Annotated in this window: 57 protein-coding genes and 1 pseudogene (1 of these 58 running past the window's edge); 24 read left to right on the forward strand and 34 right to left on the reverse strand. The window is 65.1% G+C overall.

Annotated features, from left to right (window positions below; genetic code table 11):
• The first annotated feature begins 148 nt into the window (after positions 1–148).
• The 4 genes and pseudogenes from AADX97_RS18990 (at position 149) to AADX97_RS19005 (ending at position 4,321) form a co-directional block, all read left to right on the forward strand.
• Positions 149–2,257 carry a VIT and VWA domain-containing protein gene (locus AADX97_RS18990; protein ID WP_374235370.1) on the forward strand — a complete coding sequence of 703 codons (2,109 nt, stop codon included), beginning with the start codon at positions 149–151 and terminating at the stop codon, positions 2,255–2,257.
• Positions 2,258–2,416: 159 nt separating this feature from the next.
• Positions 2,417–2,920 (forward strand): annotated as a pseudogene (locus AADX97_RS18995) (rhomboid family intramembrane serine protease); the annotation flags it as partial.
• A 69-nt stretch (positions 2,921–2,989) separates the two neighbouring features.
• Positions 2,990–3,406, forward strand: a complete 417-nt coding sequence (locus tag AADX97_RS19000) for a YajD family HNH nuclease (RefSeq protein WP_374235378.1) — start codon at positions 2,990–2,992, stop codon at positions 3,404–3,406.
• Positions 3,407–3,850: 444 nt separating this feature from the next.
• Positions 3,851–4,321 (forward strand): universal stress protein, encoded by a 471-nt coding sequence (locus AADX97_RS19005; RefSeq protein ID WP_374235369.1) that lies wholly within the window; start codon positions 3,851–3,853, stop codon positions 4,319–4,321.
• Between the two features lie 172 nt (positions 4,322–4,493).
• On the opposite strand, the gene AADX97_RS19010 is transcribed toward AADX97_RS19005, so the two are convergent.
• The 10 genes from AADX97_RS19010 to AADX97_RS19055 form a co-directional block, all read right to left on the reverse strand.
• Complete coding sequence (locus AADX97_RS19010) at positions 4,494–4,982, reverse strand: phosphatidylglycerophosphatase A (protein WP_374235377.1); 489 nt, start codon at positions 4,980–4,982, stop codon at positions 4,494–4,496.
• Between the two features lie 4 nt (positions 4,983–4,986).
• Positions 4,987–5,961: a thiamine-phosphate kinase gene (gene thiL / locus AADX97_RS19015; RefSeq protein WP_374235368.1), complete on the reverse strand. Its 975-nt coding sequence runs from the start codon at positions 5,959–5,961 to the stop codon at positions 4,987–4,989.
• A 115-nt stretch (positions 5,962–6,076) separates the two neighbouring features.
• Positions 6,077–6,574 (reverse strand): transcription antitermination factor NusB, encoded by a 498-nt coding sequence (gene nusB / locus AADX97_RS19020; protein WP_374235367.1) that lies wholly within the window; start codon positions 6,572–6,574, stop codon positions 6,077–6,079.
• Positions 6,574–7,044 (reverse strand): 6,7-dimethyl-8-ribityllumazine synthase, encoded by a 471-nt coding sequence (ribE, locus tag AADX97_RS19025; RefSeq protein WP_093186992.1) that lies wholly within the window; start codon positions 7,042–7,044, stop codon positions 6,574–6,576. Before ribE ends, nusB begins: the two co-directional genes overlap by 1 nt.
• A 309-nt stretch (positions 7,045–7,353) precedes the next feature.
• Positions 7,354–8,499, reverse strand: coding sequence for a bifunctional 3,4-dihydroxy-2-butanone-4-phosphate synthase/GTP cyclohydrolase II (gene ribBA / locus AADX97_RS19030; RefSeq protein ID WP_374235366.1), 1,146 nt, complete (start codon positions 8,497–8,499; stop codon positions 7,354–7,356).
• A gap of 215 nt (positions 8,500–8,714) precedes the next feature.
• Entirely contained in the window at positions 8,715–9,392 is a 678-nt protein-coding gene (locus AADX97_RS19035) for a riboflavin synthase (RefSeq protein ID WP_374235365.1), read from the reverse strand.
• 335 nt (positions 9,393–9,727) lie between these two features.
• Positions 9,728–10,855, reverse strand: coding sequence for a bifunctional diaminohydroxyphosphoribosylaminopyrimidine deaminase/5-amino-6-(5-phosphoribosylamino)uracil reductase RibD (gene ribD, locus AADX97_RS19040; protein WP_374235376.1), 1,128 nt, complete (start codon positions 10,853–10,855; stop codon positions 9,728–9,730).
• A 59-nt stretch (positions 10,856–10,914) separates the two neighbouring features.
• Positions 10,915–11,427 (reverse strand): transcriptional regulator NrdR, encoded by a 513-nt coding sequence (gene nrdR, locus AADX97_RS19045; RefSeq protein WP_374235364.1) that lies wholly within the window; start codon positions 11,425–11,427, stop codon positions 10,915–10,917.
• Entirely contained in the window at positions 11,428–12,684 is a 1,257-nt protein-coding gene (glyA, locus tag AADX97_RS19050; protein ID WP_374235363.1) for a serine hydroxymethyltransferase, read from the reverse strand. It lies immediately after the preceding gene.
• Positions 12,685–12,978: 294 nt separating this feature from the next.
• Entirely contained in the window at positions 12,979–13,431 is a 453-nt protein-coding gene (locus AADX97_RS19055) for a DUF29 domain-containing protein (RefSeq protein ID WP_374235362.1), read from the reverse strand.
• Between the two features lie 298 nt (positions 13,432–13,729).
• Between AADX97_RS19055 and AADX97_RS19060 the strand changes: the two genes are divergently transcribed.
• From AADX97_RS19060 to AADX97_RS19110, 11 genes are all read left to right on the forward strand, one after another.
• Positions 13,730–13,924: a DUF29 family protein gene (locus AADX97_RS19060; protein ID WP_374235375.1), complete on the forward strand. Its 195-nt coding sequence runs from the start codon at positions 13,730–13,732 to the stop codon at positions 13,922–13,924.
• A gap of 286 nt (positions 13,925–14,210) precedes the next feature.
• Positions 14,211–14,930, forward strand: coding sequence for a bifunctional 2-polyprenyl-6-hydroxyphenol methylase/3-demethylubiquinol 3-O-methyltransferase UbiG (ubiG, locus tag AADX97_RS19065; protein WP_374235361.1), 720 nt, complete (start codon positions 14,211–14,213; stop codon positions 14,928–14,930).
• A complete protein-coding gene (locus AADX97_RS19070; RefSeq protein ID WP_374235360.1) occupies positions 14,930–15,778 on the forward strand; it encodes a squalene/phytoene synthase family protein in 849 nt (282 codons plus the stop codon). Before ubiG ends, AADX97_RS19070 begins: the two co-directional genes overlap by 1 nt.
• A 263-nt stretch (positions 15,779–16,041) precedes the next feature.
• Positions 16,042–16,791, forward strand: coding sequence for an SDR family NAD(P)-dependent oxidoreductase (locus tag AADX97_RS19075; RefSeq protein WP_374235359.1), 750 nt, complete (start codon positions 16,042–16,044; stop codon positions 16,789–16,791).
• Between the two features lie 34 nt (positions 16,792–16,825).
• On the forward strand, positions 16,826–18,007 hold the full coding sequence (gene bioF, locus AADX97_RS19080; protein ID WP_374235358.1) for an 8-amino-7-oxononanoate synthase: 1,182 nt from the start codon (positions 16,826–16,828) through the stop codon (positions 18,005–18,007).
• Between the two features lie 174 nt (positions 18,008–18,181).
• The gene (bioH, locus tag AADX97_RS19085) at positions 18,182–18,994 is read left to right on the forward strand and encodes a pimeloyl-ACP methyl ester esterase BioH (RefSeq protein ID WP_374235357.1); all 813 of its coding nucleotides are present in this window, start codon (positions 18,182–18,184) and stop codon (positions 18,992–18,994) included.
• Entirely contained in the window at positions 18,991–19,896 is a 906-nt protein-coding gene (bioC, locus tag AADX97_RS19090; RefSeq protein WP_374235356.1) for a malonyl-ACP O-methyltransferase BioC, read from the forward strand. The genes bioH and bioC overlap by 4 nt, the downstream gene beginning before the upstream one ends.
• Before the next feature lie 216 nt (positions 19,897–20,112).
• Complete coding sequence (gene bioD, locus AADX97_RS19095; protein WP_374235355.1) at positions 20,113–20,862, forward strand: dethiobiotin synthase; 750 nt, start codon at positions 20,113–20,115, stop codon at positions 20,860–20,862.
• A gap of 144 nt (positions 20,863–21,006) precedes the next feature.
• The gene (locus AADX97_RS19100; protein WP_374238726.1) at positions 21,007–22,164 is read left to right on the forward strand and encodes a D-alanyl-D-alanine carboxypeptidase/D-alanyl-D-alanine-endopeptidase; all 1,158 of its coding nucleotides are present in this window, start codon (positions 21,007–21,009) and stop codon (positions 22,162–22,164) included.
• 37 nt (positions 22,165–22,201) lie between these two features.
• Entirely contained in the window at positions 22,202–23,065 is an 864-nt protein-coding gene (locus AADX97_RS19105; RefSeq protein WP_374235353.1) for a trypsin-like peptidase domain-containing protein, read from the forward strand.
• Positions 23,066–23,096: 31 nt separating this feature from the next.
• On the forward strand, positions 23,097–23,384 hold the full coding sequence (locus AADX97_RS19110) for a hypothetical protein (RefSeq protein ID WP_374239315.1): 288 nt from the start codon (positions 23,097–23,099) through the stop codon (positions 23,382–23,384).
• Between the two features lie 250 nt (positions 23,385–23,634).
• Here AADX97_RS19110 and dnaB read toward each other — a convergent pair whose 3' ends face one another.
• The 6 genes from dnaB to AADX97_RS19140 form a co-directional block, all read right to left on the reverse strand.
• Positions 23,635–25,029 carry a replicative DNA helicase gene (gene dnaB, locus AADX97_RS19115; protein ID WP_374235351.1) on the reverse strand — a complete coding sequence of 465 codons (1,395 nt, stop codon included), beginning with the start codon at positions 25,027–25,029 and terminating at the stop codon, positions 23,635–23,637.
• Between the two features lie 149 nt (positions 25,030–25,178).
• The gene (gene rplI, locus AADX97_RS19120) at positions 25,179–25,628 is read right to left on the reverse strand and encodes a 50S ribosomal protein L9 (RefSeq protein WP_374235350.1); all 450 of its coding nucleotides are present in this window, start codon (positions 25,626–25,628) and stop codon (positions 25,179–25,181) included.
• Positions 25,629–25,776: 148 nt separating this feature from the next.
• Positions 25,777–26,712: a DUF2232 domain-containing protein gene (locus AADX97_RS19125; protein ID WP_374235349.1), complete on the reverse strand. Its 936-nt coding sequence runs from the start codon at positions 26,710–26,712 to the stop codon at positions 25,777–25,779.
• 9 nt (positions 26,713–26,721) lie between these two features.
• Complete coding sequence (gene rpsR, locus AADX97_RS19130) at positions 26,722–26,958, reverse strand: 30S ribosomal protein S18 (protein WP_093187021.1); 237 nt, start codon at positions 26,956–26,958, stop codon at positions 26,722–26,724.
• A gap of 15 nt (positions 26,959–26,973) precedes the next feature.
• Positions 26,974–27,387, reverse strand: a complete 414-nt coding sequence (gene rpsF, locus AADX97_RS19135) for a 30S ribosomal protein S6 (RefSeq protein ID WP_374235348.1) — start codon at positions 27,385–27,387, stop codon at positions 26,974–26,976.
• A 172-nt stretch (positions 27,388–27,559) separates the two neighbouring features.
• On the reverse strand, positions 27,560–28,012 hold the full coding sequence (locus AADX97_RS19140) for an SRPBCC family protein (protein ID WP_374235347.1): 453 nt from the start codon (positions 28,010–28,012) through the stop codon (positions 27,560–27,562).
• Between the two features lie 120 nt (positions 28,013–28,132).
• Here AADX97_RS19140 and AADX97_RS19145 point away from each other — a divergent pair, with 120 nt between their 5' ends.
• Positions 28,133–29,335 carry an acyltransferase family protein gene (locus AADX97_RS19145; protein WP_374235346.1) on the forward strand — a complete coding sequence of 401 codons (1,203 nt, stop codon included), beginning with the start codon at positions 28,133–28,135 and terminating at the stop codon, positions 29,333–29,335.
• A gap of 219 nt (positions 29,336–29,554) precedes the next feature.
• On the opposite strand, the gene AADX97_RS19150 is transcribed toward AADX97_RS19145, so the two are convergent.
• From AADX97_RS19150 to AADX97_RS19185, 8 genes are all read right to left on the reverse strand, one after another.
• Positions 29,555–29,785 (reverse strand): DUF1902 domain-containing protein, encoded by a 231-nt coding sequence (locus AADX97_RS19150; RefSeq protein ID WP_213458676.1) that lies wholly within the window; start codon positions 29,783–29,785, stop codon positions 29,555–29,557.
• Between the two features lie 59 nt (positions 29,786–29,844).
• Complete coding sequence (locus AADX97_RS19155) at positions 29,845–30,606, reverse strand: DnaJ domain-containing protein (RefSeq protein ID WP_374235345.1); 762 nt, start codon at positions 30,604–30,606, stop codon at positions 29,845–29,847.
• 7 nt (positions 30,607–30,613) lie between these two features.
• Positions 30,614–31,333, reverse strand: a complete 720-nt coding sequence (locus AADX97_RS19160; RefSeq protein ID WP_374235344.1) for a VWA domain-containing protein — start codon at positions 31,331–31,333, stop codon at positions 30,614–30,616.
• Positions 31,334–31,546: 213 nt separating this feature from the next.
• Positions 31,547–33,520 carry an ATP-dependent DNA helicase gene (locus tag AADX97_RS19165; protein ID WP_374235343.1) on the reverse strand — a complete coding sequence of 658 codons (1,974 nt, stop codon included), beginning with the start codon at positions 33,518–33,520 and terminating at the stop codon, positions 31,547–31,549.
• Positions 33,521–33,560: 40 nt separating this feature from the next.
• The gene (locus AADX97_RS19170; RefSeq protein ID WP_374235342.1) at positions 33,561–34,523 is read right to left on the reverse strand and encodes a tetratricopeptide repeat protein; all 963 of its coding nucleotides are present in this window, start codon (positions 34,521–34,523) and stop codon (positions 33,561–33,563) included.
• Positions 34,523–36,874 carry a penicillin-binding protein 1B gene (gene mrcB / locus AADX97_RS19175; protein ID WP_374238727.1) on the reverse strand — a complete coding sequence of 784 codons (2,352 nt, stop codon included), beginning with the start codon at positions 36,872–36,874 and terminating at the stop codon, positions 34,523–34,525. Before mrcB ends, AADX97_RS19170 begins: the two co-directional genes overlap by 1 nt.
• A 293-nt stretch (positions 36,875–37,167) precedes the next feature.
• Entirely contained in the window at positions 37,168–37,956 is a 789-nt protein-coding gene (locus tag AADX97_RS19180) for an ABC transporter permease (RefSeq protein WP_374235340.1), read from the reverse strand.
• Complete coding sequence (locus AADX97_RS19185; RefSeq protein ID WP_374235339.1) at positions 37,953–38,918, reverse strand: ABC transporter ATP-binding protein; 966 nt, start codon at positions 38,916–38,918, stop codon at positions 37,953–37,955. The genes AADX97_RS19180 and AADX97_RS19185 overlap by 4 nt, the downstream gene beginning before the upstream one ends.
• 97 nt (positions 38,919–39,015) lie before the next feature.
• On the opposite strand from AADX97_RS19185, the gene AADX97_RS19190 reads away from it, so the two are divergent.
• Positions 39,016–39,777 carry a TSUP family transporter gene (locus AADX97_RS19190; RefSeq protein WP_374235338.1) on the forward strand — a complete coding sequence of 254 codons (762 nt, stop codon included), beginning with the start codon at positions 39,016–39,018 and terminating at the stop codon, positions 39,775–39,777.
• Here AADX97_RS19190 and AADX97_RS19195 read toward each other — a convergent pair.
• Complete coding sequence (locus AADX97_RS19195) at positions 39,759–40,370, reverse strand: hypothetical protein (RefSeq protein WP_374235337.1); 612 nt, start codon at positions 40,368–40,370, stop codon at positions 39,759–39,761. The two genes, AADX97_RS19190 and AADX97_RS19195, sit on opposite strands and share 19 nt — an antisense overlap.
• Positions 40,371–40,514: 144 nt before the next feature.
• Entirely contained in the window at positions 40,515–40,652 is a 138-nt protein-coding gene (locus tag AADX97_RS19200) for a hypothetical protein (protein WP_374239316.1), read from the reverse strand.
• Between the two features lie 177 nt (positions 40,653–40,829).
• On the opposite strand from AADX97_RS19200, the gene AADX97_RS19205 reads away from it, so the two are divergent.
• The 5 genes from AADX97_RS19205 to AADX97_RS19225 all read left to right on the forward strand — a co-directional run bounded on the left by AADX97_RS19205 (position 40,830) and on the right by AADX97_RS19225 (position 46,377).
• Positions 40,830–40,991, forward strand: a complete 162-nt coding sequence (locus AADX97_RS19205; protein WP_374235336.1) for a hypothetical protein — start codon at positions 40,830–40,832, stop codon at positions 40,989–40,991.
• Positions 40,992–41,124: 133 nt separating this feature from the next.
• Positions 41,125–41,874 (forward strand): MBL fold metallo-hydrolase, encoded by a 750-nt coding sequence (locus tag AADX97_RS19210; protein ID WP_374235335.1) that lies wholly within the window; start codon positions 41,125–41,127, stop codon positions 41,872–41,874.
• A gap of 212 nt (positions 41,875–42,086) precedes the next feature.
• Positions 42,087–42,893: a PD-(D/E)XK nuclease family protein gene (locus tag AADX97_RS19215; protein ID WP_374235334.1), complete on the forward strand. Its 807-nt coding sequence runs from the start codon at positions 42,087–42,089 to the stop codon at positions 42,891–42,893.
• 97 nt (positions 42,894–42,990) lie between these two features.
• The gene (mutS, locus tag AADX97_RS19220; RefSeq protein WP_374235333.1) at positions 42,991–45,579 is read left to right on the forward strand and encodes a DNA mismatch repair protein MutS; all 2,589 of its coding nucleotides are present in this window, start codon (positions 42,991–42,993) and stop codon (positions 45,577–45,579) included.
• A 348-nt stretch (positions 45,580–45,927) separates the two neighbouring features.
• Positions 45,928–46,377, forward strand: coding sequence for a DUF29 domain-containing protein (locus tag AADX97_RS19225; protein ID WP_374235332.1), 450 nt, complete (start codon positions 45,928–45,930; stop codon positions 46,375–46,377).
• A gap of 121 nt (positions 46,378–46,498) precedes the next feature.
• Here AADX97_RS19225 and AADX97_RS19230 read toward each other — a convergent pair whose 3' ends face one another.
• From AADX97_RS19230 to AADX97_RS19255, 6 genes are all read right to left on the reverse strand, one after another.
• Positions 46,499–46,657, reverse strand: coding sequence for a DUF2442 domain-containing protein (locus tag AADX97_RS19230; protein ID WP_374235331.1), 159 nt, complete (start codon positions 46,655–46,657; stop codon positions 46,499–46,501).
• A 362-nt stretch (positions 46,658–47,019) separates the two neighbouring features.
• The gene (locus AADX97_RS19235) at positions 47,020–47,835 is read right to left on the reverse strand and encodes a PP2C family serine/threonine-protein phosphatase (RefSeq protein WP_374235330.1); all 816 of its coding nucleotides are present in this window, start codon (positions 47,833–47,835) and stop codon (positions 47,020–47,022) included.
• Between the two features lie 10 nt (positions 47,836–47,845).
• Positions 47,846–48,580, reverse strand: coding sequence for a DsbC family protein (locus AADX97_RS19240; RefSeq protein ID WP_374235329.1), 735 nt, complete (start codon positions 48,578–48,580; stop codon positions 47,846–47,848).
• A gap of 7 nt (positions 48,581–48,587) precedes the next feature.
• Positions 48,588–49,070 carry a YajQ family cyclic di-GMP-binding protein gene (locus tag AADX97_RS19245; RefSeq protein ID WP_374235328.1) on the reverse strand — a complete coding sequence of 161 codons (483 nt, stop codon included), beginning with the start codon at positions 49,068–49,070 and terminating at the stop codon, positions 48,588–48,590.
• Positions 49,071–49,159: 89 nt separating this feature from the next.
• Positions 49,160–50,056: a site-specific tyrosine recombinase XerD gene (gene xerD, locus AADX97_RS19250; RefSeq protein ID WP_374235327.1), complete on the reverse strand. Its 897-nt coding sequence runs from the start codon at positions 50,054–50,056 to the stop codon at positions 49,160–49,162.
• A gap of 245 nt (positions 50,057–50,301) precedes the next feature.
• Positions 50,302–50,841 carry a methylated-DNA--[protein]-cysteine S-methyltransferase gene (locus AADX97_RS19255; protein WP_374235326.1) on the reverse strand — a complete coding sequence of 180 codons (540 nt, stop codon included), beginning with the start codon at positions 50,839–50,841 and terminating at the stop codon, positions 50,302–50,304.
• Between the two features lie 501 nt (positions 50,842–51,342).
• Here AADX97_RS19255 and AADX97_RS19260 point away from each other — a divergent pair.
• Positions 51,343–51,807 carry a YcgN family cysteine cluster protein gene (locus AADX97_RS19260; protein ID WP_374235325.1) on the forward strand — a complete coding sequence of 155 codons (465 nt, stop codon included), beginning with the start codon at positions 51,343–51,345 and terminating at the stop codon, positions 51,805–51,807.
• A gap of 140 nt (positions 51,808–51,947) precedes the next feature.
• Here the strand turns inward: AADX97_RS19260 and yegQ are convergent, their stop codons facing one another.
• Together yegQ and AADX97_RS19270 are read right to left on the reverse strand one after the other, a co-directional pair.
• Positions 51,948–53,261, reverse strand: a complete 1,314-nt coding sequence (gene yegQ, locus AADX97_RS19265) for a tRNA 5-hydroxyuridine modification protein YegQ (protein ID WP_374235374.1) — start codon at positions 53,259–53,261, stop codon at positions 51,948–51,950.
• A 47-nt stretch (positions 53,262–53,308) separates the two neighbouring features.
• Positions 53,309–54,484: a ChaN family lipoprotein gene (locus tag AADX97_RS19270; protein ID WP_374235324.1), complete on the reverse strand. Its 1,176-nt coding sequence runs from the start codon at positions 54,482–54,484 to the stop codon at positions 53,309–53,311.
• Positions 54,485–54,593: 109 nt separating this feature from the next.
• Here AADX97_RS19270 and AADX97_RS19275 point away from each other — a divergent pair, with 109 nt between their 5' ends.
• Positions 54,594–56,249, forward strand: partial view of a M1 family metallopeptidase gene (locus AADX97_RS19275; RefSeq protein ID WP_374235323.1) — the 5' portion only. It continues 498 nt past the right edge of the window; the window shows 1,656 of its 2,154 coding nt (coding positions 1–1,656); its start codon is at positions 54,594–54,596; its stop codon lies off the right edge, out of view.

The following is a 56,249-nucleotide window of genomic DNA, read 5'->3' on the forward strand; positions in this document are numbered from 1 at the left end:
CCGAACCCCGAACCCCGAACCCCGAAAAATAATATTTGAACATCGCTCAATTTTCGACTATATAAATAAACGACGTTCAAATAGGCCGGCAATTACGGCCTTTTCGAGGCGTCTTAATTGAACACCGTTCATATCATGGAGGTCTCTCATGTACGACGCATCTCGCCCGTTTGGAGCCATCGGCCGGACGCTCGCCGTCCTCTTGCTCACGACGTCGGTCGGTCAGGCCGCTGGGCTCTTGACCCCGAGCGACGGCTCACTGCCCGCCCTCTCGATCCGCGATCACCAGGTCGATGTCCTGGTTCAGGACGGCTATGCCGTCACGACCGTCGAGCAGGTCTTTCGCAATCCGCATGCCCGAGACCTCGAGGCGACCTACTCCTTCCCGGTGCCCGAGCAAGGCACGGTTGCGGAACTCACGGTCTGGATCGACGGCCAACCCGTGACCGGCGAGGTGCTTCCGAAGGAACACGCCGAAGAGGTCTACCAGAGCGAGCGCGCCGCCGGGCGGGACGCCGGGATCGCCGTCAAGGACGCCTATCGGACCTTCGACATCCGCGTCGCACCGGTGCGGGCCGGGCAAGACACGCGCGTTCGGTTCGTTTATCTGCAACCGATCGGCATCGATCACGGGATCGGGCGCTATGTGTATCCGCTTGAAGAGGGCGGTGTGGACGAGGCCAAGCTCGCCTTTTGGACGGCGAGCACCGAGGTACAGGATCGCTTCCGCTTCGATCTGCGCCTGCGCTCGGGCTATCCGGTCGAGGCGGTGCGGATGCCGAACGCAAGCGATGCGCGAATCGCGAAGCTCGACGCGCAGCGCTGGGATCTGCACCTGAGCAACGCCGACCTGGATGCCGTCGCCGACGGCGATTCCGACGAGCCGACCAGGTCGACGGAGTCCGGTGTCCCCGGCGCCGCGACACAACCCTATCGCCTGGACAAGGACCTGGTTGTCTACTGGCGCCTCGCGCAGGATCTGCCCGGCAGCCTCGATCTCGTGACCTACAAACCGGATCCCGCCGGTCGCGGTACCTTCCTGCTGACCATCACCCCCGGCGATGACCTTCAGCCGATCAGTCAAGGCGCGGACTGGGTCTTCGTGCTCGATCTCTCGGGCTCGATGCAGGGCAAATACGGCACCCTTGCCGAAGGCGTCAGACAGGCGCTCGGCAAGCTCCGTCCGGACGACCGTTTCCGCATCGTCACCTTCAACAACAGCGCGCGCGAGTTGACCCGCGACTATGTCCCGGCGACGGCCGAGAGCGTGCGCGAATGGGCCGATCGGGTCGCCGCCGAGCAGCCCAACGGCGGTACCGACCTCTACTCCGGCCTCAAGCTCGGCCTGGATCGGGTCGACGCGGACCGCAGCAGCGGCATCGTCCTGGTGACCGACGGTGTCGCGAACGTCGGCGAGACCGAGCAGCGTCACTTTCTCCGGCTGATCGAGCAGAAAGATGTGCGGCTCTTCACCTTCATCATGGGAAACAGCGCCAACCGGCCACTCCTGGAGGCGCTCACGCAGGCGTCCGACGGCTTCGCCCGCTCGGTCTCCAACGCCGACGACATCGTGGGCGAGATCCTCGCCGCCTCCAGCAAGCTAACCCACGCCGCCCTGCACGGCATCCGGCTCGAGATCGACGGTGTGCGGGTGACGGATCTCACCCCGACGCGCCCCGGCTCTCTCTATCGCGGCCAGCAGCTGATGTTCCTCGGCCACTACTGGGGCGACGGCGAGGCGAGCCTGACCCTGAGCGGTCGCCTCTCGGGCGCCGAGACCCAATACCTCGGGCGTTTCGCCTTCCCGGCCCAATCGACCGACAACCCCGAGCTGGAGCGCCTCTGGGCCTATGACCGAATCCGCGAGATGGAGCGCGAGATCGAGAACTTCGGCCCGGACGCCGACATGGAAGACGCCGTCCGCGACCTGGGCGTCGCCTACGGACTGGTCACCGACCGCACCAGCATGGTCGTCCTGCGCGAAGAGGTCTTCGAGCAGCTCGGCATCGAGCGCCTGAACGCGACCCGCAGCGATCTGGAGCGTGCCGCACGCGAGCAACGCACCCAACAGGCCCCGACGAGCCCGCGGGTCGACCAAGCCGAGCCCATGTTTACGGGCAATCGGGCGACCCATGCCGGGGGCGGATCCGGCGGCGGTGCAGGCGCCCTCTCCCTTTGGGAGGTCGCACTGATGCTCCTCGGTGTCGCCGCAATCCTCCTGATCCGCGCTCGAGCCGGTCGGCGCTCAGCCGCGTAGACGGAGGTGCGTAGGTCGGATCAGCGCGGCGTCACCCGGCATTCCCTGGCGCAACGTCGGGTTACGGCGCGCTTAAGCCTCGGAGGAGGTTTGGGAGCTCATTTCATGCGCGCCCAACCCGACCTACGGGGTCTTGGAGCCACTCTCATGACAACCAACATGCCCTGGACGCTCACCCTCGCCCTCGCGGCGGTCGGCCTCTATCTGCTTCTCGGTCCGGTTCCGGACGGCCTGATCCTGGACCGATCCATCCCGCTCTGGGCCGCGCCCTGGCGTCCCTTCACGGCCCATCTCGCACACAGCGACCCGGCGCATCTCCTCCTGGATGTCGCCGGTCTCCTGCTGGTCGGTTGGTTGTACGAGCCGATGCTGCGGGGCCCCATGAGCGCGTGGCTGGCGCTGGGCATGCCCTCCGTCGTCGGGGCGGTCATGCTGCTGGAGCCCGGCGTCACTGCCTATTGCGGACTCTCCGGCATCGTCAATCTGATCGTCGGCGCCGGACTGGTCGCGGCCTGGCGGACAACACCGAGCGACCCTCCCCCGATCCTCTTCGCCCTCGCCGTCTCGGCCAAGATCCTGCTGGAGTGTCTCACCGGTCAGGCGCTCTTCAGCGAGACCGCCTGGGCGCCGGTGCACAGCGCCCACGCGGCCGGTTTTCTGATCGGGATCATGTTGGAAGCGTCAAGACCCGATAAGATTGCCGGCATCGTCAATCCACAAGAGGACACCTCGATGACCTCGAGCAGCGGTCCGCGTCACGCCAAGACCGGCAAGCCCATCAACAGCGCCAAGCTCGACCGCGTGGTCTCCGACGCCCGCAAGGCCAGCGACGAGCGCGCCGCCGGCTATCGCGAGCAGGCACTGAAACTCTACGAGTGGGTCTGCGGCCGGTGCGCACGCACCTTCACCCGCGAAAACCTGCGTGAGCTGACCGTCCACCATAAGGACATGAACCACGACAACAATCCGCCCGACGGCAGCAACTGGGAGCTGCTCTGCGTCTACTGTCACGACAACGAGCACCAGAAGTACGAGGAGCACCTGGCCTCTCTAGCCGGCGGTCGAGTCCCCAAGCCGGGCGTGGTCGGAAAACAGACGACACACAACCCCTTTGAAGGGTTGGCCGATCTGCTCAAGAAAGACAGCTAAACCGCGCCAAGTGTGATCCGTTAAGCCTCGTACAAGAGCAGGCTCACCGGAAACCAACGGGCGCGGGAGCGGGCGCGGTTTAGGTTTTTCATTGATCCAGTGAGTGAGAGTGCGCATGGAAGACGTGTTCGTCGCTCCGGCCGATGCCTCTCGTGGCGCCGAGCGCCACGGGGCATGCGTGACACCGCGGAGCGGATGTCACGAGTCCCTGATGGATTGGGTGGACGATGCTCGCTCGAAACCCCGCGCAGTCACGAGCCCGGATCGACGCCGCACGGACCTGGTGACATCTTAAAAGCCGATTACACTTGAAGAGGATCTTCAATCACCTAAACCGCATCGGCTCCGACGTGCCTGATCCGCGTCGAGCCGGCCAAAGAGCGGCGCCGGCTCATGTCACTGCAGGACACGGTTTAGGTTTAGCTACAGCCAGCGAGGTTTGCGATGGACACCCACGACTATCAACGCCTGTTGCTCGCGGTGGATTTCGAGAAGGAGAGCGAGCCGGTCGTCGCACGCGCGCAGCGGCTCACGTCATTGCTGGGTGCTCGGCTCTTTCTGCTCCACGTGGTCGAGCACGTCCCGCCGACAATGGAGTACATGCCGGTCGGTTATGCCGGTGATGTCGCTGTTCCGGAGAACCTGGACCTGGAAGAGGAGCTGCTCGCGGTCGCCCGGCGGGAGCTCGACATCTTGGGTGAACGCATGGATGTGCCCATCGCGGATCGCTTGGTGCGTGTCGGCCCAACCGGGCGGACGATCGACGAGGTTGCCGGCGAGCTCGGAATCGACCTTGTCGTGATCGGGAGCCGTGGACGGCATGGGTTTTTGGGGCTCTTCGGTTCCACTGCCCGCGCCGTTCTGCGCAACCCGACCTGCGACGTGCTGTGCGTAAAGATCGACGAGGCCGGCTAAACCGCGGCCGGGGTCCTTTGCAAGCTCCTCGAGTTCGGACCTCGGGTGAATCCAGATCCGTCGGCGCTGCCTCGGGTTAGGACCGTAGGTTGTGCCGAGCCGTGCGAGGCACAACCAACCGTCGCCGGATGTTGTGCTTCCTATCGTCAGCACAACCTACAGACGGTGCCGATCAGATCGGCATCCACGCGGCGGCTAGGGCGATGACGATGGCGGCCATCGCCCCGGCGATCAGGTCGTCGAGCATGATGCCGAGGCCGCCGGGCACCTTCCGGTCCGCCACCCGCACGGGCCAGGGTTTCCAGATATCGAAGAGCCGGAAGAGTGCAAAGCCGGCGAAAATCCAGAGCCATCCGGCCGGTGCAGCGACCATGGTCAGGAGGAAGCCGACCCATTCGTCCCAGACGATTGCGGAGGGGTCTTTGGAGTCCAGATCGCGTGCCGTGCGCTCGCAGGCCCAGATCCCGACGAGCGTGAAGAGAACCAGCAGGCCGACATAGAACGGCCAGGTCAGCGGGCTCAGGAGCAAATAGAGCGGAATCGCCGCGAGCGTGCCGACGGTTCCGGGCGCGCGCGGCGACAATCCCGAGCCGAAGCCGAAGGCGATCCAATGATGGAGTCGTCGCGGATTGAAGCCGGACGTGAAGCCACTTTGGGGCATGCCGTCAGGTGTTGTTCGAGAAGTGGTCATAACCGGCACTCGAAAGGCTTGTCGGGGTACCGTCCGGTCCCTTCAGGAACAATCCGGGCTGCGCACGGATGAGGCCGACGGCGGTCAGCGCACAGCCGAGCCCCGCCGCCATCGATGCGATCAGCGACGCCTGCTCGGGCGGCGCGCAGAAACACAGCTCGTAATCGTCGCCGCTCGACAGCGACAGCGACCAATCACCCTCGGATGCGATCCGGCTTGCCACGGCGGGAGACAGGGGCAAGGCCGTGAGATCCAGCTCAGCCCCGACATGGGATGCCGCGAGGATGTGGCCGAGGTCCCCGGCCAGACCATCGGAGAGATCGATCATGGCCGTGGCGATCCCGCGCAGGGCGCACCCGAGTGCGACGCGCGGATCCGGGCGTTCCAGTCGCGCACGCAGAGCCGGATCGATTGGACCGCCCTCGCGCATGCGCCGGAGCGCCAGCCCGGCATCGCCCAGCGTCCCGCTGACCCAAACGATGTCGCCGGGGCGAGCGCCGTCGCGCCGCACGGCCGCTCCGGAGCGCACCAGACCGTGGACCTGCACGGTCACGCTCAAGGGACCGCGCGTGGTATCGCCGCCCACCAAACGGACCCCGTAGGCTCGGGCCAGGTCGCCGAAGCCGCGGGCGAATGCCGCGAGCCAGTCGTCGTCGCGCTCGGGCAGGGTCAAGGCCAAGGTTGCCCAAGCGGGTGAGGCGCCCATCGCGGCCAGATCGCTGAGCCCGACGGCCAGGGACTTGTGTCCGAGGGCCTCGGCATCGCAGTCGTGAAAGAAGTGGACCCCGGCGACCAGTGTGTCGATGCTGACCGCCAGGCTCAGGCCGGCCGGGACCTCAAGCAAGGCACAGTCGTCGCCGACGCCGAGCAGGACGTCGGCACGGGGCGGGCCGAGATCGGCAAAGAAGCGGCCGATCAGGTCGAATTCGGATCGCGATCCTTCATCCATCGGCCATGTCCACAGATCGGGTCGGCGCAGCTTCGCCCGACTTCCCTCGGCGCAATAGCGAATGATCGTGCGGGCCCAGCCGGCGCCGTGAACAGCCCTGCGGCATCAAGCGCGCCTAGATCGGCCGACCCGACGTCGCCGCATGGGTGCGCGCGACCTTATCGAGCACACCGTTGACGTACTTATGCCCTTCGTGCGCGCCAAGCAGCTTGGTCAGCTCGACCGCCTCGTTGATGGCGACACGATCCGGAATGGAGTCGGAGAAGAGAATCTCGAAGGCACCCAGACGAAGGATCGCGAGCTCCACCGGATCGACCTGGCTGATAGGTCGGTCGAGGACTCGGTCGAGCTGCGCATCGATCTCCGTAACATGGATCGGAACGCCCGTGAGCAGTTGATCCAACAGCTCCATGTTGAAGTTGAACCGCTCCTTGGCATCGGGCGGAGCGTCGTCGTCCTCGGCCCCGTTCAGCGAGCCGGCGACGGCATCGAGCCACTCGGGGTCATCGAGGAGATGGCGCTTGATCTCCATCGGGTCTTCGCCGGTCAGCCGCCATTGATAGAGCGCCAAAGCGGCATAGCGGCGTGACTGGCTGCGGGGATTGATCGTCATCAATCGAGCTGCCGCAAGAGGTCGACCATCTCGATGGCGGACATGGCCGCCTCCGCGCCCTTGTTGCCGGCCTTGGTGCCGGCGCGCTCGATCGCCTGCTCGATGGTGTCGACGGTGAGGACGCCGAAGGCGACCGGGATGGCGTATTTGAGGCTGACCTGGGCCATGCCTTTGACGCATTCGCCGGCGACGTACTCGAAGTGTGGCGTGCCGCCGCGGATGACGGCGCCGAGCGCCAGAATGGCGTCGAAGCTGCCCTTGGCGGCGATACGCTCGATGGTCACCGGCATCTCGAAGGCGCCGGGCACGCGCACGATCGTCAGCGCATCATCCGTCGCACCGTGGCGCTTGAGCGTGTCGATGGCGCCTTTTTCGAGCGCCTCGACCACAAAACTGTTCCAGCGCGACACCACCAGGCAGAAGCGCGCATTGTCGGCGCGCATGGCGCCCTCGATCGTCTTGATACTCATCGGTTGGCTCGTCTCGATGTGAACCGCAAAGGCGCAAAACGCGCGAAGGGGGTTTCAGACCGAAGTCTCGGAAGCTCTTTTCACGGACGCGGTGATGGACCGTCGGGCGGCAACACCTCGCCATCCTTTACGACCTAGGGAACTGTTCAACATTGAGTCAGACAACGCGACGGTAGAGTACATGTGACACGCTTGTCGTTGTCCTTGTTGTCCTTGTTGTCCTTGTTGTCCTTGTTGTCCTTGTTGTCCTTGTTGTCCTTGTTGTCGTTGTCGTCCCGATTACGACAACGACAACGACAACGATTAGGCTCAGGTGGCGACACCATCTTCGTGCTTCCCGCCGGTGTATTCGACAACCTCCAGATCAAAGCCCGAGATGGCGTGCATCGCTTTGGGCGCACTCATGACGCGCATCTTGCGCACGCCGATATCCGAGAGGATCTGGGCGCCGATTCCGTAGGTCCGCAGGGCATTGCGATCCTGGCGGCGGGAGGGCACCACGTCATCCTCGTCGTGGAGCTGGAAGTCCTTCAGACGCGCCAAGAGGTCGGCGGCGCTGTCGCGGTTGCGCAGCACCACGATCACGCCCTCGCCCTCCGCCGCAACCTGTCGCATCACGTCCTGCAGCGGCCAACCGCAGGCGTTGTGACGCGTGCCGAAGAGGTCGCAGAGGGTGTTTTGCAGGTGCACCCGGACCAGGGTCGGACGCTCCGCGCTGATCTCCCCGAGGGTCAAGGCCAGATGGATCTCGTTGTCGATACTATCCCGGTAGGCCACCAGGCGGAAGATGCCGTGATCCGTACGCAGCTCGCACTCGCACTCGCGCAGGACCGCCTTCTCATGGCGAACCCGATAGTGGATGAGGTCCGCGATGGTGCCGATCTTCAGCCCGTGTGCCTCGGCGAAGGCTTCGAGATCCGGCCGGCGCGCCATCGAGCCGTCCTCGTTCAGGATCTCGACAATCACGGCGGCAGGACTGTAACCGGCAAGTCGGGCAAGGTCGCATCCGGCCTCGGTATGGCCGGCCCGCACCAACACCCCGCCGGGTTGGGCCATAAGCGGAAAGATATGTCCGGGCTGGACCAGATCCTTCGGCTGCGCGCCCGGCGCGACCGCCGCCTGGATGGTCGTGGCCCGGTCGGCCGCCGAGATACCGGTCGTGACGCCGCGGGCCGCCTCGATGGAAACGGTGAAGGCGGTCGAATGGGCGGCCTGATTGTCGCTGACCATCATGGGCAGGCGCAGGCGTTCGCAGTGCTCCTTGCTCAGGGTCAGGCAGATGAGACCGCGCCCGTATTTGGCCATGAAGTTCACGGCCTCCGGGGTCACGCGATCGGCCGCCATGAGCAGATCGCCCTCGTTCTCACGATCCTCGTCGTCCATGATCACGACCATCCGCCCCGCACGGAGTTCTTCGATGATCTCTTCGGTACTGTGGAGGCCTGAATTACCCATGACTGACACGTCGTCCGAGCGAAAAGCCGATTAGTCTAACCCTAAACGTTGGATGGGTAGAGCGCAGCGAAACCCATCCTCCCGCTCCAACGCCGAGAACAAATCGCGTCGAAACACATCACTTAAGCTCCGGCAACACCGCGTGGCTGACCCGAGATGCCGAGGTTTGGAGGATGGGTTTCGCTGCGCTCTACCCACCCTACGGCAAATGTCGGTCATCCGTCGCCGGATCTCGCAAAACCATGCTGCGCGAGAAACTCCATGGTTAATACCGGCTTCGCCGGACCGCTCTCGGCCGCGGCATCGCCCAGCAGCAGCCGCTCCAGATAGCGCGCAATCAGGTCCACCTCGAGGTTGACCCGGGTGCCGCTGCGGTAGCCGCCGATAATCGTCTCGGTCAGCGTATGGGGCACGATATTGAGCTCGAAGACGGCGCCGTCCACCTGATTGACCGTCAAGCTGGTGCCGTCGACACAGATCGAGCCCTTGGGTGCGATATAGCGCGCCAGCTCCGCCGGGGCCTGGATGCGCAGCCGCCAAGACCGCGCATCCTCGCGCTGCTCGATGATCTCCCCGACACCGTCGACATGACCGCTGACCAGGTGTCCGCCGAGCGGGGTCGCCAAGGTGAGGGCCGGCTCCAGATTGACCGGACTGCCGGGCGCGAGTGTGCCGAGCGTCGTGAGGGACAGGGTCTCGCGCGACACATCCGCAGCGAAGCCGCGCCCCGTCAACTCGACCGCCGTCAAACAGATGCCGTTGACCGCGATGCTGTCGCCGAGCGACGCGTGCGTAAGATCGAGCTTCCCGGCATCGATCGAGAGGCGCACGTCGCCGCCCCGCGGCTCAAGCCGCCCGATGCGGCCGATGGATTGGATGATTCCGGTGAACATGGGAGTGGTGTGTGGCTAGTGGCTAGTGGCTAGTGGCTAGTGGTGAGTGACGACTGGTTGATTGGTGGAAACGAATTCTTTAGCAGTGATCTAAACCGCGCCCGGTGCGGTATGCGTACTATGTGGGAGTGGATTGGCCGCGCCAGCTTCGACGACTTTCGGAGCTGGCGCGGTTTAAAGTTAAAAAATCTTAAATTTTAAACCGCGTCTCACCGAGATCGAGGGCATCTCCAAAGCCAAACGCAAAACGCAAATGACGCATGTCGCTCTGGACGCGGTTTAGCGACATGGAATCCGAAAATTGGCGCGTATTGCGTCTAACCTGCCACTCACCACTAATCACGATCACTTGGCGCGCGAGCGCTGCCGGTCGGATCCAAGCGGGCGGTGATGCGAAGATCTCGGCCGACGGCGCGCACCTCGGTGATCGCGAGCGGGATGCGATCGCGGATCCGATCGAGTCCCGGCAGTGTGAACAAACCGCGTCCGGCATCGCCCATGAGGTGCGGAGCGAGGTAGATCAGGATCTCGTCGACCAGACCTGCCGAGACCGCGGCCCCGGCGAGGGTCGGTCCGGCCTCCAGGAGCACCTCGTTGATCTCGCGGCGGCCCAGCTCCTTCAGAAGCGCGCCGAGATCGACCTGCGCCGGGTCACCGGGACAGCGATAGACCTCGGCACCTGCGCCCTTCAGCTCGGCCATCCGTACCGCGTCATCGACTGCGCCGACGATCAGGGTCATCCCGGGCAGGGTCAGGATGCGGGCGCTCGGCGGCGTGCGCCAGCGGCTGTCGACCACCACTCGCAGCGGCTGGCGGATCGCCTCGCCGGGACACATCCCGGGCAAATCCTCTGCACCGAGCCGAACATTCAGACTCGGATCGTCCGCCAACAGTGTCCCGATCCCGGTGAGGATCGCCGAGCTGCCGGCGCGGAGGCGTTGCACGTCGCGGCGTGCTGCCTTGCTCGTGATCCAGTGACTCTCGCCGCTCGCCATCGCGGTCCGTCCGTCCAGGCTCGCCGCAAGCTTGCAGCGCACATAAGGACGGCCCTGCTCCATCCGTTTGATGAAGCCCGGGTTGAGCGCACGCGCCTCGGCCTCGAGCAGGCCGGTCTCGACCGCGACACCGGCTTCGGCAAGCAGTCGCAAACCCCGCCCGGCGACCAGCGGGTTCGGGTCGACCATCGCGCAGACGACCCGTGCGACTCCGGCCTCCAGCAGCCCGTCGGTACAGGGCGGCGTGCGACCTTGATGACAACAGGGCTCCAGCGTCACATAGGCGGTCGCGCCGCGTGCGTACTCGCCTGCCTCGGTTAAGGCATGGCGCTCGGCATGCGGCTCGCCGGCGCGCCGATGCAAGCCCTCGCCGACGATCCGACCGTCTCGGACGATCAGGCAGCCAACACGCGGATTGGGGTCGGTCGTAAAACGCCCGAGCTCGGCGAGCTGAACGGCCCGTGCCATAAAGGCCCGGTCGGCGCACGCCACCGCCGCCCCTCTCGGCTCGACTTCAGGGCCCGCAATCAAGGCTTGAGCTCCAGCTCCTGAAGAAGATCCAACTGCTGGCGCTTCGCCTCGGGCGTCGGCTGCTGCTCCAGCCGCTCGATCTCCTCGCGGAAGGCGGCGACGTCCTCGAACTTGCGATACACCGAGGCGAAACGCACGTAGGCGACCTGATCGAGCTGGCGCAGCTCCTCCATCACCAGCTCGCCGATGCGCAGGGCCGGGACCTCGCTCTCCCCGCTCGACATCAGCTTGCGCTGGATCCGCCACATGGCGCTGTCGATCTCGTCGGTGCTCACCGGCCGTTTCTCAAGCGCGCGCAACATCCCGGAGCGCAGCTTGCGCCCGTCGAAGGGCGCACGGCTGCCGTCGCGCTTGACAACCCGCGGCAGATTCAGCTCGGCCGTTTCGAAGGTCGTGAAGCGCTCGTGACAGACGACGCACTTGCGCCGTCGGCGCACCTGGTCGCCCTCACCGGAAAGACGCGAGTCCACCACCTTGGTGTCCTGGGCGCCGCAAAAGGGGCAGCGCATTCAACGCTCGTAGACGGGAAAGCGTGTGCAGAGCGCCAGCACCTTGGTCTTGACCGCATCGATGGTCGCCTGATCGCCGCGCGCATCGATCAGATCGCACATCCAGCCGGCCAGATCGCGCGCCTCGTCGGTCCCGAATCCGCGCGTGGTGATGGCCGGCGTACCGACACGGATGCCGCTGGTGACGAAAGGCGATTGCGGATCGTTGGGCACCGCGTTTTTGTTGACCGTGATGTTGGCCGCGCCCAACCAGGCATCGACATCCTTGCCGGTGAGACCCTGCTCGATGAAGCTGACCAGGAAGAGATGATCGTTCGTGCCGCCCGAGACCACGTCGTAGCCGCGCGAGAGGAAGACCTCGGCCATCGTCTGGGCGTTCAACAGGACCTGCTGCTGATAGATCCTGAAGCTCGGCTCCAACGCCTCCTTGAAGGCCACCGCCTTGGCGGCGATCACATGCATGAGTGGGCCACCCTGGGTACCGGGGAAGACCAGCGAGTTGAACCTCTTCTCCAGCTCGGGGTTGGCCTTGGCCAGGATCAGGCCGCCGCGCGGTCCGCGCAGGGTCTTGTGCGTGGTCGTCGTGGTGACGTCGGCGATCTGCACCGGGCTCGGGTAGACGCCGGCAGCGACCAGACCGGCGACATGCGCCATGTCGACCATCAGGTAGGCGCCGACGGCATCGGCGATGGTCCGGAAGCGCGCCCAGTCGACGATCCGCGAGTAGGCCGAAAAGCCGGCAATGATCATCTTCGGGCGATGCTCATTGGCCAGACGCTCGACCTCGGCGTAGTCGATCTCGCCGGTCGCCGGATCCAGACCGTACTGGATCGCGTTGTAGAGCTTGCCCGAGAAGTTCGGCTTGGCACCGTGGGTCAGGTGACCGCCGTGCGCCAGGCTCATGCCGAGCACCGTGTCGCCGGGCTCGCACAGGGCCATGAAGACCGCGGCGTTGGCCTGGGAGCCGGAATGCGGCTGGACGTTGGCATAGTCGGCGCCGAACAACAGTTTGGCGCGATCGATCGCCAACTGCTCGGCCACGTCGACATACTCGCAACCGCCGTAGTAGCGCTTGCCCGGATAACCCTCGGCATACTTATTGGTCAGTACGCTGCCCTGAGCCGCCAAGACACGCGGGCTCGCGTAGTTCTCGGAGGCAATGAGCTCGACGTGCTCCTCCTGACGACGCTCCTCGTTCTGGATCGCACCCCAGAGCTCGGGATCATAGTCGCTGATCTGCATGCTTTTCTCGAACATCGTTGATTCCCCCGGCGGCGCAAAGCCGTACAGTGTATCGATTTTTCAGTCCCGCGTCGCTATCCGGTCCGCGCAGATCCGAAGAGGTGAGGGAGATCGTGAGGATTGGCAATCCCGCGGGGAGACGGGTTTGAAGGGAATCGGTCTCGCTCGGAGCGAGAACCGCCCCCGGGATCGTCGATCTCTTAAACCGCGCAGGCTCCAACGGTCGTCAAGTCTGCCGGGGCCGATCCCATCCAAAAATATCGCATATCGCGCCGGGCGCGGTTTAAACCGAATCGAGCGAGACGCGGTTTAGTCGGCCCCCACGTCACCCGGAAAAAAGTCGGCAGCCAGGATGTCCTCAAGCACGTACGGACAGTGCTCGGGAAACTGCCGGCGATCGATCCCGGTTTCGTCCTCGGCCTTCAGCTTGGCTTTGTCGTAGGCCGCTTGCAGCTTTTCGATCAGGAAGGGACGCAGGCTAGGACTGTCTTCCAGCAACTCGGAAATATCCATGCGCTGCGCGAGGATCGTCGTACGCCAGCTGCGCGAACGCTTCGGCGCTTGGTAGTGCCATTTAAGGAGATGCATCAGGAGAACAGCCAGGCGGCTCAGCAGCTCGCGTTTTTCGCTCTTCGCCATGGCCTCGAGCTCCTCTGCGATGTGTTCGACGTCGATCCGATCGAGTTGACCGCGACGCATCATGGCCACGTTGTCGGTCAGCCAGCCGTAGAAGTCTTGGTCGTAGCTTTGAGGTGTACTCACGTGGACGTCCTCAGATGGTGTCCCGGGCGGGGATGATCTCCGCCCGGGATCGTCGACTTGCGGTCGACCCGCTGGCCGTCAGGCCAGCGCAAGAGGTCGACTGCAAGTCGACGATCCCGGGGGGTGTCGACATTACCGATCGAGAACGGTGAAACCCGTACCGGTCGAGATGTCATGACTATAGTTTCGGGAAGCGACGGCGGCAAATCCGACCGGCCCGGGCAGGAATCCCGAACGCCCTTCAGGCTGGACCGAACGATGCCCGGCATGCGAGATTTCGACAACCTAGCGCGACGAGATCGAGGCACTGCTGCTCGACAGCCCGAGCTTGCACCCATCCTTGGACGTAGCGCTTGCGATGATCTACCCAAAAGCTGTCCGTGACGCCTCTCGTGAATCGGGTCTGCCCGAGATGGCTTTCCCGGACACCTCTCCCTACGGGCTCGATGAGATCCTTGCATCCGGCTTTTTGCCCGAGAGCGACCGACGTTGAACCGCGTCCAGAGCGAGATGCTCACGTTCGAGTGAGCTTGACGTTTGGTGCATCCGCGACCCTTAGCGGTGACGCGGTTTAAATTTTATCATTTTTAGTATCTTAAACCGCGCCGGCTCCGACAGTCGTCGGAGCCGGCGCGGTCAAACCAATCCAACAAACTACGCATATCGCACCTGGCGCGGTTTAATCCGACGCAGGCGCTTCGCGGTGTAGAATTGCGCCCCGATCAGACCGACATGGCCATCATTGACATGTCGACAGCACACCGCCGGGGCCGCAGACGATGACCGAAACCATCCACAACGTCGATCACGCCGAGATCAGCAAGTTCGAGGAGCTGGCCTCGCGCTGGTGGGATCCGCACAGCGAGTTCAAGGCGCTGCACGAGATCAATCCGCTGCGCCTCGGCTATATCGAGCGCGCCGCGGGAGGGCTTGCGGGCAAGCGCGTCCTCGACGTGGGCTGCGGCGGCGGCATCCTCTCCGAGTCCATGGCGCTGCGCGGTGCAGAGGTAACGGGGATCGACATGGGCGCCATGCCGCTGCGCGTCGCCGAGATTCACACCCTCGAAACGGGCGTGGAGGTCAGCTACCGGCTCGTACCGGTCGAGGTGCTCGCGTCGGAGCAGCCGGACAGCTTCGATCTGGTCACCTGCATGGAGATGCTCGAGCACGTGCCGAGCCCGGCCTCGATCGTCGATGCCTGCGCGCGTCTGGTGCGGCCGGGCGGGACGGTGGTCTTCTCGACGCTCAACCGCAATCCCAAGTCCTATCTCTTCGCCATCCTCGGCGCCGAGTACGTGATGGGTCTTCTACCCAAAGGCACGCACGACTACGCACGCTTCATCCGCCCCTCCGAGCTGCACGCCTGGATCCGCCCGACCGATCTGCGCACCACCGACATGACGGGCATGACCTACAACCCGCTGACCCGGACCTATCGGCTCGACCCCGACGATCTGGACGTCAACTATCTCGTGACCTGCGTGCGCGATTCCGATTGATGCAGGGCTCTCAGGCGGCGACCGAGTGGGCCTTCCCGAATCCCGCTACCCCGCCCGGCTCGTCCGCGTATTACAGCGTGCGTTTTGCACCGCTTGGACTGCGCGATGATCTAGCCGCGCTGCTCGGCTGGCGACATTCGGTGCGATCGGTCGTCGATGAGGTTTCGGACCGGGGCGTGGCGGCACGCAAGCTCGAATGGTGGAGCGACGAGCTCGAGCGCATCTTCGCCGGCACGGGTCGGCATCCGCTGGGGGCACCGCTCGGTCGGCTGATCGCCCGGGCTAAGCTGCCGCGACAACCCTTCATCGAGATCGTCCTGGGGACGGAAGCGATCCTGGCCGATCGGCGCGCGCAGGACGTCGCCGCACTCGTGACCCTGGCCGACCTGGATCTCGGCGCCCTCTTCGAGCTGTTCGCCCGCGCCTACGGCGAGACTACACCGCCCGGCTTGGCTGCTGCCCGACGCGCCGGGAGCCACTGCGGTATGGTCGAGCTCGTCCGGGACAGCGGTCGCCTGCTGCGGCAGGACAGGTGCGGCTTCCTGCCCGAGGAGCGACTCAAGCAGCGAGGCATCGGGCATAGAGATCGGGAGCCGGCCGAGATCCGCAAGCACTTGGCCCCGCTACTCGCCGATCTCGCCGAGGACCTGAATCGCCATCGCGCCGACCTGAGCCACGACCTTCCCGGGTTGCCCACCGTCATCCGGATCCGCGTCCGCCTCGCGGATCGCCTTCTCGCCGAGATCGCGGCCAGCGACTTCGACGTCGCCGATCAGCGGATCGCCCTGACCCCGATCCGCAAGCTTTGGAACGCCTGGCGCGAGAGTCGACGCGGGGCACTCGGCTAAACCGCGCCCGGCGCGGTATGCGATGTTTTTGGATGGGATCGGCCCCGGCAGACGTGACGACCGTTGGAGTCGGCGCGGTTTAAGAGATTAAAAGATATATCCTTTTAAACCGCGTCTTCGTTAAGGGGCGTGGATGCACCGAACGTCGAGCTCACTCGACAATACGCATATGGCTCTGGACGCGGTTTAATCCTCAATGCCGCCTCCCGCAATCGCGGCAATAATTCCGAATCGTTACGACCGAACAAGAGGCATTTCAAACAATGGACCAAGGACAAACCGACGCCGATCGACTGGACGGCCGCGTCATCGTGGTGACTGGCGCCGCCGAGGGGATCGGACGCGCCGTCGCGCTCGCCTGCGCCGCCGCCGGGGCGACCGTCGTTCTGTCGCAATCCAACGAGTCGGACCTGACCGACGTCTATGACATCATCGAGGCGGACGGCGGGCCTGAGCCGGCGATCCTGCCGCTGAACCCGGAGACCGCGACCGAGGACGATTTCCTCGCCGCCGCCAACGTCCTCGGCGATACCTTCGGTCGTCTCGACGGACTGGCCCATTGCGCCTCCTACGCACCCTTCCTCAGCCGCATCGACGACTATGACGCAAGCGAATGGGATCGCGTCATCCGCATCAATCTCACCACACCATTTCTCCTGACGCAGGTCTGCATGCCCTTGCTGCGGGCCTCCGAAGACGCCTCGGTGATCTTCACCTCCGACCGCGTCGGTCGTCAGGGGCTGGCCTACTGGGGCGCCTATGCCGCGGCCAAGTTCGGCATCGAAGGGCTCATGCAGGTCCTTTCCGCGGAGATGCGCGAGAACGGCAAAATCCGGGTCAACAGCATCGATCCGGGCATCGTGCGGACCGCCTTGCGCGCCCGTCTTTATCCAGGCGAGAACGCGCTGAACAACCCCTTGCCCGAGACCATCGCCGGCGTCTACGTCCGCCTGCTCGGCTCGGCCGGACGGGGAACCAACGGCGCGGCGCTGCAGGCGCAAGGCCCGGCTTGATCGCCCGAGCCGGAACACAGCCGATGCGTCAGCCATGACCCCCGACCTCGATCAGGCACTCGACCAGGGGCTCGAGCGCCTGAGAACCGCGGGGCTCTACCGGCGCCGTCGAGTGCAGCACCGCCCGCAGCAGCCGGAGGCCATCGTGGACGGCCGCCCCATGCTGAGCTTCTGCAGCAACGACTACCTGGGGCTCGCCAATCACCCCGAGGTGATCGCGGCATTGAGACGAGGCGCGGAGCGTTGGGGCGTCGGCAGCGGCGCCGCCCATCTGGTCAACGGGCACAGCGCTGCCCATCATGCCTTGGAGGAGGAGCTGGCCGACTTCACCGGTCGACCCCGCGCGCTCCTCTTCTCGACCGGCTACATGGCGAACCTGGGCGTCATCTCGGCGCTGACCGGCCGCGGCGACACACTCTGGCAGGACCGGCTCAATCACGCCTCGCTGCTCGACGGCACACTCCTCTCACGCGCGACGCTGCGCCGTTATCCGCATGCCGATGCCGCCGAGCTCGAGCGTCTGATCGGCGACCAGAACCCCCGTATGATCGCCAGCGACGGCGTCTTCAGCATGGATGGCGACCTCGCTCCCTTGCCTGCACTCGCACTGACCGCGCGCCGTGCGGGCGCCTGGCTCCTGGTCGACGATGCCCACGGGCTCGGCGTGCTCGGCCGCGAAGGGCGCGGGACGCTCGATCATTTTCGGCTCGACGCCGAGCAGGTGCCGATCCTGATGGGCACACTGGGCAAGGCATTCGGCACCTTCGGCGCCTTCGTGGCCGGCTCGGATGCCCTGATCGAGACCCTGATCCAGCGTGCGCGAAGCTACATCTACACCACGGCAACACCCCCGGCCATCGCCGAGGCGACACGCACGAGCCTCGCCCTCGCCCGTCAGGAGGACTGGCGACGCGAGCACCTGCAGGCCCTGATCTCCCGATTCCGGACCGGTGCGAACCAGCTCGATCTGCCGCTGTCCGAATCGCCGACGCCCATCCAGCCGCTGATCGCGGGGAGCAGCCATCAGGCGCTGGCCTGGACGGCGGAGCTGGAGACCCGCGGGATCCTCGTCGGCGCCATCCGCCCGCCCACCGTGCCCGAGGGCAGCGCACGCCTGCGGGTCTGTCTGTCGGCCGCTCATACCGGTACCATGGTCGATCGCCTGCTCGACGCACTGGCGGCCCTGCGGCGCGAGGGGTGGGTAGTGGGTAGTTGAGAGTGGGGAGTGGGTAGTGGAGAGTGGTTAGGCGATTTCCGGAAGACTCCATGCCGTTGTGCTGACTATAGGAAGCACAACATCCACTATCCACTATCCACTATCCACTATCCACTATCCACTATCCACTATCCACTACCCACTATCCACGATCCGCTCACGACCAAGCACCGAATGACCGACGCGACTCACGCACAGCACGCCGACCGCCACCTGGTTCTGCTCCACGGCTGGGGAATGAACAGCGCCGTCTGGGACGGTTTCGCCGGCGATCTCCCGGCCGGCGTCATCCCCTGCCCCATCGATCTGCCCGGCCACGGCGATCGCGCCTTCTCGCCGCGACTCGGCGACCTCTGGTCGTGGGCCGACGCCTGCCTGGAGGCCGCCCCGGAACGCGCGATCTGGCTCGGCTGGTCGCTCGGCGCACTGGTCGCACTGGCGGCCGCGGTGCGTGCGCCCAAACGGGTCGAAGGCTTGATCCTTATGACCGGCACACCGCGTTTCGTGCGCGCGGCGGACTGGACGCCGGCCATGCTGCCCGAGACGCTCGAGCAGTTCCACGCTGGTCTGCTCGCCGATTCGGCCGAGACACTCGCGCGCTTCCTCGCGCTCCAGGTGCGCGGCAGCGACGACGCGCGCGAGACCCTGCGGGGCCTGCGCCGGCGCATCGCCGAGCGGCCGCAGCCGGACTCGGATGCGCTCTCGATCGGCCTGGACATCCTGCGCGACGAAGACATGCGCGGCCGGCTCCCGGACATCCGCTGTCCGACACTCTGGATTTTCGGCACCCATGACGCCCTCGTACCACCGGCCGTGGCCGAGCGTGTCGAGATCCTGATGCCGGGCGCGGCCACAGCCATCATCCAGGGTGCCGCACACGCGCCGCACCTTTCACACCCCGGTCGCACCCGCGAGACCGTTCGAGCCTACCTGAGCCGAATCGAGGGTCCGGCGACGCTTCCGGGCGAAGGCCGGGCCACACCATGAGCCCGATCGACGATTGGATCGATAAAGCCCGGGCCCGGCGCAATTTCGAGCAGGCCGCCAAGCGCTACGACAGTGTCGCCGTACTCCAGCGCGAGATCGCCGACCGGCTGCTGGAACGGCTCGATTACGTGCGTCTCGAGCCCAAGCGCCTGCTCGACCTCGGGGCCGGTACGGGCTATGCCGTCGAGGCGCTACATCGGCGTTACCGCACGGCGCGGGTTATCGCACTGGACTTCGCATACGGCATGCTGTTGCAGGCGCGCCGGCGCGGTGGCTGGCTCAGGCGGCCGCTGTGCGTTTGTGCGGATGCCGAAGCGCTCCCGCTGGCCGACGGCGCGGTCGATCTCATCGTCTCGAACGCCACCTTTCAGTGGTGCAACGATCTCGATCGCACCTTCGCCGAGTGCCTGCGTGTCCTGCGTCCGGGCGGCCTCCTGATGTTCAGCACCTTCGGACCCGATACCTTGAAGGAGCTGCGCCAAGCCTGGGCGCGCGTCGATGGCGCCTCGCACGTGAGTCCCTTCCTCGACATGCACGACGTCGGCGATGCCTTGGTGCGCGCCCGCTTCGCAGACCCGGTGATGGACACCGAGCGAATGACCCTGACCTACTCCGCCGTCCGCGAGTTGATGCATGACCTCAGAATCCTGGGTGCGGGCAACGCAACCGCCGATCGCCCGCGCGGTCTCACCGGGCGTGCCCGGCTCGCGGCCTTGGTCGCGGCCTACGAAATCCACCGCAACGACGGTCGACTCCCGGCCAGCTACGAGGTCGTCTACGGCCACGCATGGGTACCGCAGCAGAAACCCGCGCAGGGCGGCATCGCCGTCCCCATAAGCGCGATCGGACGCCGCAATCGCGCGACCGCGCCCGCGGATCGCGCCGTCGAGACCGGTGGCTGACCCCACCTAAACCGCGTCCGGAGCGAGATGCTGACTTTCGAGCGAGCTCGACGCTTGGTGGGTACCTAAACTAAACCGCGCCCGGTGCGGTATGCGTCATTTGTTGGAGTGGATCGGCCGCGCCGGCTCCAGCGGTCATGACGTCTGCCGCGGCCGATCCCATCCAACAACATCGCATATCGCGCTGGGCGCGGTTTAAGGGAGGATCGCATCGCCATGCACGGACTCTTCGTGACAGGAACGGATACCGGCTGCGGCAAGACCGAGATCAGTCTCGGGCTGATGGCCGCGCTGCAGGCGACGGGGCAAAGCGTGCTCGGGATGAAGCCGGTCGCCTCCGGTTGCGCCGGCGGCCCCGACGGGTTGCGCAACGATGATGCCGTAAGATTGCGCGCTCAGGGCAGCTCCGAGGCGCCCTATGGCGTGGTCAACCCCTATGCCTTCGAGCCCGCCATCGCGCCGCACATCGCCGCCGGCCAGGCCGGGGTCGAGATCGGCCTGCCGACCATCGAGCAGGCGTATCGAGCGCTCGCGGGCGAGGCCGATCAGGTCGTCGTCGAGGGCGTCGGCGGCTGGCGCGTACCCTTGGGGCCGCAGCTTTTCCTCAGCGACATCCCCAAGGCGCTGGGGCTGCCGGTCATCCTGGTGGTCGGTTTGAGACTCGGATGTATCAACCACACGCTGCTGACGGTCGAGAGCATTCAGTGCACAGGCGGTGTCCTGGTCGGCTGGGTCGGCAATCAGGTCGACCCGACGATGCTGTCTCGCGACGCCAACCTCGCCACCCTCGCGGCCCTGATCGACGCGCCCTGTCTTGGCGTCCTGCCCTGGCTCGAAGAGCCGACCCCGAGCGAGCTGGCCGGATACCTCCATCCCGAGCTGATCGATCTGCAGCCGCGGCATTCCGCCAAGCTCGCCACGACCCAGACTCGGAAAGGAGCTCGGACCGGAAAGCGTCGCGCGTAGACGGGCGTTGTCAGCTATTCTTGGTTCTCGGCACCTCAGGTGCTCCTCACCCACATTGGATCCGGAATGATCGCCCTTTCGATGCCGTCTCAAAGCCGCAATCGCCCCCCGTCGAAGCCCCTTGCCATGGTCACGTTTGGACTCATGCTCGTTTTCGTTGCCGTCCTGGCCGCGCCGACGGCGCTGGCGGACCCGGTGGCCCAAGTCCGGGCCCTTCCCCAGGCAAGCCTGCTGCTTCAGGAGAACGGCCGTGACCTGATCGCGACCCGCGCCGAGACACCGCGCATCCCGGCCTCGACCATGAAGGTGCTGACCGCGTTCGCCGCGCTCGAGACCTGGGGACGCGACCATCGCTTCGAGACCGACTTCTACACCGACGACGCCGGCTGGCTCTGGGTCAGAGGATATGCCGACCCCTATCTGGTCTCGGAGGAGCTCGACAAGGTCGTGAGCGCACTTGCAGCCAAGGGCCCGCGCCGGATCACCGGCATCGGTCTCGACGACAGCTTCTTCAGCCCGGATGTCGAGATCGCCGGACGCTCCTCGACCGACAACCCCTACGACGCGCCCGTGACCGCCTTGGCGGCCAACTTCAACACCCTGAACCTGATTCGTACCGGCGACAGCATCAAGAGCGCCGAGCCGCAGACCCCGCTGACCGACTCGGCTCGACGCTTCGGCATGGCCGGGGCGGCCGGCAAGCAGCGTGTGAATCTTCGCGAGCGCGACAAGGCGCTACGCTATTTCGGCGAGCTGCTCGCCGCCAAGCTCGAAGGCGCCGGCATCCAGGTCGGCGAGCCGCAACGCATCGCGCCCATGCCGCGCGACGCCAGGCGCATCTACCGCCACGCCAACAGCCGCACCCTCGCCGAGATGGCGTCGCCGATGCTCAAATATTCAAACAATTTCATCGCCAATGCGCTCTTCCTGCGGCTGGCCGATCCGCAGGGCACCGGGCAGGTCACCATGACCGGCGCGAAACGCGCCATGACAGACTTCTCGCGCAAGCGCTTCGCATGGCGCGATTTCACGATCGACGACGGCGCCGGTCTCTCGCGTGCCAATCGGCTCAGCGCCCGGCAGCTCGTGGAGCTGCTCGACGCCTTCGAACCCTATCGGGATTTGATGCCGCAGCAAGACGGTAACCCCGCCGTGCGTGCCAAGACCGGCACCTTGCGCGGCGTCAGCACCTATGCCGGCTATGTCCGCCGCGGCGCGAGCTGGGAACCCTTCGCCCTGATGATCAACGAGCCGGTCGACGGCGCCATCAGACAACGCGTCGCCAGCAGCTTGGCACGCTGACCGCCCAACTCATCCCCTCGACCATCGGGAGCTCGCCGTGGATTGTTCGACAGCTGCGACTGCGCCCCGGCGCAGAACGGGTTCGCTCGCGGCCTCGGCGTTCATCGTGCTGCTCGCGACGGGCTGTGCGGTCATGCCCGATGCCGACCGCGAGACGGGCCTGCCGGCCGATATCGCAGGCGCCCCGGTCCTCGGCGCCGCCTCCGGCTTCCCGTCGCTCGCGCCCCTGATGCGCCGGGTGACCCCTGCAGTGGTGAACATCTCGGTCAAGTCCGAGGTACCGATGGAGGACCATCCCTTCCTGCGCGATCCGGAGTTTCGCGCCTTCCTCGATCGATTCGGTTTGCCCGCACCCGAGGAAGGGGAGATTGAACAACGCCAGAGCGTAGGCTCGGGGATCATCGTCGATGCCGCCCGCGGCTATGTGATGACGAACGATCATCTGCTGCGCAACGCGACCGAGATTCAAGTCACGCTCAAGGACAGGCGCAGCTTCCGCGCGCGGCGATTGGGCTCGGACGCCGCCTCGGACGTCGCCATCCTCGAGATTCCGCCGGTAGACGTGCGCCCGCTCAAGCTCGGCGACTCCAATCGACTGGAGGTCGGCGACTTCGTCATCGCCATCGGCAATCCGTTCGGCTTGGGCCAGACCGTCACCTCCGGCATCGTGAGCGCCGTCGGGCGCAGCGGGATCGCCGGCAACCGGCTCGGCGAGCTGATCCAGACCGACGCTTCCATCAATCCTGGCAACTCGGGCGGCCCTTTGATCAACCTCGGCGGCGAGGTCATCGGCATCAACACCGCCCTCATCGGCCCGAGCGGAGGCAACGTCGGGATCGGTTTCGCGGTGCCGAGCAATCGCGCCAGGGTGGCCTTGGACAAGGTGATGCGCGGGCGATGACCCTGCGACTGTGCGGTTCAACGCGTCGGCCTTGCGCATCAACCCGGCCACGTCGCTGATCGGAGCGGCAGGGAGAAGCGCAGCGCAGTCCACCAGCGCCGGCAACCTCACCCTGATCGGCGCCGCAAGCAACATCATCATCGTCCAAGCCGCCGAGCGTCGCGGGGCGCACCTCGGGTTCTGGGTCTTCTTTGCCGTCGGGGCACCGCTCACGCTATTGAATTTGGCGGTGTACTGGGCCTGGCTCGGGATGATCCTGATCGGGCGAGGGCTGCTGGGCGGACGCTTGGGTAATTTCCGGAAAATTCGCTCCACGTAGGTTGTGCCGACGATAGGAAGCACGACCTGCGGCACTACCACGCTTGCCGGCATGCACAGTCGAGATGCTCGTTCCCGAAAAGCGCCTTCGTCCCTGACAGCTCAAGCCTTGAACAAACCGTCGCAGAGTTTTTCGTTGTCGTTGTCGTTGTCGTGCGGAATCCGATTACGATTACGACAACGACAACGACGACAAGGACTCGCAGATCTTTCGACCACGCTTCTTGGTTCCGGCTCTGCCGCCTTAGCGCTCAGTCTCCACCCTCGCCGTAATAGTTGCCGATATAATTCTCGAACTTGGTGTACTTGCCGAGAAAGGTCAGCCGAGTCGTCCCGATGGGCCCGTTGCGCTGTTTGGCGATGATGATCTCGGCGACACCCTTGTCCTTCGTGTCCTCGTGATAGACCTCATCGCGATAGATGAAGACGATGAGGTCTGCATCCTGCTCGATTGCGCCCGACTCGCGCAGGTCCGACATCACGGGCCGCTTGTTCGGCCGCTGCTCGAGGCTGCGGTTGAGCTGCGAAAGTGCGATGATCGGGACGTTGAGCTCCTTGGCGAGTGCCTTGAGCGAGCGGGAAATCGCGGAGATCTCGGTCGCCCGATTCTCGCCGACACCGGGGGCCTGCATGAGCTGGATGTAGTCCAGAACGATCAGGCCCAGATCGTCCTGATCGCGTTTGAGACGTCGCGCACGCGCCCGGACCTCGGTCGGCGAGAGGGCGGGCGTGTCGTCGATGAACATGGATGCGCCGGCGAGGATGTTGACCGCCGATGTCAGGCGTGGCCACTCGTCGTCCTCCAGCCGCCCGGTCCTAACACGGTGCTGATCGATGCGCCCGAGCGAGGACATCATGCGCATGGCCAGCGAGTCGCCGGGCATCTCCATGCTGAAGACCGCCACCGGGCGCCTGGATTGGATGGCCACATGCTCGGCCATGTTCATGGCAAAGCTCGTTTTTCCCATGGATGGGCGCCCCGCCACGATGATGAGGTCGGCGGGCTGCAGCCCCGAGGTCATCAGGTCGAAGTCGGTGAAGCCGGTCGCCAGACCCGTGATGGGCTCGTCGCGCTGATAGAGTGCGTCGATCCGCTCGACCGCACGGCCGAGCAGGGTCTTGATCGGCTGGAACCCGCCGCCGCCGCGCGCCTCCTGCTCGGCGATCTCGAAAACGCGTCGCTCGGCCGCATCGAGCAGCTCGGCCGCATCGCGCCCCATGGGGTTGTAGCCGCTGTCGGCGATGTCCGTACCTGCGGCAATCATCTGGCGCAGCACCGAGGTCTGGCGGACGATCTTGGCGTAGGCCTTGATGTTGGCCGCGCTCGGGGTCTCTTTGGCGATGGTCCCGAGATACGGAAGCCCGCCCGCGCCTTCGAGCTGCTCGGTACGCTCGAGCGTCTCGGCGAGGGTCACCAGATCGAAGGGTTGGTCCTCCGCGGCCAGTTTGGCGATCGCGCGAAAGATGAGTCGGTGCTCGCGTCGATAGAGGTCACGCTCGGTGACCATATCGGCGATGCGGTCCCAGGTGCTGTTGTCCAGCATGAGACCACCGAGCAAGGATTGCTCGGCATGGATGTTGTGCGGCGGGATGCGGAGCTCGTCGAAGTCCGTGCCCGGGAGGCCTTGGGAGTCCGAGTCGAACATAGATCACCCCCGGCCCGAATGACTCACGCAAAGGCGTGGGTTTCGCCAGACCTTCGAGTCGAGTCGCGTGACGTGCCCGGTGGGTCCGAGTGAGGCTCGCTGTGAATCCGGCGGACATGCGCCGCCGGACCATAAGGATACAGGCGCTATCAGTTCTCGGGAACCACGTCAACCTTGATGGTGCCATCCACCTCGGGGTGCAGGTGCAGGGTCACCTCGTACTCGCCGGCAGCGCGAAACGGCCCGCCCGAGAGCTTGATCTCCTGCTTCGTCAGCGTGAACCCGGCGGCGGTCACCGCATCGGCGATGTCGCCGGTGCCGACCGAGCCGAACAGCCGTCCCTGCTCGCCGGCACGGCGAGCAATCGTGACGCTTATCCCTGCGAGACGATCACGACGGGCACGGGCCTCGGCCAATTGCTCCTCTGCGACCTGCTCAAGCTCGGCGCGCCGAGCCTCGAAGGCTTCGAGGTTGGCGTCGGTCGCCGACACGGCAAATCCGGACGGGATCAAATAATTTCGGCCATAGCCCGAACGGACACTGACCTTGTCGCCGAGCGCACCGAGGCGACCGACATTCTTCAGCAGGATAACTTCCACGTATGTATTCCTCTCAAAAGTTCTTCGAGATCAGGGTAATGCACCCTCGATCCTCGGGTGATCCTCCGGAACGGGCGGCGCATGCTCCGGAAACTGATCCATTCCGTCAAGATCTGTCGGTCAAAGGGTTTCGGTCAATCCGCGCGGGTCAGGTCGCCGGTCCGCTTGAGCCGGGACTCGGCGGCCGTGCCGATGGAGATACTCGGGACCGGATATCGGCCCAAATATCCACCAAACCGACACAGGCGATCAGGAGCAGGGCCTGCGGCATGAAAAACACCACCAAGACATAAAGTCCGATCAACCACGCCTGACGTGCCTGCTTAAGCGCACGCACCTGATGGGCCACCGCGAGCCCCTGAAACACGAGCAGGACACCCGGCACCAACAATAGATTTGCCGTGAGGCTCGCGCCGTCGCCGAAGGGAAGAAGCGCCAAGAGCAACAGAACGAGGATCCCGAACGCACGGCCCAGCCGCAGCTCCCGAAACTCCTCTCCGAACCCGCCGGGGTTATAAAGCATCGCCTGCCACCAGCGAGCAATAAAGAGCCCGAACAGCAACTGCGCGACCAAGGCCGCGGCAAATGCACCGGTCATCCAATCCGCAAGCTCGGCGAACACGACCGCACTCGCCGCGTCGTCCAGCACGCCGTCCTTCACCAGCGCATCCCGGAACGGCTCCAGGATCGTCAGCCAGGTCGCGCTCGGGTCGCCCATCAGGCCATAGGCCGAAAGCATCAGCAGTATGCCCAAGGCTCCTGCCACCTGAAGCGTCAGCGCGAAAGAGCGGCTGTATCGCAGCAGCAGCGCCAAGGCCAGAATCGGCACCCAGAGCATCAGCAATACCCCGAGCGCGGGCAAAGGCGAGCCTAGGGCCAACCAGGCGATGGCACCCATCCCGAGGGTCGCCACCGCGCTCACGAGCAGTCCGTAGACAGGACCGCCGCGCAGGGCCACCAAACCGATCGAACCGGCGCTGAGCAGTCCCAACGGCGGAATTAGGATCGACAACAGAGCCGTAACGGCGGCGACCAGGGCCGCCTGCGACGGGCCGCGCATCACGAAGGCCGCAATCGCCTTCATGTCGGCGTCTCAGTGGCCGTCGGTATAGGGGAGCAGCGCCAGATAGCGGGCGCGCTTGACCGCTTGGGCCAATTGACGCTGATACTTAGCCGACGTCCCGGTGATCCGGCTCGGGACGATCTTGCCGGACTCGCTGACGTAGGCCTTCAGCAGGTTGAGATCTTTGTAATCGATCTCGGTGATACCTTCGGCAGTAAAGCGGCAGTAGCGCTTACGACGGAAAAAACGTGAGTTGTTGGATTCCATGGCTGGCTTCTCGTCTTAGTCGCTCTGGGAGTCGCTATCGGGGTTGCTGCTTCGACCCGAATCATCCCGGCGGCTGCTGCCCTCGGGTGCATCCGAGCGCTCGCGCTCCTCGCCGGTCCTCACCAATGGAGAGGGCTCCGTCACGGCATCTTCGCGGCGAACGATAAGATTGCGCAGGACCGCGTCGTTGAAACGGAAGGCGCTCTCGAGCTCGTCGATGGCCTCTTGATCGCACTCGACGTTCATGAGGACATAGTGCGCCTTGTGCACCTTGTTGATCGGGTACGCCAGCGGGCGACGCCCCCAATCCTCCAAGCGGTGGACGACGCCGCCCCGCCTTTGCAGATTCGTCTGGTAGCGCTCGATCATGCTCGCCACCTGCTCACTCTGGCTCGGATGAACCATGAAGACTACTTCGTAATGTCGCATTGAAGCTCCTTTCGGATTGACAGCCTCCCGCGGCGGTAAGATGGCCGAAACGGTGAGACAAGGAGTTCCCCGGAACCCGGAGAATCGAGCATTATACGGAGTCCGGTCGCTAGGTCAAAGCTTTGCAGGCGACGATCCGAGACTTGCCCCGGCGCCTAAGCCTTCGTTGCGCTCACGCGACGGCGCCGAGCTCCGACTCGATGAGGCCTTTCAGGTTGCGGGTCACGCGCTCGGCACCATCTTGTGCAGCAACGCGAATCAGCTTCTCGAAGGGGCGAAGCGCCAAATTGAGCTGTGCGAGCTCGAAGATAAAGGTGAGATGAGTATGCTCGCCGAGGAGTTCGAACCGATACTCGATGACGTAGGGGTCGGTCGTCCCCTTGAAGGAAACTCGCCGGCCCGGCTCGAGCGCGACGACACGGAACCGACTGTCGGTGCGGCGCCCTTGGTCGACACGAATCTGTCGGCCGATCCAACCGACCCGAATTGGACCTTGGGTCACCGCCTGAAGACTCTGTACCTCGGGCGACCAGCGCGGGTAGTTGCGCAGGAAGTCCTCCACCACGAAGCCGTAGACCTGCGCAGGAGGAAGACGAATCAGTGTCTGTACTTGGGTTTTGACCATGGATGATACCGACCCCCGAGGCGCGCTGTTGACCAGGCAAGCAGGACCGAACATGGATCTTGGCAGAGAATGGGGCCTTGCGGAACCGGCCCAAGACCGAGAGTTATCGAGGACGCGCGATTGAATCTTCCCTCGAGAGACCGAAACCGCGCGCTCGACGGCATACGCGGTCTCGCAATCCTCTGGGTCTTCGCCTTTCACGCAAACGCCCTGTTGGTCGGGGTAACCGCCGAAGCACCCACGGGCTGGGGCCAATCACTGGCCGAGAAGGGTATGCTCGGCGTGCAGCTCTTCTTCGTGTTGAGCGGATTTTTGCTCGCTCGTCCCTGGATGACGGCCGCCGCGGCCGGCGCAGCCTACCCGTCGATCGGACACTTCTTCGCGCGCCGAGCATGGCGGATCCTCCCAACCTACTGGCTGCATCTCGCCCTCTTGTTCGGACTCGTCCTTCCGATCCTGCGCGGCGGCTACGCGATCCTGGGTACCGACATCGGACTGACCAACCTCTGGCTGCACATCTCCTTACTGCACTTTCTGCATCCCGGAAGCTCCAGCTCGCTCGGACTCAACATGGCCCTGTGGAGCCTGAGTATCGAAGCCCAATTCTATCTGCTCTTGCCATTGTTGGCCCCCTTGTTCATCCGAAACCGGGTCCTGATCGCACTCCCGGCGGCCCTGGTGATCGCGCTTGTGTGGAAGACCTACGCGCCGGGCCTGCTGATGGAGTGGGTTTACCTGAACGTCTCCCCGTCGCGATTGGTCTTCTTCGATCCGGTTTCCGGGCACGCCGGCCCCTTCCCGCCCGCAATGATGCGATTCTTTCTGGAGCGCCAACTGCCGGGCGAGCTGATCGCCTTTGCACTTGGGATGGCGGCGGCCAACCTCTTCACGCGACTGCGCTCGTGCGAGCCGGCCCCGCAACCGCTGCGCGCCATCGACATGACCGCACTCGCCTTCCTGGTGCTTGCGACGCCGACGCTGATCCATCTCTCGTTCAGCGAGATCTTGACCGGGGTCGGGTGGCGACTCCTCGGCATGCCGCTCTTCCTCGTCGGCTGCACGCTGCTCGTCCTCGCCGCCGCGCTTCAGACCCCGTTGATCGGCCGGATCTTCGCAAGTGCGGTCCTGGTACCGATCGGCATCATCAGCTACAGCCTCTTTCTGTGGCATGAGCCCGTGCTGCGGCTCGTCGCGACGGGCCGGCTGCTCCCGAACGCGTGCGACGGCGCGCCCTGCCGCATCGCACTCGCACTTGGACTCGCGCTGCTCGTCGCAGCTGCTTCATACATCCTGACCGAGCGACGACGGTCACCTCGGGTGTAGGGGGTTCCGTCATCCGTTGCAGCGCTAAACCGCGTCCGGAGCGAGATGCGTCGTTTTCATTTTGCGTTTGGCTTCGGAGATGTCCTCGACCCCGGTGAGACGCGGTTTAGAATTTAATATTTTTTAAGACTTTAAACCGCGCCAGCTCCGACAGTCGTCGGGGCTGGCGCGGCCAAGCCATTCCAACAAATGACGCATATCGCACCGGGCGCGGTTTAATCAGGCAACCCGACGCAGTTGGGCGAGGTGGGTTGTCGTGAGCAGCCGCAGCGGGATCGTGTCGTCAGCCGGACAGCCATTCTCCGCCAACATTTCCGGAACCCGGACCTGCAACAGCGTCATCATGGCTTCCAGGGTGGACGCCTCGCCGACCAGTCCGGGGACATTGCTGTTCTCGATGTACCAGACGCCGGCCTCGGCATCCCATTCGACGCAGATTTCGTAGTGCATGGCGGTGTTCCCGATGTGCAGTGTTGACGTGAAAGGATCGAGGCGTCCCGAGCCGCGACCTAGTCCCCCAGCAACAATCGCTTGGCCTCGTTGATCTTCGCGGCCAGATAATCCGACCCGCCGCGATCGGGATGCAGACGCTGCATGAGCCGCCGATGGGCCGTGCGGATGGCATCGGCATCGGCGCCCGGCTCCAACCCGAGGATTGCCCAGGCATCAGTCTTGGTCAGACGCTCGCCGTGCGCCGGCGCGCGACCGGTACGGCCGCTTCCCTCGTCGCTTGCACGCCAGTCGGGCTCGCGCTCGCGGTCGAGATAGGCCTCGAGCACCGCAGCCGACTGGGCATCGGCATCGCGGTAAAACTCGAGGATGCGGATCAGCTCGTCGAGCGTGAGCTCCGAGAGGCGGCGATCCTTAAAGGGACCGTCGCGGACCTGGCCGTCCATCGTGCCGGTCGCATGATCAAGGGTCATCTCGAGGAATTTCGTCCGAATGCTCGAGGCCTGAGCGCCGCTGCCGGCGCCGGCGCCGGCGGGTCCTGCCAAGCCACCCAGACCGAGACTACGCAGCATCTGCTGGATGGCGGGGAAAAGCCGCACGACGGCGGCCGCGCGCAGCAGCAGCGGAATCGCCGCGCCGACGGCTGCGAAGATGGGACTCAGCCGCCCGGTCGCCGCGGCCAGGACCAAGACGCCGATGACGCCCCAGAATGCGGCCTTGCGCAGCACCTGACTGACCCGATGTGCCGGGGTCGCGCGAAACCAGTAGAGAAACCACAGAACTGCGCCAAGGATTCCGAGCAGGATCAGCAAACGCGCCATGCGAACCTCAGGTCCCTTTCTTGGTCATTTGGTGGGTCAATTGAAGGACGGCCCCGCCGTGGGTCTCGCCGTAGTGCGTCAGCGCCGCCCGACCGCCCGCGGCATAGACGGCCACCGCAGCAAGCAGATCGTGCAGCATCCGGGGGCTGCTCGCGTCGAACGGACACCAGGCACCGCCGCTCAAGCGAGCAATCTCGCGGAAACTGCGCTCGGTCGCCGGGTCGCGCCCTTCCTGGAAGACGAACGCCGGTACGCCTGACAGCCCGAGACGCCCGGCCAGGTCGGCGAGACGATCGCGGCTCTCCTCCATGCAGTCGCCGACGAAGACCAGGGCATCGACACGCCCTGTCTTGGCCTCGTCCAGTGCATGCTCCAGGACTCGGCCGATCTGGGTCAGACCGGCCTCGCAGAAGACCCCGTTCATGCGTTTGAGCAGCGCAGCCGAATCCTGGAGCCACGGCGAGGCGGAGAAATCCCGGAAGCCGCGATAGTAGCAAAGCTGAACCTCGAGTCCGCCCAAGTCGCGCGTCTCGATGAACATGCCGGACTGGATCTGCGCTGCACGATCCCAGGTCGGCTCGCGGCTCGCCGTCGCATCCATCGCGAAGATGAGCCGCCCACGTGCCCCGGGCGGGCCGACGCGAGGTGTCGCGGCGACCTGGCGCAGGAAGGCGCTCACATCGGTCGCGGTGGCGGGTGATTCGAGATCGGTTCGTTTCGAGGTCATCTCAGATCGGTTCCATCGTCATGGCCGCGGCAACATCGGCTCGAGGGCCGCGGATCCGGTGGGTTCGACCGGCGCAAAGGGCAAGCATTCCCGCAGCGGAGACCGGCACCTGCGTCCTGCCGCCTGCCGCTGGTTTTCATCGATGAGATCGCGATGCCATGATCGGTATCCGAAGAAATGCCGGCATCGTCGGTCTCGATCAAGCGCTCCGGGTCAGATCGGGGCCTCGACGGCCGTGGCTTGCGCCGTATCGAGCGGCTCCGGTGGGTCATCGGCCCGCGGTGCGGTCTCGAAAAAGGCCCTCACATCCTCGATCGAGCGCGTCCGGGCCATCGCCGGCAGGCTCTCCAGGAAACGATGCCCGTAGGAGCGCCCGAGCAGACGCGGGTCGCAGACCACCAGCACGCCGCGATCCTCGCCGTCGCGGATCAGGCGTCCGGCACCCTGCTTGAGGGCGATGACGGCCTGCGGGAGTTGATGGTCGTTGAAGGGATTACCGCCGCGCCGACGCACGGCGTCGATCCGCGCAGCCAGGACCGGATCGCCCGGGGAGGCGAAGGGCAAACGGTCGATGAGCACGCAGGAGAGGGCTTCGCCGCGGACGTCGACGCCTTCCCAAAAGCTGGAGGTGCCCAAGAGGACGGCGTTGCCGAGTGCTCGGAAACGCTCGACCAGATCGGCGCGCGGTGCGGTGCCTTGGACCAGTATGGGGTAAGGGATGCGGCCTTCCAGGCCCTCGGCCGTCTCGCGCAATGCGCGATAGCTGGTGAACAGCAGGAAGGCACGCCCGCGGCTGTAGCCGATGACCTCGCGGGCCAACTCGAGCAGATGCCTGTTGTACGCGGGCTCGGACGGCTGCGGCAGGCCACGCGGGACGAACCAGAGCGCCTGGCTCGCATAGTCGAAAGGGCTGTCCCAACGCTCGGTTTGCGCCTTCTCGATCCCGAGCTGGCGGGAGAAATGATCGAAGCGCTCGCCCACGGCCAGTGTCGCGGAGGTAAACACCCAGGCGGTTTGGGGCCGCCCCATCTGGGCACGGAAGGGCTCGGCCACCTCGAGCGGTGTCTCGTGCAGCCGAAACCCGCGTCCCTGGGTCTCGAACCAGCGCACGGCCTCGGGCGGCTCGACCGATGTCAGACGTTGCAAGGCGTCGCCGAGATCCTCGGCCCGTCCCAGGCAGGCATCCAGACCCTTGCCGCGACCTTCGACCGCCTTCAGGCCCTCGGTCACGGATGCCAGACGCCGCACGAGGGTTTCCAGCGCCTTCAAGGCCTTCGGCACGCCTGCAAGCTCGTTCCAAGGCCCGCGGCGGTCGATCTCGCCAAGGCCCAGGCGCAGATCCTGAACCGCTCGACGCAGCGCCGAGAGGCGCTTGGGCAGCTCGGGCATATCCCCGGCCTCGCGCCGATACTCGAGCTCGCTGTCCCGGACCAGATCGAGCAGTTGCCGACCACTGACCCGAACACCGAAGAAGCTGGTTGCCGTCTCCGGCAACTGATGGGCCTCGTCGAGCACGAAGCAGTCCGCACCCGGCAGGATCTCACCGAAGCCCTCGTCCTTCAATGCCAGGTCGGCACAGAAGAGGTGGTGATTCACGACCACCAGATCCGCGGCCTGGGCCTCGCGACGCGCAGCGACCAGATGGCAGCCCTGCCAGTCCGGGCAGTCCTGTCCGAGACAGTTGTCGCTGGTCGAGGTCACGCTCGGCCAGATCTGGGCATCCTCCGGGATCCCCATCTCGGCGATGTCGCCGCGCGTCGTCGACTTCGACCACTCCTGAACCTGCTTCAGACCGCTGCGCGACTCCGGGTCGAGGTGCGTGATGTCGTCGATCGCGAGCTTCAGACGATGGCGGCAGAGATAGTTGGCGCGACCCTTCAGCAAGGCGGCCCGCACCGCAACGCCGAGCGCGGCCCGCACCAGCGGCAGATCCCGATGAAAGAGCTGGTCCTGCAGGTTGCGCGTCCCGGTCGAGATCAGGACCTTGCGCCCGGAGAGGATGGCCGGCACCAGATACGCGAAGGTCTTGCCTGTGCCGGTGCCGGCCTCGCAGATGAGTGTGCCGCCCTCCTCCATGAGCGCGGCGATCCGCTCGGCCATCGCCTGTTGTTGCGCCCGATGGGCGAAACCCGGAAGGCGCTCGGAGAGCCGGCCGTTCGGGCCGAAGATGTCGCCGAGATCGGCCATGACGGGGCGTGGTGTCCTGAGTGCGCCGCTGTCGGCGCGCTCAGTTCCCGCTCGCCCGTTTCTCCGCCTCGGTCGCGCCGGCGATATCCCCCGCGCGACGCTTGGATTCGGCGATGACCCGCCAGTTGTCCTGTTTGACGTTCGGTGTGTCGCCCGCGAGATCGTTCGAGCGGGAGGCGAGATTGCCGGCTTGCGCGGCCTGGCCTTGCTCGAGACGGACCCGGGCGAGACGGTTCCAGAGGTAGGCCTCGCGCGGGGCGATCCGCAAGGACCGCTCGAGCGAGGCCGCGGCACCCGCGTAGTCACCCGACTGGCGCTGCTGCTCGGCTTGCCGAGCCAAGGCGTCGGCTGCCGGCGGCAGACCGGGCGCGGCCAACGGCGGTGCCGGCGGGACCGCAGCGACCTGCACCGGTGGAGCCGGCGGCGGCGCAGCCGCGGGCGCCGGAGGTTTCGGTGCAGGAGGGGCCGCGGCCTGCGGAGGCTTGGGCTCGGGTTGGGGCGGCGTCTGCGCGACCTTTGGCGCCGGCGCCGCGGGCGCCGGAGGATTCGCGGCAGCAGCGGGGGGCGCCGGCGGGGTGACCTTCGCCTGAGTCGTCGGCTGGGCCGGCGCCGGTTTAGCGGTAGGCGAAGGCGCGGCCTTCGCCGGCGTCTGAGAAACGCTCGGTCCAGCGGGCACAGCCTTTGCCGGAGTTGCCGCTGCCGGTGCCGCCTTCGGCGCAGCCCCTTGGGCCGCAGCCGCGGCGACAGCCGGCACCGGGGCCGGGGCCGGCTCGGGGGCAGGCTCGGGCTCGGCTGCCGGATCCCGATAGGCAAAGACCCGGGTCTGCTGCTTCTTCGGCGCTGCCGGTTGCTCCGGCTCGGGCTTCGCGACCGGCTCGGCCTTCGCGACGACAGGCTCGCGGGGCGTGGCCTGCAGCACCGGCGCCGGGCCGCCTTCACGCTGCCCGGTCGCGCAGGCCGTCAGCATGAGCCCGGCAATCAAGATGGTTGGCACTCTAGTCATCAGTTGTAGAAGTCACCCATAAAAAGATTCTTGCTGGACGACGCCTTGGGCGCCGCTGTGGTCTCGGGGACAGGTTCCGACTCGGCAGCAGACTGCTCGCCGGCCTGCGCCAAATCCTGCGTGTTGCCGCTCGCCGGCGCAGGCTTCTTTCCGCTGCCGCCACCGCTGCGTGCGGTCGGTGCCGTGCCGGCGATGTAGGGTGCCTCGCCATTACCGGCCACCACCACACCGTCCGGCGGGACATCCGACAGCGGCTCGTTGGGGATGGCCAGCATGAAATCCCCCCAGACGCGCAGTGCGCCGGCGCCTCCGGCGAGCCCCATCGGCTGATAATCATCGCGACCGACCCAGACGACGGCCACCTTGTCGCCGCTGAATCCGGCAAACCAACTGTCGCGCATCTCGTCCGTGGTGCCGGTCTTGCCCGCCATCGTCATCCCTTTCGGCAGCTTCTCGCCGAGCCAGCGAGCGGTTCCGTGCGTCACCACACGTTGCATCGCCCATGTCGTCAGATACGCGGCACGCGGATCCACGACCGCCTCGACGGCCAGCGGATACCGGTTGAGCGGCCGCCCGTTGGGATCCATCACCTCGCGAATCGCCCGCAGCGGCGCCCGGTAGCCCCCGGCGGCGATCGTCTGGTAAACCTGCGCAACCTCCAAGGGCGACAAGGAGACCGCACCGAGCAGCATCGCGGGCACCTTGCTGATCCGCCGCTGCGCACCGAGCCGATAGAGCGTCTCTGTCACCTCGGTGATGCCGACGCTCAGCCCGAGATGGACCGTCGCCAGATTGAGCGAGCTGCTGAGCGCACGATGCAGCGGTACGGCTCCGTTGACCCGGCGGTCGTAGTTCTTGGGTGCCCAGATCTTGTCACCGACCCGCATGCTGACCGGCGTGTCCTGCAGGCTGGTGGTCAAGGAATAGCGCTCGGGCTTGGACAAGGCGGCCAGATAGACGGCGGGCTTGACCAGCGAGCCGATGGAGCGCACCGAGTCGAGTGCGCGATTGAACCCGGCATAACCGGCCTCGCGACCGCCCGCGAGCGCGAGCACCTCGCCCTGAGCAACCGAGGTCACCACCGCCGCGGATTCGAGCGAGCCGGCCTTCATCTTGCGCGATTTCTCCAACTCGGAAAGCCGCGACGGCAGGGCCTTCTCGACCTCGGACTGCACCAGCGGATCCAGCGTCGTGAAGATGTTCAAGCCCTCGGATCGAAGATCCTCCTCGCGGTAATCGCGCTGGAGCTGGCGGCGAACCAGGGAGATAAAGTCGGGGTAGTTCCCGACCGGCCGACCGCCGCCCTCGGCAATCCCGAGCGGGGCGCCCTTGGCCGCCTCGGCGTCGGCCGGACTGATGACGCCGTCGCGCGCCATCAGGTCCAGCACGAGGTCGCGCCGCTTGAGCGCGGCCTCGGAACGACGCCGCGGATCCAGACTCGACGGCGCTTGGACCATACCGACCAGGAGCGCCGTTTCCGGGATGCCGAGCTCTTCGAGCGGCATGTTGAAGAAGAAGCTGCTCGCCAGACCGAAGCCGTGGATCGCGCGGCTGCCGTCTTGGCCCAGATAGATCTCGTTGGCGTAGGCCTCGAGGATCTCGTCCTTGCTGAAGCGCCGCTCAAGCAGCAAGGCCATCAGGGCCTCGTTGATCTTGCGCTCGAAGGTCCGATCCGCGGTGAGATAGAAGTTCTTGACCAACTGCTGGGTCAGCGTGCTCGCGCCCTCGACCACGCCCCCGGCCCGCAGGTTGCTGAAGGAGGCACGCACGATCCCGCGCGGATCCACGCCGATATGCCGATAGAAGCTGCGGTCTTCCACCGCGATCAGCGCGCGAATCAAGAGATCGGGGATCTCCTTGCGACGCACCAGGACGCGGTCCTCGTTGTGAGTCGGATAGATGCTGGCGATCAACATCGGATCCAGGCGCACCAATGCCGGGGCCGGACCGCCGGTCGCGTCGTCCATCTCGGAGACGCGTCCCTCGGCAAGGCCGACCTTCAGGGCGTACGCGGGCTCTTCGCCATCCCAGAACCGGAAGGAGCGTGTCCGGATCAGGAAGCGCTCGCCGTCGCGGCTGTAGCTGCCGGGCACATCCGGGGCGGCGGTCCGGCGATAGTTCAGACGGTCCAGCTCGGCTTGGAGCTGGTCACCGAGCAACGGCCGATCCGCATACAGCTCCAAGGGACGCGCGAAGACCCTGGCGGGCAGCGCCCAGCGTTGCCCCTCGAATTTCCCGCGCACGACGCGGTCGAGATGGATGCTGTAGAGGGTGCCGGCAAGACCGACGCCGACCAGAATCAGCAGGACCCAGCGGAACAGAAATCCGCCGATCCCGCGGCGTCGACGCACGGGGGCGCGACCTGGACGTCGTGCCACGTCAGCCCCCCCGCTCGAAGCAGGAAATCAAGCTGGGACCCAAGTCGGCATCGATCAAGTCAACCGCGCGACGCGGCGCCGTGCTCATCGGCAAGGGATGGATGGAGAGAATGCCGAAATACATCGGATGGGCGATCCTTTCTTGCAAGTTTCAGGTGCTTATGGTCCCACTTGCTGCATGCGGATACAACCGGAGGGGATCGGCGGAGCGGTCTCGGCACGCTGCGCGAGCGGCTCTCGAACCGTTCCGCAGCGGACGCCGTCGATCAGGTTTTGATCCCGACCCCGCGACGCAGCAGGTGCAGACTGAAGGCAGTCAGCACCAGGATGACGATCGCAATAAGCCCGAAGGCGATGCCGACGGGGATGTCGCTGACACCCTGGAGTCCGTAGCGGAAGGCGTTGACCATGTAGAGGACGGGGTTGGCGAGCGACACGCCCTGCCAAAACCCCGGCAGCAGCTCGATCGAGTAGAAGACGCCGCCCAGATAGGTCAGGGGCGTCAACACGAAGGTCGGCACGATCGAGATGTCGTCGAAGCTGTTGGCATAGATGGCGTTGATGAAGCCGCCGAGCGCGAACAGCACCGCGGTCATGATGATCACCAGGAGGGTGACGGCCACACTGTGAATTCGGATCTCGGTGAAGACCATGGCGACCAGCATGACCGCCACCCCGACCACCAGACCGCGCGCGACCCCGCCCGCGACGTAGCCCGCCAGGATCACCCAATTCGGCGCAGGGGAGACCAGCAGCTCCTCGATGTAGCGCGAGAACTTGCTGCTGTAGAAGGAGGATACGACGTTGGAATAGGCGTTGGTGATGACGCCCATCAAGACCAAACCCGGCACGATGAAGTCGAGATAATCCAAGCCGCCCATGGTGCCGATCCGATCGCCGATCAGCCGCCCGAAGATCACGAAATAGAGCGTGGTCGTGATGACCGAGGGCAAGATCGTCTGGACCCAGATCCGGGTGAACCGCAGGATCTCCTTGACGAAGATCGTCTGGAAGCTGATCCAGTGACGATACCCGCCGACCCCTTGCCGGCTCACGCGACCACCTCGGACTGGGGTGCCGGATCGGAGGTCGAACGCTCCGCGCCGGCACGCCGATCGACCATCTCCAGAAAGAGGCGCTCGAGGCGATTTTGCTTGTTGCGCAGGCTGATCACCTCGATCCCGTTGCGCGACAGAGCCTCGAATAAACCGTTGATGGTATGGTCGCGGCTCATTTCGACCTCCAGCGTACAGTCGTCGAGGTGCTGGAGCACGAACCCCCCGAGCTGCGGCAGCTCGGAGAGCCGGCCCTTCAGATTCAAGACGAAGGTCTCGGTATGGAGCCGGTTCAGCAAGGCAAGGATGCTGGTACGCTCGGCAATCTCGCCGTGGTTGATGATGGCGATGTTGCGGCAGAGACTCTCCGCCTCTTCTAGGTAGTGGGTCGTCAGGATGATGGTCGTCCCGCCGGCGTTGAGCTCGCGCAGGAAGGTCCACATCGAGCGCCGGATCTCGATATCCACGCCCGCGGTCGGCTCGTCGAGAATCAGTAGCCGCGGCTCGTGCACCAATGCCCTTGCGATCATCAAGCGCCGCTTCAGACCGCCCGAGAGCTTGCGCATCTCGGTGTCGCGTCGGTCCCACAGATCGAGCTGCTTGAGATAACGCTCGGCACGCACCCGGGCCTCGCGTCGCGGGATACCGTAGTAGCCGGCCTGATTGACCACCACCTCCACCACCGGGAGGAAGAGATTGAAGTTGAACTCCTGGGGCACGAGGCCGATGAATGACTTCACGAGCTCGGGCGTGCGATTCTGATCCTCGCCGAAGACCCTCACGCTTCCGCCGGTCTTGTTCACCAGCGAGGCGAGGATGCCGATAAAGGTCGACTTGCCTGCCCCGTTCGGTCCCAGCAGCGCGAAGAAATCCCCCTCCTCGACGGCCAGGTCGATCCCCTTCAGTGCCTGGAAACCGCCTTTGTAGGTCTTGGTCAGCTGCTGTACATCGAGTGCGAGCATCGTGGTATCGGCTAGGGTCTTCATGTCGGAAAGTGAGGGGCGCAGATTGTAACCAGGTTCTTGGATTTCAACCTGAACGGCGAGGACGCAGACCCGAGTGGATTCCCCCGAGATCGCCTTGATCCTGTTCGGCCTCGCGTTGCTCGCGGGCTTTGTCGATGCCATCGCTGGCGGCGGCGGACTCATCACCATCCCGGCCCTGCTCTGGGCCGGTCTGAGCCCGGTCGAAAGCCTGGCCACCAACAAGGCGCAGGCGGTCTTCGGCAGCGGCAGTGCGACGATCCACTTCATGCGCAAGGGCCTAATCGAGCCGCGCGGCGCGGCCTTCACGGTCGCCTGCACCTTCGTCGGCGCCGCACTCGGTGCGATCTTGGTCCAGCAGATCGACAGCGCCGCGCTGCAGCGTCTGATCCCGATACTGTTGGTCGGGTTCGCGCTCTACTTTCTCTTCTCGCCGCGGGTCTCGGATCTGGACTCGCACCAGCGGCTGTCGACGCCTGTCTTCGCCGTGACGGTCGGAGTCGGTGTCGGCTTTTACGACGGCTTTTTCGGCCCGGGCACCGGGACCTTCTTCGCAATGGGTTATGTCGCGCTGCTCGGCTACAATCTGCGCCGCGCCACCGCACACACCAAACTGCTCAACTTCACGAGCAATCTGGCGGCGCTGATCTTCTTCACGCTCGGCGGACACGTCGTCTGGATCGTCGCCGGCTCGATGGCGGTCGGACAGCTCATCGGTGCTTGGTTGGGATCGCATCTGGTGCTCAAGCACGGGGCCGTGCTGGTGCGACCCATCCTGGTCGTGTCCTCGGTCCTGATCTCGATCAAACTCTTCCTGGATCAGTTCAACGGGACCTGATCCGGTGCGTGGGCCGCGGCCTGCCGAGCAAGCGCGGCGCGCGAGAGCCAGAACAAGGCCGGATCGTCCTCGCGCGCAAGCTCGCCGTCGCGCATGATCAGCAAGCCGTCGGGCACCGTCCATGTCGCGACACCGTCTCCGGTCTCGTTGATTTCCTCCGAGGTCGGCAGACCATCGGCCCGACCGACACGCCCATCCACCCAGTCGCGTATCAAGGGATGGTAGATGCGGCGGTACGCCACCTTGACCGCACGCAGCCCGTCGCCGACCAGAAACAGGGTCACCGAGGATGCCGGCATCCCGTTGAAGGCACCGATCTCCGCAGCGCAGAGACGGTCGCCGAAGGGATTCGCCCCGTCGGCGCACTGAAACGCGAGCTTGGGGAAGGTCTCGCGGATCTGCCCCTCGGTCAAAGCGCTGGTGAAGGAGTCCAAGGCCGCGTTCATCTCGGGCTTGCCGAGCAGGAACATGAGGGCGAGATCGGTGCGCCGCTGCCCGTCCTCGGTGAAGGCCAGCCAGTAAAAGGGGCCGAAGACGAGCGCCAGCATGAGGAGCGTCTTGTAGAGCCGGGGAAGCTTGAGATCGTTTCGCATGGCGGCATTCTAACGGTAAGCGCGAGTCGAGTCCCAACAGCCTGCGTCCGGCTGCGGAAGGCCGGTTCAGCGATCGGCACTCGCTCCGGCAGCGATCGGCAGACGCCTCGCCGTCGCTAAGCCTTGACCGCCAGGGTGACATGCTTACCGTCTTCGCCCCACTATTTGAACGTTATCGAGCAGCAGATCGCCGATTTCAGCATCGGCCGCCAAGAGCGCAGCCGCCTCGGCGACCGCGAGGATACCGAGATCACGAAGCATCTGCGCCGACGGATTGGGCACCTCGATGGGCCTCGATCATCGTTTCGGCCACATCGACAGTGTCCGGATCGCCACCCGGGTTCGCCGACTTCAGTCGGCTCCCGGGGAGGCGGACTTCAGTCCGCCGTGCGGGCCGGAGTTTGACATCCGGTCGGGGGAACCCGAGAGGCCTAGACGAAAGGATGACCAAAGCCGACGATGCACGCGAGCGCCGAGGCCGGATGGATCAACAAACACTCGGCTGCAGTCAAGGCCAAGATCGCCGGCTCGCCGCTTTTCCGGGCGATGGTCGCCAGCCAACGCATCTTCACGGGTCCGACAAGCGCCAAGGCCGAAGCCAACAGGCATTCAGCGTGGTGAGCTCCGTCCCGCGGTCACAACCGACACCAATCGCGACTTCCATTCACACCACCGATCGATCGCACCCTAAGGTGCAGGTCCGGGGTATTACCCCATACGCCTTCCGCTCGCGTCATTCTCACCGGAGGACCAGATGATTTTCAAACAACTGTTCGAGCCGATTTCCAGCACCTACACGTATCTGCTCGCCTGCGAAGAAACGGGCGAGGCGATCTTGATCGACCCGGTGCTGCCCACCTGGCAGCGCGATCTGGCCGAGGTCTCGAAGCTCGGGCTCAAGCTGCTCTTCACCCTCGATACACACGTCCACGCCGATCACATCACCTCCGCACTCACGCTCAAGCGCGAAGCCGGCAGCCGGATCGCGCATCCCGCGATAGACGCGCTGGCTTGCGTCGATGTGCCGATCGAGGAAGGAATACCGCTGGCGGTCGGCAGTCTGCGCATCGACCCGCTGTTCACGCCCGGTCATACCGACGGCCATCACGCCTACAGGATCGGGGAGCGGCTACTCACGGGCGATGCACTGCTGATCGATGCCTGCGGTCGTACCGACTTTCAGAGCGGCGACCCGGCGGCCTTGTATCACAGCGTGGCCGGAAAGCTCTTCGCCCTGCCCGACGAGACGCTGGTCTACCCCGCTCACGACTACGAGGGACGCTGGGTCTCGAGCATCGCACAGGAGAAGACACGCAACCCCCGGCTCGGCGGCAACCGCTCGCTCGAGTCCTTCGTCGAATTGATGAACGGGCTTGATCTCGCCTACCCCAAGTTCATCGACTTCGCCGTACCCGGCAACCGGGAATGCGGCGTCTGTCCTCCCGGCGTGCCGGACAACCTCAGCCAGTATTGCGAACAGATCGGGGAGAGCCGGCAGGGCTGAGGAGGCATCTGCACTCCCAGAGCCTACGGCGGCGCGGGTTCCGTGCTGCCGTATCGTATTGGAGGCGACACATCGGCACCCGTCGCTCCGTCGTCTCGCGGGACCGAGCCAAGCACCAGCCGCAGCAGTCGGCGAGAGTCCGGGAGAATGCTCCGCGCCCGCGGCTCTGGTAGACTCGGACCAAGATCCAAAGGCGTTTTTCAGCATCGGACATGACCACAGAATCCCTGAAAGACACCCTCAAGCGCGAGCTGCCGACTTGGCTGCGGGAGGATCCTGCGTTCCGAACCTATGTGCTTGAGCTGACACGGGACGAATACGCCGACCGCAAGGAGACCGGAGATCGGTTCTACGAACTGCTCGGCGAGCTTCGTCGCGACCGCGAGAAGCAGGAGCGCAAGTGGGAGGCAAACCAGGTCGAGCTTGATCGCATCCGCGAGGAGCAAGCGCAAAAGTGGGAGGCGAACCAAGCCGAGTGGCGTCGCCTTTGGGACGAGAACCGCGCCGAGCAGCGTCGTCTTTGGGAGGAAAGCCGAGCGGACAGCAATCGCCGCTGGGACGAAAATCAGGAAGAGCTCAAACGCCTACACAACGAAATCATGGCCCAGACGCAGAAGTTCGATCGCGGCATCGGTGCGCTCGGCTCGCGTTGGGGACTTCAATCTGAGAAGGCGTTCCGTGACGCCCTGGCCGCCATCCTGGAGCAGAGCTTCGACGTTCAGGTGGTCAATGTCACCGATTACGACGACTCGGGCGAGGTCTTCGGCCGTCCCGACCAGATTGAGCTGGACGTCATCATCAAGAACGGTCTGCTGCTGATCTGCGAGCTGAGGTCCTCGATCGACAAAGCCGGGATGTACATCTTCGAGCGCAAGGCGCGCTTCTACGAGCGGCGACACGAGCGCAAGGCCAATCGCCTGATCGTCATCTCGCCGATGATCGACGGCCGGGCACGCAAGGTCGGCGAGCGGCTCGGGATCGAAATGTACGGCGATTCGACCGAGGTCGAGGCGGTCTGAACCGCGTCTCCAGTCATCCGGGAACTTCTTGCGACGGCGTGCGCCGCCGGATATCAAGCGCGTGGTGCGGGACGCGGTTCAGGAATTGAAAGACACAATGGATAAACCCGACCAGAGTGCGCACACCCCGGTGATGCAGCAGTACCTCCGTCTCAAGGCGGAGTATCCGGAGATGCTGCTCTTTTATCGAATGGGCGATTTCTACGAGCTGTTCTTCGAGGACGCCGAGCGCGCCGCGCGCCTGCTGGACATCACCCTGACCAAGCGGGGCCAGTCGGCGGGCAAGCCGATCCCGATGGCGGGCGTGCCCTATCATGCCGTCGAGGCCTATCTAGCGCGTCTGGTCCGCAAGGGTGTCTCGGTCGCCATCTGCGAGCAGATCGGCGACCCGGCCAAGAGCAAGGGTCCGGTGGAGCGAAAGGTGGTGCGCTTGGTCACGCCCGGGACCTTGACCGACGAGGCCCTGCTCGACGACCGACGCGAGAACCTGCTCACCGCGATCTCCGAGGGGCGCGACGGTTACGGCCTGGCGTTTTCAGAACTGTCAAGCGGGCGATTCTCGGTGCTGGAGGTCGCCACCCGCGAGGCGCTGGCCAGCGAGCTGGAGCGCCTGAAGCCGGCCGAGGTCTTGGTCGGCGAGGACAGCCAACTCCCGGATACACTGCGCATGGACCGCGGCATCACCCGCCGCCCGAGCTGGCACTTCGACCGCGCCACCGGCGAGCGTCTGCTCTGCGACCAGTTCGGCACCCGCGACCTCAACGGCTTCGGCTGCACGGGGCTGGACCTCGCCGTCGGCGCTGCGGGTTGTCTGCTCCAGTATGTCCGCGACACCCAGTTCGCCGCCCTGCCCCACCTGCGTGGACTCACGACCGAGCAGCGCGACGAGGCCCTGATCTTGGATGCCGCGACCCGGCGCAACCTGGAGATCATCGAGAGTCTCGGCGGGCGGCCCGAGCACACGCTGGCCGGCGTGCTCGACCGCACCGCAACTGCGATGGGCAGCCGTTTGCTGCGGCGCTGGCTCGGCCGCCCCTTACGCACGCGCTTCGAGGTGCAGTCTCGTCATGCTGCGATCGGGACATTGATCGACACGGGCATGCACGCCGACCTGCAGACGGTCCTCGCCGCGATTGGCGACTTGGAGCGCATCCTCTCGCGCATCGCATTGCGCTCGGCACGACCGCGCGACCTGACCACGCTGCGCGATGCGCTGGCCGTGCTGCCGGATCTGCGCGCACCGCTCGACGGCTGCGACGACCCGCTGCTCGTGACCCTCGCCGAGGCGGTCGGCACACATCCCGACGTCCTCGATCTGCTCCAACGCGCCATCATCGCCCAACCGCCCATGCTGATCCGCGACGGCGGCGTGATCGCATCCGGGCTCGATGCGGAGCTCGATCGGCTGCGCGAGCTGTCGAGCAACGCCGATCGTTTCCTGCTCGACCTGGAGACCCGCGAGCGCGCGCGCACCGGGCTCCCGGGACTCAAGGTCGGTTACAACCGGGTCCACGGCTATTACATCGAGCTCGGTCGCAGTCAGGCCGATCAGGTCCCGGAGGACTACATCCGCCGACAGACGCTCAAGGGCGCCGAGCGCTATGTCACGCCGGAGCTCAAACGCTTCGAGGACGAGGTACTGAGCAGCCGAGAGCGCGCGCTGGCACGGGAAAAGGCGCTTTACGAGGACCTGCTCGGTACCCTCGCCGAGTCGCTCGCGCCTCTGCAGGCGAGCGCGGAGGCTATCGCCACGCTGGACGTACTGGCCAATCTGGCCGAACGCGCCCGGGCGCTAGACTGGTCCCGCCCACGCCTGACCGACGAGGCGATCATCGAGATCGACGACGGACGCCACCCCGTGGTCGAGACGGTGCTCGACGACCCCTTCATCGCCAACGGCCTGCGGCTTGATCGCCGCCGCCGGATGCTGGTCATCACCGGCCCCAACATGGGCGGCAAATCGACCTACATGCGCCAAAACGCCTTGATCGTGCTGCTCGCCTACAGCGGGAGCTACGTCCCGGCGCGCGCGGCGACCATCGGCCCGATCGACCGCATCTTCTCGCGAATCGGCGCCTCGGACGACCTCGCCGGCGGTCGCTCGACCTTCATGGTGGAGATGGAAGAGACGGCCAACATCCTCAACAACGCGACCGCCCAAAGCCTGGTCTTGATGGACGAGGTCGGGCGCGGCACCAGCACCTTCGACGGACTCTCGCTCGCCTGGTCCTGTGCCGTTGAGCTGGCCACCCGCATCGGCGCCTACGGGCTCTTCGCGACCCACTATTTCGAGCTGACCACGCTGCCCGAGGAATATCCGGGAATCGCCAACGTCCACCTCGACGCGGTCGAGCATGGCGCGCGCATCGTCTTCATGCACGCCCTGCGCGAGGGTCCAGCCAACCAGAGCTATGGCCTGGCGGTCGCCGCACTGGCAGGCGTGCCGGCCTTGGTGATTTCGCGCGCACGGGAGCGGTTACGTGAGCTGGAAGCGGGTGCGCGGCGACACGCGGAGCGCGATGCAGTGCAGCTCTCGCTCTTCCCGCCGGATCCCGAGCCCGCCCCGCCGCATCCCCTTCTGGAGGCCATGGAGGCCATCGAGCCGGACGGCTTGACGCCCCGAGCGGCTTTGGAGTTGGTGTATCGCATGAAGGATCTGGCGGCAGATCGAGTGTCTAATCCTTGAAGGGCTGCCCGCGGTGACGTCGGGCACACCGCGGTTTGCCCTACAGGGTGGCGGTGGCCATGCCGGGGTTCGCACCCGCTCACCCCAGCCTACAACACCGATGTCCCACGCGGGCGACCGGGGCGTCCATGCCACGGCAAAGCTCGTAGGCTGGGGTAAGCCTGCAAACCCCAGCTTGCGGCAGCGCTGACGTTGCACATTCTCCGGTGCATGGGAATCGGAAAAGACGAGACGAGCAGCGCTCGCAACCAATGCGGCGATGACCTATTCTTGATGCCGAGACGCCGAGATCTGCGCTTGTAAGGATCGACGCGCCGACGCCGAAGGAACGCTCCTTGCGGGGTACCCATGACCAGTCCGACCGATCGGCATGCCGAATACGATGGCGATTTCTATGCCTGGACCCTGCAAACGGCCCAGCGGCTGCGTTCGGGATGCGTCGATCAGGTGGATCTAGCGCAGGTCGCCGAGGAGATCGAAGACATGGGCAAGAGCGACCTGCGCGCGCTTGAAAGCCACCTGAAAATCCTAATGCTTCACCTGCTCAAGTGGCGGCATCAACCGAGCCATCGAGGAATCAACTGGCGCTTGTCCATCGCGAATGCTCGCGATGAGATCTCCGCGATCCTTCGCGATAGCCCAAGCCTTCGGCCGCGACTCGCTGAGCTCGCCACCAGCCGTTATGACGGTGCCCGCAAGCAAGCGATGCTTGAGACGGGCCTGGCGCCATCAAACTTCCCCGAAACATGCCCGTTCAGCGTCGAGCAGCTCCTGCAAGAGGACGCGCTGCCGGAGTGAGTGCGTCGGCTGGCGGAGAAAAAGAGTCGGCTACGGATCTTGCGCGGGAATCAGCCGGCAAAAAGATGGACTCGGGGACGTCTGGTCATGGGGGAAGCTTAGAAACGAACCTCTTCTCGGCCTATGCGACTTGACGTTCCTCAGAATAGGCGAGCATGCTTTCGATGCTGAGATGATAATCCAAGTCCGGCCATTCGATTCCCGTACCACGGCAAATGAAAGAATAATTCCCAAAAGGTATGCAGCTCAATTTTGGCGTAGTCGTCACCCTTGGCGACATGAACGTGTTGGCTCATGCTCGTTGGCATAGAAGAAGAATTGAAATCCGTCTTGCCGCAGGAGAGTTGGCATCGAAAAGGCCGCAAGGGTTTTGCGTGCGAAAAACCGGAAAAATTCCAGGGATAGCCCCTGAGGCATCCAACGGCATATCATCAAGAGATGCAACGGCACAGCGTCAAGATGGACTCGGGGGGTGTCTGGGCAAGGGGAAAGCTTAGCAGAAAACGAACCTGCGCCCTTTTCCCGGATCCTTTCCGTAGGCTGGGGTGAGCTTGCGAACCCCGGCACCCCTGGCGCAGGCGTCAAGCTGGGGTTCGCAAGCTCACCCCAGCATACATGGTTATTTGTTTGTGGAATCGTTCCTTAGCGGGATTCGGTTGAGGGCCCGCCGACCCGAAGCAGCGCCAGGGTGATGTTGTCGTTGCCGCCACGCTCGTTGGCGAGACGCACCAGCGCCTCGGCGGCGGGCTCGAGATCGTTCCCGAAGCTCGCCGTCAGCACCTGACACAGCCAGTCTTCCGGGACCATGCCGGTGAGTCCGTCGGTGCAAAGAAGGAAGATATCGCCGCGTGCGAGATCGGCAACCCCACCGGAGACATTGACCTTAGGCGACGAGCCTAAGGCCCTGGTCAGGATGTTTGCCCCGATGCCGTAGCGGCGGGCGTCCTCGCGCGTGCTGAAGAAGCCCTGGTCGACAACCTCCTGAATAAAGGAATGGTCCCGCGAAAGCGGCTCCAATCGTCCCTCGCGCAACCGATACAGTCGCGAATCACCCACGTAGCCGAAGGCCAGCCAATCGTCTCCGACGGCCCCGACGACCACGGTTGTCCCCATCCCGGAGAGATCCGGCTCCGCTTTGCTCAGGGTCCAAATGGCGACATTGGCATCCTGGATCGCTGTCTCGACAAAGGCCTTCGCCGCGTCCGGGTGCTGTCGATAGGCCATGTCCTCTCGGAACCGTTTGGAAATGACCTCCGCCGCCAGTTCGCTTGCGACCTCGCCGGCACGGGCGCCGCCGATGCCGTCCGCCACGATCAAAAAGCCGAACGCAGGGTCGACGGCCACTGCATCCTCGTTGCCTGCACGCACGCGGCCACGGTCGGTGCGCCAGGCATATTCGAGGGTATGAGCCGTCATGACGCCAACACGCATCGCTTCGACGTCATCGCCTGCGCTCAAGGATGGCGGCTCAGGATCCGGGCGCCCCGTTGAGCTGGGCCGCCAGACGCTTGGGCTCCACATAGCCTGGGATCATCTCTCCGGTCTCGGTGAGGATGGCCGGGGTCCCGCGCAAACCAAGCTCCTGGCCGAGCAGCATGTGCGCGTCGACCGGGTTCGTGCAGGTCTTTTCCGCGATCGCCTTACCGGCCTTTGCGTCCGTCATGGCCGTACGCTGGGCGGCGGCATCGCCGGCACACCATACCGACACGGCCTCAGTGTAGGCGGGACTACCCTGACCTGCGCGGGGATAGAAGAGATAACGGACACGGATTCCTTCTTTGAGATATTCGTCCATCTGCCCGTGCAGTTTGCGGCAGTAGCCGCACTCGATGTCGGTGAAGACGGTCACGGTGTGCTTGGCGTCGTCCGGCCCGAAGACGACCATCTGAGACTCACCGACCGCGTCGACCAACCCCTTGCGCGCCCCGGCCAGACGCGGCTCGCTCAAATCCTCTCGGGTCTCGAGATCGACGATCCTCCCGTCGACGAAATAACGTCCGTCGGCGGTGACATACATCAGCTGCGTGCCGACCATGACCTCGTAGAGCCCTTCCACAGGGGAGGCGGTCACGCTGTCGATCTCAACGCCCGGCACGATCTTGCCCAGCGCATCCCGAATGGTCTTCTCGGGCGACGCCCACGCGGACTGGGCGGCAAGCATCAGTGCAGCGAGGGCGAGCGAGGAAACTCTGGCATTCATCATTGGAATCTTAGTCTCTGAAGTTGGTGAATTGGATCGGCAAACCCCAGTCTTCGCCGCGCAGCAGCGCAATCGCTTCCTGGAGGTCATCGCGTTTTTTTCCGGAGACCCGGACCTGGTCCCCCTGGATCTGTGCCTGCACCTTGGTCTTGCTCGCCTTGATCGCCTTGACCATGCGCTTGGAGGTCTCGCTGTCGACACCCTGTTTGAGGGCGATCTCCTGCCGGGCCGCGCTGAGATTGGAGACCGGATCGGCAGGATCGAGCGACGAGAGATCGATTTTGCGTTTGACCAGCTTCTGGCGAAGGATATCCATCATCTGCTGCAGGTGAAACTCCTGCTCGCCGATCATCAGGATGTTTCCGTCGTTCAGCTCGAAGCTAGCCTTCACGCCCTTGAAGTCAAACCGGGTGTCAATCTCGCGGTTGGCCTGGTCGACCGCGTTGCGGACCTCCTGCAGGTCGATCTCCGAGACGATGTCAAACGATGGCATAGGTTCTCTTGCTCCACAGGCGGGTCGCCGAAGACGGCCATTGTGCGAGAAAATCCGCAAAAAGCGAACCGCTCGCGCATCGCCCTCGGTCAGCCACGTGGATGGTGGCGTGCATGGAGCTGCTTCAAACGCTCACGCGCAACATGGGTGTAGATCTGTGTGGTTGAAAGGTCGCTGTGGCCCAAGAGCATCTGAACCACCCGCAGATCCGCGCCGTGGTTGAGCAGGTGCGTCGCGAATGCATGTCGCAGGGTGTGGGGCGACAGGGGTTTGAAGACGCCCGCCTCGAGCGCATAGCGCTTGATCAGCAGCCAGAACGCCTGGCGCGTCATGCACTCGCTGCGGCAGGTCGGAAAGAGAAAGTCGGTGACGCGACCGCCGAGCAGATCGGCACGCGGTCCGCGCAGATAATCGAGCAGCCAGGATGTCGCCTCCTCGCCGAGCGGCACCAGCCGTTCCTTGTCGCCCTTGCCGACGATCCGCACGACGCCCTGCGTCAGACCGACCTGCCCGGTCGTCAGGGTCACCAGCTCGGTCACCCGCAGACCGCTCGCGTAGAGCACCTCGAGCATGGTCCGGTCCCGGTGCCCCCGCGCATCGGCGGTGTCCGGTGCACCCAACAGCGCCTCTACCTCAAGCTCGCTCAGGCTCTTGGGCAGGGGTCGACCCAGCTTCGGCGCCTCGACCCGGGCGCTCGGATCCTCGCGGATCACGCCGCGGCGCAGCAGATATTGATAGAACTGGCGTAGGCAGGACAACAGACGCGCACTGGACCGCGGCTTGCGACCCTCCTGCGAGAGAACGACCAGATAATCCAGCAGATCGAGCCGCTGCGCCTCGATCAGCGAGCGACTACGCTCGCGCGCGACCCAGACGGCAAAGGCTCGCAGATCCGACTGATAGGCCGCCAGCGTATTCGCACTCAGACCCCGCTCGAGCCAGAGCGCATCGGCGAAACCCTCGATGACCCCCAGATCCGTGGGCATTAAACCGCGTCTCCCGCGACATGCGATGGCGGGCCTTGCTCGTCACTCCGGCCATCATGGCACGTGGCGCAGAGCGCCACGGGGCAAGCGTGACACCGCAGAGCGGGTGTCACGAGCGACTGATGTTTTGGGTAGCCGGTCTTACGAGCGAGGACCGCGGGCGTCATCCGGGGTCGACCTTGCAGCAGTCCGCGAGCGCCGAAGCAGACGCGGTTGAAGTCATTGACGTTTTTGTTCTTTATCATCTAAACCGCGTCCGGGAAAAATCCACGGGGAAACTCCGGCAGCGGACCCGGCTCAAACGCCTGTTCGGACCGCGGACGCGGTTTACGGGCCTCGTGCGAGAGAAGCCAGCGTTTGACCTCAAGCTTGCGTCCACTTATATCGCCCGAGAAACCGCCGAGGCCCTTGACCCCGACCACTCGATGGCAAGGCACCACGATCGGACAGGGGTTGGCTCGACAGGCTTGTCCGACCGCACGCGGAGCGCTCCCGAGTCCTCGCGCAATCTCGCCGTAGGTGCGGGTCTCGCCCGCGGGGATCCGACGCAGCTCGGCCCAGACCCGTTGTTGGAAATCCGTGCCGTTCAGCGCAACCGGGAGATCGAAACCGTCCGACGGTTGCTCGAAGTAGGCCAAAAGCTGTTGCCGTATGGCCGACGGCATCGCTTCCGAGCCCACGTCGACGCACGCGGCCGGCGGGTCCAGATCGACGCCGGTCAAGGTCTCGCCGTTCCAATGGATGGCGATCGCGCCGATGGGGGTTTCAACCAGAGTGTGCGGCATGGTGTCTTCCTCTGATGATGTATCGGCAGCCGGTCGTCGGCCGAGGCGACGTCGGAGTGATCTTAGCCCGCTCCGTTGCACCGGAAAAGGCAACGTCAGCCTGTGGATAAGTCTGTGGGCGAGTTATGAATTAGGGAATGCAAGCAGTGTCCATGTCACTGTTTTTTGGAAGCCCCTGACCAAGAGAAATGATACGCTAATAATAAAAACAATGGATTAAGGATTTGCTTGGACAATGAACGAGCAGGCCCGAAACTTCCGAGTCTCCCGTCGGGCGATGCGTATCGGTGTGCATAAGGTCTCTGCGGCTCGATCCGGGTTCGCAAGAAAGTCAAGTCTCCGTGTCTCCGTGTCTCCGTGTCTCCGTGAGAGGCATTACGAGCTGGACCTAGGTGCCGGCGTTAACGGATTCGGTAGTGATCGGCCCGCCCGATGCGGGGTGCATCGACCGTGCGGATCGATCAAGATAGGCGATATCAGTGACCTGTGGATATGCCCGAGATGAGCGAACCCGATCAAGGCCCGGTTGAAGGAATGGCGAGATTCTGGGAAACGACCCCGCTCTCCGCCATGAACCCCGAGCAGTGGGAGTCGCTCTGCGACGGCTGCGCGAAATGCTGTCTCGAGAAGTTCGAGGAAGAGGAGACCGGGGACATCATCTATTCGCGCGTCGCCTGCGCGCTTCTGGATCTCGACACCTGCAGGTGCAGCGATTACGCCGATCGAGCGCGGCGCATGCCCGACTGCGTCACCCTGACACCTGCGGCGCTGGCTTACTCGCGGTGGCTTCCGGAGACCTGCGCCTACCGGCTGTTGGCCGAGGGCAAGCCGTTGCCGACCTGGCATCCGCTGATCACCGGCGATCCGGATTCCGTCTTGGAGGCCGGGCAGAGCCTGTACGGGCGGGCGATCAAGCCGGGGCCCAACGCAGACCCGCTCATGCATCTCATTGATTGGATTCGCTGAACCCGGTTTCTGGCGCAGCGTTGTGCTTCCTGTCGTCAGCACAACCTACGGCGGTGATCCTGGACGCGCCGTGGGTTGTGCCGAGCCACGCGAGGCACAACAGGCCGGCGGAACCTTGTGCTTCCTTTGGTGAGCGTCACCTACACGGACGATGAGGCGAGGGGCTCGGACAGTATTCGGGTCAGCAGCGCGTGCCCATCGAGGGCCGAGGAAACCGGTGGCGGGACGGGGATGCGCACCTCCCAGCCGTCTCCCGGCGCGAGTTGAAGCTCCGTATCATCGTCTCTGCGCATGGATTCCAAGCGGAAGCGGTGATTCCCGGCCGGGGTCAAGAGCTCCAGCTCATCACCCACCGCGAAACGGTTCTTGACCCTGACGTCCGCCCAACCGTCGCTGCTGCCGGTGACCTCGCCGACAAAGATCTGCCGCTGGTTGCGCGAGGCCCCGTCATCGTAGCTCTGCAGCTCGCTCGGGGCATGACGCCGGTAGAAGCCCTCGGTGTAGCCACGGTTGGCAAGCCCTTCCAGATCGGTCAGCAGATCGCTGCGGAACGCACGCCCGGCGAACGCGTCGTCGATCGCGGCACGATAGACTTGGGCGGTGCGCGCGACATAGTAGTGCGACTTGGTCCGTCCTTCGATCTTCAGCGAATCGATCCCCATCGCCACCAGCCGCGCGACATGCTCGACGGCACGCAGATCCCGCGAGTTGAGGATATAGGTCCCCTGCTCGTCCTCGAAGATCGGCAGATAGGAGCCAGGGCGCTCGCGCTCTTCGAGCAGATAGACCTCGTCGGCGGCCGGATGCCGCGACGCGCCCGCGGTGTTACCCGCAATGTCGATGGACAGGTCCGGACTCGGTGCGTGTGGCTCGGTCGACACGGCACTCGCCACCCGATAATCCCAACGACACGCATTGGTGCAGGCGCCCTGGTTGGCGTCGCGATGATTGAAGTAGCCCGACAACAAACAGCGCCCCGAGTAGGCGATGCAGAGCGCGCCGTGCACGAAGACCTCGAGCTCGACGTCCGGGCAGGCGGCGCGGATCTCGGCTACCTCGTCCAACGACAGCTCGCGCGAGAGGATGACTCGCGAGACCCCCTGCGCCGCCCAGAAGCGCACCGCCGCGGCATTGGTGGTGTTCGCCTGGACCGAAAGGTGGATCGCCTGATCCGGCCAGCGCTCGCGCACCAGCATGATCAGGCCGGGGTCGGCCATGATGAGGGCGTCCGGACCCATCGCGACGATCGGCTCCAGGTCAGTGACGAAGCTCTTGAGCTTGGCGCCGTGCGAGAGGATGTTCGCGGCCAGATAGAAGCGCTTGCCGTTCGCGTGCGCCTCGGTGATGGCGCTCGCGAGCGTCGCGCCGTCGAAGGCGTTATTGCGCACCCGCAGGCTGTATCGGGGCAGGCCCGCATAGACTGCATCGGCCCCGTAGGCGAAGGCATATCGCATGGCCTGCGGCGAGCCCGCGGGCGAGAGCAGCTCCGGTCGCCGAGGGCTCAACGCAGCTCCACCTGGAAGCTCAGCCGCTCGTCGGTACCCAGCTTGCGCTCGCGCAGGACCTCGACGGGCATCTTCTCTCCCGGCCCCTTGTCGAGCAAGGCGATGCGCACATCGGCATAGGCACTCACCGATTGGTCGCCGATCTGTACGATACGATCTCCTTCCTGGAGACCCGCATCCTTGGCGCCGCTCGACTCCGCGAAGCCTTGGACGAGCGCACCGCCCCTGTCGATCCCCGATTCGAGCATCACGCCGAGCAGACCGGACGGGGGCAGCGCAATCTCCTTCGGATAGAGAAAGAAGTCCGCGGCGGCCGGATCCATGCCGCGCTGGGTCCCGTTGAGGATGGTCACCGACGGGACATCGAGACGGCGCGTCAGCCGACTGGGGATCCCTTGCCCGTACTCGACATGCCCCGATCCGGCCAGCACGACGAGCGTGCGCCCGGGGTTCGCCTCGAGATAGGTCGCCGCACGCTCGGCCATCCCCTCGTCCCAGAGGAGCTGGACCTCGATGAAGTTCTCCACGTCCTGCTTGCGCTCGCTCGGGTGCATCGCGAAGACCGCCTCGATGCGCTCGCGGTAGGTTGGGTCGCTGCGATCGATCTCGGCCGGGATCCGTGCGCGCTCGGCCTCGGTCAGACCCGCGATGCCGACCTCGCCGACACGCCGGGTCAGCTCGGCCTCGAGGTTCAACGCAATCACCGGGATGCCGTGCTCCCTGGCGAAACGCAGGATAGGACGATAGAGCCGGTAGTCGAAACGCCAGCGGTCGAAATATTCCGTTCGGCGCAGAAACTCCGCCTCGTCGATCTCGCGAGCGATATAGGCGTCGATCGCCGCCTGATAGGGCTGTTGGAAGAACTCCATCCCGATTGCCAGGGGGTTACCGCGCGCGTGCAGACCTTCGATCACGGCCAGTTGGTTGAGGTGGTCCTCGTAGCGGTCGTGGCTCTCCCCGACAAAGACGACACGCCGATCGGCGATGCGATCGAGCAGACCGCTCATGTCCGACAGCGCGGCAAGATGCAGGACACGGGTTTCCGGGTCGGGCGCCGGCGACACGTCCGCTTGTGCGGGGGGTGTCTTCTGAGGCGCAGACCCGGTCCCTGCGCAGGCCCCGGACACCAGCACGGCCGTGACGACGAACAGCGACAGATGAAAGTAGGACACGAAAAATCCTCTCTGGTCATGAGCCGATGCGGCCCGCATATATGTTGACGGCGCAATGCGGACAGCTCGCTCGCGCTCCCGATCCCTCAGCCGCCTGGACCCTAGACTGATGCGAAACCCGTTCGTTTCAAGCCTCTTGCTCTTCCGTTCGATCCTTCTCGGGTCGATCCTTCTCGGGTCGATCCTTCTCGGGTCGAACTACGTTTCGGCAGACGCCGTGCTCGTCGATCACGCGATCGAGGCCCATATCGACCCCGCTGCGGGCACCCTGCAGGTGCGGGATACGCTGACACTCCCGGACGACAGAGCGGAATGGTTGTTGCTGCTGCACGCCGGGATGGAGCCGAAAGTCACCTCCGAGAATGCGCGAATCGACATCGCCGAACGCCTTGGGCATCTCACCGGCTACCGGCTTCGCCTCACCGGACCCGGCGCCGTCACCCTGACCTACGGCGGGGCCATCCGTCACGCACGCGAGCAGATCGCCGAGGGCATGGGCCGTGCCCGCGAATGGTCGCGCGGCACCATTGCACCCGAGGGCGTCTTTCTCGACGGCAACAGCGGCTGGTATCCGCGCATCCCGGACAGCCTTCAGACCTTTCGGCTCGCGGTGTCGCTCCCGGACGGCTGGACCGCCGTCTCGCAGGGCGAGGGGCCGGGCGATCCGGCAAGCGGCCTGTCCACCTGGCGCGAGAGCCATCCGCAGGACGACATTTATTTGATCGCAGCACAGTTCGAGCGCTATGTCGATCAAGCTCAGGCCGGCGACACCGAATACGAGGCTCAGGTTTACCTGCGCGAAGCGGACACCGCCCTTGCACAGCGATATCTGGACGCGACCGCCACCTACATCAACCTCTATTCGGAATTGATCGGCGCCTATCCGTTCGCCAAGTTCGCGCTGGTCGAGAACTTCTGGGAGACCGGCTATGGCATGCCCTCTTTTACTCTTCTAGGCCCCCAAGTCATCCGCCTGCCGTTTATCATCCAGACGTCCTACCCTCACGAGATCCTCCACAACTGGTGGGGCAACGGCGTCTATGTGGACTACCAAGCCGGCAACTGGGCCGAGGGGCTCACGACCTACCTGGCCGATCACCTGATCCGCGAGCGCGCGGGCGAGGGCTGGGTCTATCGGCGCGAGATGCTCAAGGGCTACGCCGACTATGTGCGGGACAGTAGCGACTTTCCGGTCGTCGCGTTCCGCGGCCGGCACGGTGCGGCCTCCCAGGCGATCGGCTACGGCAAGAGCGCCATGCTCTTCCACATGCTGCGCCGCCAGCTCGGCGACGAGGCGTTCAAGGCCGGCCTCCAGCGCGTTTGGACCGACAACCGTTTCCGTGTCGCCGACTTCGATGATCTACGCCGCTCGTTCGAGGCCGCGAGTGGGCGCGATCTTGCCGCCTTTTTCGAGACCTGGACGACGCGCGCCGGTGCGCCGAGACTCCGACTGGCGGACGTGGCCGTGGCCCCCGACGGCGGGGGTTTCGCGCTGACCGGCCGCATCGAGCAGACCCAAGGCCGCGAGCCCTTCCCCGTGCGTGTCCCCGTACTCGTGCATCAAGAGACGGGCGACCCGGTCAGTCTCGTCGTCGACCTCACCGGAGCAAGCGCGGACTTCACGGTCACCCTGCCGTCCGCGCCGGTCCGGGTCGCGGTCGACCCCTGGTTCGACGTTTTTCGGGAGCTGCTCCCGGGCGAGACACCCGTCGCATTGAGCAACCTCTTCGGGTCCGACCTCGGGCTCATGGTCCTGCCCGCCGGG

Source organism: Thiocapsa sp. C2-2m (genome assembly GCF_041903745.1).
Classification (GTDB): Bacteria; Pseudomonadota; Gammaproteobacteria; order Chromatiales; family Chromatiaceae; genus Thiocapsa; species Thiocapsa roseilacustris.

Coding starts and splice junctions, on each gene's coding strand:
- AADX97_RS18990 (WP_374235370.1), top strand. CDS start 149: ATGTACGACGCATCTCGCCCGTTTGGAGCCATCGGCCGGACGCTCGCC.
- AADX97_RS19000 (WP_374235378.1), top strand. CDS start 2,990: ATGACCTCGAGCAGCGGTCCGCGTCACGCCAAGACCGGCAAGCCCATC.
- AADX97_RS19005 (WP_374235369.1), top strand. CDS start 3,851: ATGGACACCCACGACTATCAACGCCTGTTGCTCGCGGTGGATTTCGAG.
- AADX97_RS19010 (WP_374235377.1), bottom strand. CDS start 4,982: ATGCCCCAAAGTGGCTTCACGTCCGGCTTCAATCCGCGACGACTCCAT.
- thiL (WP_374235368.1), bottom strand. CDS start 5,961: ATGGATGAAGGATCGCGATCCGAATTCGACCTGATCGGCCGCTTCTTT.
- nusB (WP_374235367.1), bottom strand. CDS start 6,574: ATGACGATCAATCCCCGCAGCCAGTCACGCCGCTATGCCGCTTTGGCG.
- ribE (WP_093186992.1), bottom strand. CDS start 7,044: ATGAGTATCAAGACGATCGAGGGCGCCATGCGCGCCGACAATGCGCGC.
- ribBA (WP_374235366.1), bottom strand. CDS start 8,499: ATGGGTAATTCAGGCCTCCACAGTACCGAAGAGATCATCGAAGAACTC.
- AADX97_RS19035 (WP_374235365.1), bottom strand. CDS start 9,392: ATGTTCACCGGAATCATCCAATCCATCGGCCGCATCGGGCGGCTTGAG.
- ribD (WP_374235376.1), bottom strand. CDS start 10,855: ATGGCACGGGCCGTTCAGCTCGCCGAGCTCGGGCGTTTTACGACCGAC.
- nrdR (WP_374235364.1), bottom strand. CDS start 11,427: ATGCGCTGCCCCTTTTGCGGCGCCCAGGACACCAAGGTGGTGGACTCG.
- glyA (WP_374235363.1), bottom strand. CDS start 12,684: ATGTTCGAGAAAAGCATGCAGATCAGCGACTATGATCCCGAGCTCTGG.
- ubiG (WP_374235361.1), top strand. CDS start 14,211: ATGACCGAAACCATCCACAACGTCGATCACGCCGAGATCAGCAAGTTC.
- AADX97_RS19070 (WP_374235360.1), top strand. CDS start 14,930: ATGCAGGGCTCTCAGGCGGCGACCGAGTGGGCCTTCCCGAATCCCGCT.
- AADX97_RS19075 (WP_374235359.1), top strand. CDS start 16,042: ATGGACCAAGGACAAACCGACGCCGATCGACTGGACGGCCGCGTCATC.
- bioF (WP_374235358.1), top strand. CDS start 16,826: ATGACCCCCGACCTCGATCAGGCACTCGACCAGGGGCTCGAGCGCCTG.
- bioH (WP_374235357.1), top strand. CDS start 18,182: ATGACCGACGCGACTCACGCACAGCACGCCGACCGCCACCTGGTTCTG.
- bioC (WP_374235356.1), top strand. CDS start 18,991: ATGAGCCCGATCGACGATTGGATCGATAAAGCCCGGGCCCGGCGCAAT.
- bioD (WP_374235355.1), top strand. CDS start 20,113: ATGCACGGACTCTTCGTGACAGGAACGGATACCGGCTGCGGCAAGACC.
- AADX97_RS19100 (WP_374238726.1), top strand. CDS start 21,007: ATGCTCGTTTTCGTTGCCGTCCTGGCCGCGCCGACGGCGCTGGCGGAC.
- dnaB (WP_374235351.1), bottom strand. CDS start 25,029: ATGTTCGACTCGGACTCCCAAGGCCTCCCGGGCACGGACTTCGACGAG.
- AADX97_RS19125 (WP_374235349.1), bottom strand. CDS start 26,712: ATGAAGGCGATTGCGGCCTTCGTGATGCGCGGCCCGTCGCAGGCGGCC.
- rpsR (WP_093187021.1), bottom strand. CDS start 26,958: ATGGAATCCAACAACTCACGTTTTTTCCGTCGTAAGCGCTACTGCCGC.
- rpsF (WP_374235348.1), bottom strand. CDS start 27,387: ATGCGACATTACGAAGTAGTCTTCATGGTTCATCCGAGCCAGAGTGAG.
- AADX97_RS19140 (WP_374235347.1), bottom strand. CDS start 28,012: ATGGTCAAAACCCAAGTACAGACACTGATTCGTCTTCCTCCTGCGCAG.
- AADX97_RS19150 (WP_213458676.1), bottom strand. CDS start 29,785: ATGCACTACGAAATCTGCGTCGAATGGGATGCCGAGGCCGGCGTCTGG.
- AADX97_RS19155 (WP_374235345.1), bottom strand. CDS start 30,606: ATGGCGCGTTTGCTGATCCTGCTCGGAATCCTTGGCGCAGTTCTGTGG.
- AADX97_RS19160 (WP_374235344.1), bottom strand. CDS start 31,333: ATGACCTCGAAACGAACCGATCTCGAATCACCCGCCACCGCGACCGAT.
- AADX97_RS19165 (WP_374235343.1), bottom strand. CDS start 33,520: ATGGCCGATCTCGGCGACATCTTCGGCCCGAACGGCCGGCTCTCCGAG.
- AADX97_RS19170 (WP_374235342.1), bottom strand. CDS start 34,523: ATGACTAGAGTGCCAACCATCTTGATTGCCGGGCTCATGCTGACGGCC.
- AADX97_RS19185 (WP_374235339.1), bottom strand. CDS start 38,918: ATGCTCGCACTCGATGTACAGCAGCTGACCAAGACCTACAAAGGCGGT.
- AADX97_RS19195 (WP_374235337.1), bottom strand. CDS start 40,370: ATGCGAAACGATCTCAAGCTTCCCCGGCTCTACAAGACGCTCCTCATG.
- AADX97_RS19205 (WP_374235336.1), top strand. CDS start 40,830: ATGCACGCGAGCGCCGAGGCCGGATGGATCAACAAACACTCGGCTGCA.
- AADX97_RS19210 (WP_374235335.1), top strand. CDS start 41,125: ATGATTTTCAAACAACTGTTCGAGCCGATTTCCAGCACCTACACGTAT.
- AADX97_RS19215 (WP_374235334.1), top strand. CDS start 42,087: ATGACCACAGAATCCCTGAAAGACACCCTCAAGCGCGAGCTGCCGACT.
- mutS (WP_374235333.1), top strand. CDS start 42,991: ATGGATAAACCCGACCAGAGTGCGCACACCCCGGTGATGCAGCAGTAC.
- AADX97_RS19225 (WP_374235332.1), top strand. CDS start 45,928: ATGACCAGTCCGACCGATCGGCATGCCGAATACGATGGCGATTTCTAT.
- AADX97_RS19230 (WP_374235331.1), bottom strand. CDS start 46,657: ATGTCGCCAAGGGTGACGACTACGCCAAAATTGAGCTGCATACCTTTT.
- AADX97_RS19240 (WP_374235329.1), bottom strand. CDS start 48,580: ATGATGAATGCCAGAGTTTCCTCGCTCGCCCTCGCTGCACTGATGCTT.
- AADX97_RS19245 (WP_374235328.1), bottom strand. CDS start 49,070: ATGCCATCGTTTGACATCGTCTCGGAGATCGACCTGCAGGAGGTCCGC.
- xerD (WP_374235327.1), bottom strand. CDS start 50,056: ATGCCCACGGATCTGGGGGTCATCGAGGGTTTCGCCGATGCGCTCTGG.
- AADX97_RS19255 (WP_374235326.1), bottom strand. CDS start 50,841: ATGCCGCACACTCTGGTTGAAACCCCCATCGGCGCGATCGCCATCCAT.
- AADX97_RS19260 (WP_374235325.1), top strand. CDS start 51,343: ATGAGCGAACCCGATCAAGGCCCGGTTGAAGGAATGGCGAGATTCTGG.
- yegQ (WP_374235374.1), bottom strand. CDS start 53,261: ATGCGATATGCCTTCGCCTACGGGGCCGATGCAGTCTATGCGGGCCTG.